Source organism: Demequina sp. (assembly GCF_049841215.1).
Lineage (GTDB): Bacteria > Actinomycetota > Actinomycetes > Actinomycetales > Demequinaceae > Demequina.
Map to the genome: position 1 here is coordinate 111,014 of NZ_JASGEO010000024.1, position 57,671 is coordinate 168,684.

The window sequence follows — 57,671 nt, forward strand, 5'->3', positions numbered from 1 at the left end:
CTGATCAATGCCGCGATGCGCGCGGCGCAGGCCGGCGACGCCGACGGGCTCGCCCGCTCGGAACTCGCTCTCAACTCCACGGCGCGCGCGACGCCAAGCGAAGAGGCGGCGCTCGCGGCTGCTGGCTCGTTCCTGGCCTACGCGACGGGCTCGTCTGACGCGGCTCCGCTCCCCCTGTCGTGGTGGGCGCGCCCGTACCCGGGCAACTTCGGTGACTGGCTCAGCCCGCTCGTGGTCCGCGCCCACACGGACCGGCCCCTTCGCTTTCAGCAGCCGTCCGGGTTCGCTCCCGACCGTCACCTCGTGGCCATTGGGTCGATCGGGCGCTTCATCAAGCCCAACTCTGTGGTGGTGGGCACCGGCATCGCGCAACCAGACACCGAGCTTGCCACCAACGCGCGCTACCTGTCCGTGCGCGGCCCGCTCACGGCCGCGGCCCTCACCTCCCAAGGGGGACCGCAGGTGGAGTCCTTCGGCGATCCCGGGCTGCTGCTGTCCCGGGTGATCCCCGTGGACATCGGTGCCACCAACGGACGCGTTGCGGTGGTACGCCACACGAACCACCGTGGCGCTCCCTTGCGCCTGCCCGCCGACGCGGACGAGGTCAGCGTGCTGATGTCCAGTCCCGATCACATCCGCGAGTTCGTGACTACGCTCGCCCAGTACGACGCCGTGGTCACGTCCGCGATGCACGTCATGATCGCGTGCCACAGCTACGGCATCCCGTGTGCGCTCGTCACCTTCGAGGGACTTGAAGACGCGGTGCCCGGATCCGGCATGAAGTACGCGGACTACGGCCTGGGGGCCGGGTTCGACACCGAGTATCAGCCGCTTCCCGTGCCCGCCGACCTCACCTCGCTGACCCTGCGGGATCTTGTGACGCGGGAGCACGTCTCTCCCGCCAAGCTCGATGAAATCGAGGACGCGCTCCGGGTTGGGCTTGATCTCCTCGCCCCGGCGGCCGCGCGATGACAATGACCGCCGCCGTGAGCAACACCGCGCCGTCACCGGGGCCCGCGGGAGTCACCGCCGCGGACCTCACGATCGGCTACTCGTCCCTCACGGACCGCGTGCGCACCATCGAGGTGCCAACCTCCGCGAAGGCGGCCGAAGTGCTCATCCTTACCCAGCGTCGGCCAGGCGCACCCGACGCCGTGGTGCCGCGAGCGCTCGAGGAACGTGCCAGCGTGGTCGCGTTGGATTCGCTTGGCGTGGCCAAGAGCCGAAACGCCGCGATCTCGATGGCTGGCCGGACGTACCTGCTGTTCGGCGACGACGACGTGGCGATCTACCTCAAGGGCGTGCTCGATGCTGCTCGCCACCTCGAGCGGACCGGTGCAGCCTTGGCGCTCGGGTGCGCGGTGGACGACTCTCGGCGCACGCGCGGGCGGCGCAGTGCGCGGGCGCAGCGGCTCACGCTGCGCAACTCCGGCCGCGCCGCCACCTATCTCATGCTCATCGATGTGGAACAGGTGCGCTCAAGCGGGGTGCGATTCGACGAGCGATTTGGTGCCGGAATGCCCAACTACCTGGGGGACGAGTACATCTTCATCGCGGACCTGCTCCGAGCGGGCCTGCGGTGCGATGCGGTGCCGTTCGTGGTGGGCATGCATCCATCGCACAGTTCCGGGGCGTTGTGGTCGATTGGGCGCGATCTGCCCGCGCGTGCCGCGGCGATCGAGCGCGCGTGGGGTTCGCGGGCGATGATCCCCAAGGCGGCGATCGCCGCAAAGAACTGGGGAAAGATTCGCAACGTGCGCGCCGCCGCGGCATTCGTCTTCCGGCGGCACTTCACCGACGCGTCGTAGCATCGGCCCATGAGAGTGGCCCCGGACGAACTGTCAGCCTGGGACGGAAGCTAGCCACAGCGTCGGGCATCCCAGCCACCTCTCCACACACGCCGGATGCCTCTCCACACAATGAGTCCTTGCCTGTCCCACCTCGAGCCGCCTACCAGGGACGATGTCGTGGAGGTCAGCGCGAGTGCCGATTTTGTGTGGACAGGCATCCGCGTTGTGTGGAGGGGTGTTCGTCGGGGATGCCGCTGTCGGACAAGAACAGAGGCCCGGCCCCCATTAACAGGGGACCGGGCCTCGCGTTCTTGCCAGCTAACTACTCCGACTTGGCCAGAGCGTCGAGCGGGATGCCGGGACCGGTGGTCGCGGAGATCGACGCCTTGACGATGTAGCGGCCCTTCGAGGACGCGGGCTTGGCGCGCAGCACCTCGTCGAGGACGGCCTTGTAGTTGTCGAGCAGCTTGTCGTCGCCGAAGGACGCCTTGCCAAGCACGGTGTGCAGGTTGGCGTGCTTGTCGACGCGGAACTCGATCTTGCCGCCCTTGATGTCAGACACGGCCTTGGCCACATCCATCGTCACGGTGCCCGTCTTGGGGTTCGGCATGAGGCCACGCGGACCGAGCACGCGGCCAAGCCGGCCGACCTTGCCCATGAGGTCCGGGGTGGCGACAACGGCGTCAAAGTCCTGACGGCCGCCGGCCACCTCGTCGATGAGCTCGTCGCCACCGACGATGTCGGCGCCAGCCTCGCGGGCGGCGTCTGCCTTCTCGCCGTTGGCGAAGACCAGGACCCTAGCGGTCTTGCCAGTGCCGTGCGGAAGGATGACGGTGGAACGGACCATCTGGTCCGCGTGACGAGGGTCAACGCCCAGCTTGAAGACGACGTCGATGGTCGAGTCGGTCTTCTTGGAGGACGTCTTCTGCGCGAGACGAACGGCCTCGAGCGGGGTGTACAACTGGCTACGGTCAACGAGCTGAGCCGCGTCGTTGTAAGCCTTGGAGCGCTTAGTCATCTGCTTCTCTTTCCTGTGCAGTCGTGGGTAGTGGGCCAGCGCGACCCATCCACTGGTGTTGCTTGGTTGCGGCCTTAGGAGACCGTGATGCCCATCGAGCGGGCGGTGCCGGCAATGATCTTGGCGGCAGCGTCGAGGTCGTTGGCGTTGAGGTCTTCCATCTTCTGGGCAGCGATCTCACGCACCTGAGCCTCGGTCAGCGAGCCGACCTTCTGGGTGTGCGGAACGCCAGATCCCTTGGCCACGCCAGCGGCCTTCTTGATGAGCTCTGCGGCCGGCGGGGTCTTCGTGACGAACGTGAAGGAACGGTCTTCGTAGACCGTGATCTCCACGGGGATCACGTTGCCGCGCTGCGACTCGGTCGCGGCGTTGTACGCCTTGCAGAACTCCATAATGTTCACGCCGTGCTGACCCAGAGCGGGGCCAACGGGCGGGGCGGGGTTCGCCATACCAGCCTGGATCTGGAGCTTGATCAGGCCGGCAACCTTCTTCTTAGGGGGTGCCATTTTTGGGTCCTTTACTTACTTGCTTAGCTTGTGCGGCTGGCGGCCGCGTGCTTGCTGACGTCGACTAGATCTTCTGGACCTGGTTGAACGACAGCTCGACCGGGGTCTCCCGGCCGAAGATCGAAACGAGCACGTGGAGCTTCTGGGACTCCACGGAGATCTCGGAAATGGTGCCAGGCAGCGTTGCGAACGGGCCGTCGATGACGGTGATCGATTCGCCAACCTGGAAGTCAACCTCGATGGCCTTAGTAGCGGCCGACGCTTCCTCGCCCTGGGCAGTTGCCTGGACTTCGGCGGGGTTCAGCATGGAGACGACCTCGTCGAGGGTAAGCGGGACGGGCTGGTGGGCGTGGCCCACGAACCCGGTGACACCAGGAGTGTTGCGGACGGTGCCCCAGGACTCATCGGTGAGGTCCATGCGCACGAGCACGTATCCGGGCATGCGCACTCGGGTCACGAGCTTGCGCTGGCCACCCTTGATCTCGGTGACCTGTTCCATGGGAACTTCCACCTGGAAGATGTAGTCCTCCATGTGGAGCGACTCAATGCGGTGCTCGATCGCCTGCTTCACGCGCTTCTCGTGGCCGCTGTAGGAGTGCACCACGTACCAGTCGCCCTCGCGGGCGCGCAGCTCGGCGAGGAACTCTGCCGCGGGGTCGGCGGGCGCCTCGTCGGCTGCTGCCTCGACTGCTGCCTCAACCGGCGCGTCGGCGTCGTCGGCCGCGTCCTCAGCCACAGCGTCGGACTCAACGGCAGCGTCGGACTCAAGTGCGTCGTCAGCCAACACGTCCGCCTCGTCGATGGCGATGTTGTCTGCGTTCTCGTCGGACACGCGAATCTCTCCTTACGTTCGGCAGGCGTTAGCCGCCGAAGACCCAATCAGCTGCGAAGCCGAGCACGAAGTCCAGCACAAACACAATGAGCATCACCACGAGCACGAAGCCGAGGACGATCCAGATGTACCGAATGGTCTCCTCGCGCGACGGCGTGACGACCTTCTTGAGCTCGGCGATCACCTGGCGCACGAACAGCGCAATGCGGCTGAAGATGTTGCGACGCTCGCGGTCCTTGCGGCGCGGGCCCTTCTCTTCAGAATCGGTCAAGGCGGTATCGCTCACCGAACATCCTTTGCTTGCTGTAATTGCGGGTGCTTGTTGTGCGGGGATAGACCCCTGCTCACGCAGGGCAGGAGGGACTCGAACCCCCAACCGTCGGTTTTGGAGACCGATGCGCTACCAATTGCGCCACTGCCCTTCGGGGGTTGGGCCCCGCGGCTCTCTCCGCTCATCATGGGGCTCGCGAGGGCGCGAATCATCATGACGAATGTCAATCGCCGACTTGCCAGTGTACGTGGTTTCGGGTGCGGATGCGAACCCGGGCGAGTTGATGACAATCAAGGGCCTCAGTGACGGAAGTGACCAGAGTTGTCTAGCCCGGGCTCCGGCGCCGCCACTTCTGCCTCACCCGTAACATCGACCCTTGATTGTCACCCGCGCTCAGCCAGCATGCGTCGGACGTCCGCGGCGATGCGGCCTCGCGACTGCTCGACCTCGCTACCCGTGTAGCGGAGTCGCCGATAGCCAAGAAGTTCACACGCACGGTCGCGACGACGATCTTCGATGAACGCCTCCTCGTCGCCGTGATACGTAAAGCCGTCGCACTCCACTACGACCGTGGACTCCACAAGAAAGTCGACATGCCCGACGCCAGGAAGTTCTGCCTGCGGCTCTACAGCGTATCCCGCGGCAATGAGTTCAATTCGTGCCTTCGTCTCGCGAGGAGATTGCGTGAGCGGCTCGGCATTCGAAGCTAGCCACAGCGTTCGTCGAAGTGGAGTGGCCGAGAACGTTCGGATGTCATCGAGCGACAGTCGACCTTCGTGCAGCGCCGCATCGATGGCCGCCAACTGGCCAAGCGGACTTGCACACATGCCCAGGTGGTCGAGGACCGTAGCAATCGGGGCAACGAGCGACACCCCTTGAACCTCTTCGATCCTGTGGAAGCGGTACCCATCCCGCAATCGCGGATCTCCCTCGACAAAGCCCCTGTGCGCCGGGATGGCCAGGTGAAGCCCCGAGTACGAGTCGATGCAGGGGAGCTCAAGCGGGCGCAATGCACTCATGCAGGTCAGTTGAGAGGAGAGCACGCGCGCTTTAACGCTGGACCAAGGTGCGTCCGGTAGGGCATAGCAGCCGCGGTGTGGTCGAGTCACTCGCCCTGCCGCAACAGCTGCCATCAGGTCTTGGTCGGTGAGGCCGAGGGCAAGCAAGTGCTTGCGGCGGGCGGCCGAGCCCAAGCTGGCGAGTACCGCTGCTGCGTCCATGGTGGACAAACTTCCCTAGCGTCGGGCAGTTCCGAGCGTGGTGCAGAGCAAACTGGGGATAACCGCTCTGACTACCGTCGCTGGGGACGCGGCTAGACGGCCGCGAAAATCAAGGGCCAGAGTGACAGTTGGTACGCAAGTGACGAGACTGGAATTCACCACAGTCCCACCAGTCTCATCAGTACCAAGGACCCTTGGAAATCGACTGCGCGGGGCGTGGAAGAATGAGTCTCATGACCGCTCCTGCTCGCCGCGTATCTGCACGTCTCGCCGCCATCGCGCCTTCCGCCACGCTTGCCGTGGACTCCAAGGCGAAGGCCCTCAAGGCCGCGGGCAAGAATGTGATCGGCTTCGGCGCGGGCGAGCCGGACTTCCCCACGCCTGACGCGATCGTCGAGGCCGCCGTTGCCGCGGCCCGCGACCCCAAGAACCACCGCTACACGCCCGCGACCGGCCTCCCGGAGCTTCGCGAAGCGATCGCCCGCAAGACCCTGCGGGATTCCGGCTACGGAGTGGACCCCGCCAACATCATTGTCACCAACGGCGGCAAGCAGGCCGTATTCCAGGCCTTCGCCGCGGTCGTGGACCCCGGCGACGAGGTCATCCTCCCCGCGCCCTACTGGACCACCTACCCAGAGGCGATCACCCTCGCGGGCGGCACCCCGGTTGAGGTCTTCGCCGGCGCGGACCAGGACTACCTCGTCACGGTCGAGCAGCTCGAGGCCGCCCGCACGCCCAACACCAAGGCCCTCCTGTTCTGCTCCCCCTCCAACCCCACGGGCGCCGTCTACTCCCCCGAGCAGACCAAGGCGATCGGCGAGTGGGCGCTCGAGCACGGCATCTGGGTGCTCACCGACGAGATCTACGAGCACCTCACCTACGACGACGCCGTGTTCTCCCCCATCGTCAAGCTCGTCCCCGAACTCGCGGACCAGACCATCGTCCTCAACGGCGTTGCCAAGACCTACGCGATGACCGGCTGGCGCGTGGGCTGGATGATCTCCCCCGCGGACGTCACCAAGGCCGCCGCAAACTTCCAGAGCCACCTCACGTCCAACGTCGCGAACGTCTCGCAGCGCGCCGCCATCGCGGCCCTCGACGGTGGCCTCGACGCCGTCTACGACATGCGCACGGCCTTCGACCGCCGCCGCACCACCATGGTCGGCATGCTCCGCGAGATCGATGGCGTCGTCTGCCCCACCCCCAAGGGCGCGTTCTACGCCTACCCGTCCGTTGAGGGCCTCATCGGCCGCACCGTTCGCGGCCGCGACATCACCAGCAGCGCCGACCTCGCCACCGTCATCCTCGAAGAGGCAGAGGTGGCCGTGGTACCCGGCGAGGCGTTCGGCCCTAGCGGGTTCGTGCGCCTCAGCTACGCGCTCGGTGACGACGACCTCGCGGAGGGCGTCGGCCGCATTCAGCGCCTGCTCGCGGAGGGCTAACCAAGCAGGCCCGACGCTAGGGCAAGGGACGTACGGAACCCACCACAGCGTCGGGCTGGCAAAGCGCCCCCATCATCCGCGCCGATGACCCACGAATCATCCGCGAGGGCGACGTCAGTACCTCCGCCATGCCACTAGCGTCGAAGCCATGACAACTGCGATCGAGGTCACCGACCTCCGCAAGGAGTACGGCGACAAGGCGGCCGTGGACGGCCTCAGCCTCAGCATCCGCACCGGAGAAGTGTTTGCCTTGCTCGGCCCCAATGGCGCCGGCAAATCCACCACCGTGGAGATTCTCGAGGGATTCCGCAAGCGCACAAGCGGCGATGTCTCTGTGCTCGGTCACGACCCCGCGCACGCGAGCCGCGAGTGGCGCGAGCGCGTGGGCTTCATGCTGCAGAGCACCTCGGACCAGATGCTCCTCACTCCGCGCGAAGCGATCACCCACATGGGGCGCCTGTACCCCAACCCCAAGCCAACTGACGAACTCCTCGACGCGGTTGGCCTGAAAGAGAAGGCGGACGTGAAGCCGCGGACCCTCTCCGGCGGCATGCGCCGCCGCCTCGACGTGGCCTTGGCCCTCGTGGGCAGCCCGGAGCTGGTGTTCCTCGATGAGCCAACAACCGGCTTTGACCCGGAGGCGCGCCGCCACTTCTGGGCCCTCATCGAGTCGCTCAAGGATGCCGGCATCACGGTGCTCCTGACCACCCACTACCTTGACGAGGCGGAGCACCTTGCGGACCGCATCGCCATCATCAACGATGGGCAGCTTGCCGCCCTCGACACCCCTGCGGGCCTTCGTGCCAAGGCGATCGATTCCGTGGTGACCTGGACGGAGAACGGCACGCAGCGTCGGACCGTGACACCGACGCCAACCGCCACCTTGCGCGAACTCCTCGCCGCCACCGAGGGCGAGGTCGCGGACCTCGCGGTCACCAAACCAAGCCTGGAAGACGTGTACCTGGAGATCATCGGGGGCAACGAATGAACCGCCCAAGCTGGACCTCGATCGCAATCGACCGCACCCGCGTCGAGATCAAGGAGTTCATGCGCTCTCGCGAGCAGATGATCTTCATCTTCGCTTTCCCGGTGTTCCTGTTAGTGATCTTCGGCTCGATCTTTGGCGGCCAAGACGTGGGCGAGGGCGTGAGCTTCAGCCAGTACTTCCTCGCGGGCATGATCGCGAGCGGCATCATGAACACCGGCTTCCAGTCGCTTGCGCTCGGGCTGTCTGCGGACCGTGACCTCGACATTCTCAAGCGGCTCCACGGCACCCCTTTGCCCACCACGGCGTTCTTCGCCGGCAAGTTTGTGCAGGTGCTCTTCGTCTCGGTGGTGCAGCTCGCGGCGCTCATTGCGCTGGGCGTGATCGCCTATGACGTGGACCTACCCACCACCACGAACGCGTGGGTCACGTTCACGTGGGTCTTCCTGCTGGGAACCGCGGCGTCGGTGGCGCTCGGCATCGGCATGAGTTCCGCGCTGCGCAATGCGCGCGCCGGCTCAGCGATCCTCACACCTGTGACGCTGTTCTTGCAGTTCATCTCCGGTGTGTTCATCGTGTTCACGCAGGTGCCGCCATTCCTGCAGACGGTCGCGTCGATCTTCCCGCTCAAATGGCTTGCGCAAGGCATGCGGTCGGTCTTCCTGCCCGACGCTTTCGAGACTCAGGAGGCCACGGGCAGTTGGCAGCATGGAGCCACCGCGCTCGTGCTGGCCGCATGGTTCGTGGTTGGCACCGTGTGGGCGGTGCGCACGTTCCGCTGGCAGCGGCCAGAGGACAAGTAACGCCCTGCCAATAGTCTGAGGTGGTGAGAGTGAAGACCCCGCGGCTCGGTGACTCCCTTATCGCCGCGAGCGTGCTCCTGCTCACGTTCGTGAGCGCGTTCGCGCGCACCTCCCAGCCGCAAGGAGCGCAACGCGAGTGGGATGTGCTCGGCTTTGTGCTCGTGACGTTGCTGGTGTTGCCGCTCGCGTGGCGGCAGTTGTACCCCAAGACGGTGGCGTGGGCCACCACCGCCGTGTGGATCGTGGTGCAGGGACTCGGTTACCCGGATTCCCTCGCCGTGATCGCGCCCTTCATCGCGATCTACGGGCTTGCGGTGTATTTGCCGCGTAGATCGGCGCTGATCCACGGGATCACCATCAGCGCGTTGCTTATGACATGGACCGCGGTGGGACTCATCGCCACGGGCTTCGTCAACTGGACCGCCCTGCTGTCCGTGGCGTTTGGCACGGTGCTGCCTCTGCTCATGGGCTTTGGGGAGCGCAGCCGCGCGAGCCGTCTCGCGGAACTCGAGCGCGCGCACGCCCGTCAGGAGCAGGCGGAGGCCGAGGTGGCGCGCGAAGCCGTGGCCACGGAGCGCGCCCGCATTGCGCGCGAACTGCACGATGTGGTGGCCCACGAGATGACCGTGATGACACTGCAGGCAGAGGGCGCGCGCCGCCTCGCCGCCGACGCGGACCCGCGGATCGCGGAGGCGCTCGGCACCATCTCCGCGTCCGGTCGCAGCGGGCTCGCGGAAATGCAGCGCATGATCGGCGTTCTGCGGGCCGACGCTGACGGCACCCAAGGCCTGACCCCCGCCCCCGCGCTTGCCGACCTCCCTGCTTTGGCCCGCCAAGTAAGGGAATCCGGGATGCCGGTGCGGCTCGTCATCACAGGAGACGCCCCCACGCCTGCTGGCGTGGAGCTCAACGCCTTCCGCATCATTCAAGAGGGACTCACCAACGCGCTCAAGTACGCGGGGCCCGGCGCCTCCGCCACGGTTGAGGTGCGCAAAGCGCCCGGTTCGCTCACGGTTGAGGTACGGGACGACGGCCGGGGAGGCTCCGCGAACCCCTCACCTTCTGGAGGGCACGGCGTGGTGGGCATGCGCGAGCGCGTGGAGGCGCTTGGGGGGTCGTTCGACATTGGGCCTGCAGCAGGCGGCGGGTATCGGTTGCGGGCGGTGCTGCCCACGTCGCGCGCCTTGCCGGACACGAAGCGACCCATCGGCACGCTCACGGGAGACGCATCATGATCCGCGTGGGGCTTGTGGACGATCAGGCGATGGTGCGCGCAGGTCTGCGCATGATCCTTGACTCCGAGGCAGACATCGAGGTGTGCGGCGAGGCCGGGGACGGCTCGCAGGCCGTGGAACTCGCCGCCTCGACTCACCCAGACGTCATCCTCATGGACATCCGCATGCCGGGCCTTGACGGGATCTCCGCCGCCCGCGATGTGCTCGCCCAATGCCCCGCCGTGCGCGTGGTCATCCTCACCACCTTTGACGACGACGAACACATCTACGAGGCACTGCAGCTGGGGGCCTCTGGGTTCCTCCTCAAGAGCGCGGACGGCGACACCCTCGTGAACGCCGTGCGCGTGGTCGCGAGCGGCGAGGCAATGCTCGCCCCCGAGGTCACGAGGCGAGTGATCGAGCGATTCTCAACCACAGCGTCGGGGCGAATGCCCACCCCTGCCGAAGCGATAGGTGACCTCTCCGAGCGCGAACTGGAGGTGCTGCGCCTCATGGCGCGCGGGCTGTCCAATACCGAGATCGCGAGCGAGCTGTTCGTGAGCGGCACCACCGTCAAGACGCACGTGAGCCACATCCTCACCAAGCTGGGCGTGCGCGATCGCGTGCAGGCGGTGGTGGAGGCGTACGAGTCGGGGATTGTGGTTCCGGGCGCGTAGCCCCCAAGGGGAATCCCCCATGCGAACGATGGACGAACCATCCGCGCGAACGATGACTGGCACCACGCGCATCGGCAAGACTGGCGTCATCGTCAACAACTCTGGGAGAGAACTATGACTGAGACCGTGCCTTACGCGTCCGAGGTGTCTATCGCCGCGAGCATGCGCGGCGGCTACAAGGACTACGGCTCCGGTGAGGCCGCCGTGCGCGCCCTCAACGGCATCAACGTGGACATGGCGCGCGGTGTGTTCACCGCGATCATGGGCCCGTCCGGCTCTGGAAAGTCCACCCTGCTCCACACGCTCGCGGGCCTTGACCGGCTCACGGCAGGTGAATCGTCGATTGCCGGCACGGTCATCACCAACCTCAGCGAGGCGCAGGTCACGCAGGTGCGCCGCGACCTCATCGGCTTCGTGTTCCAGTCCTTTAACCTCATCCCCTCGCTCACTGCGAAGGAGAACATCACTCTGCCCATCGACATTGCAGGGGCCAAGGTTGACCCCGCCTGGTTCGACGAGATCATTGGCATTCTTGGCCTTGGCGACCGCCTCACCCACCTGCCGGCACAGCTCTCCGGTGGCCAGCAGCAGCGTGTGGCGGTGGCGCGTGCGCTCGTGTCGCGCCCCCAGATCATCTTCGCGGACGAACCTTCTGGAAACCTTGACGCGCGCTCCGGTGCGGAGCTGCTTGGCTTCATGCGCCGTGCGGTCAAGGAGTTTGGCCAGACCATCGTGATGGTCACCCACGACCCCACGGCCGCGTCCTACGCGGACCGCATCCTGTTCCTCGCCGACGGCGTGATCGTTGACGAGATGCGCGAGCCCACCGCTGAGAAGGTGCTTGACCGCATGAAGCAGATGGGCCGCTGACCCATGTTCAGACTTGCTCTCAAGTCCGTCAAGCAGAAGCCTGGGCGGCTCATTCTCACTGCGATCGCGGTGGCGCTTGGTGTGTCCCTCGTGGCCGCCACGTTTACCTTCACGTCCGCGCTGCGCAGCGGATTCAACGACCTCTTCGAGAACATTTACGGCTCCACCGATGTGGTGGTGGAGCAAGACCCCAACGCGCAAATCGACGAAGGAGACCCCTTCGAGGCCGGCGACGCGATCTTCACCGCGGACGATGTGACGGCGGTTCAGGCCGTCGACGGCGTGGAGATCGCGCACGGCGGCATGCAGCTCAACGCGATGGTGATGCCCAAGGAGGACACGGGACAGCCCAGCTTCGGCGGCACCCAGATGTTCAACTGGTACGGCGATCCGCGCATCGACCTCTCGACGATCGTCGACGGCCACGGGCCGGAGGCTGACTCGGAGATCGTGTTGGACCTCGACGGGGCCGAGAGCCTCGGCTACGCCATCGGTGACACGGTGCGCGTTTCCACTGAGGAGGGCGTGGAGGAGTTCACGCTCGTCGGCACCGTGCGATTCGGCGCCGACAACGACCTCCAAGGCGCGGTTCTCGCGTTTGTGACCGACGCCGCGGCGGAGGCCATTCAGGGCGAGCCGGGCTTCTCCACCATCACCGTGGTGACGGCCGAGGGCGCCAATAAGGACGACGTGGTGGCCGGGATCAACCAGGTCATCCCCGACGGCACTCGCGCTATCACGGGCGAGGACAAGGTCGAGGAGCAGGTTGAGCAGATGGGGACCTTCCTCAACTACATCAACATCTTCGCGATTGCGTTTGGCCTCATCGCGCTGTTCGTTGGCTCCTACATCATCGTCAACACATTCCGCATCATCGTGACGCAACGCACCAGGGAGTTTGGCCTGTTGCGGGCGATCGGTGCCACGGGCAAGCAGGTGCGCGCCACGGTGCTGGCTGAAGCCACGATTCTTGGAATCGTCGGCTCCACGCTCGGCATCATCGTCGGCTACCTGTTTGCGCTGGCTGCCGCGGGACTTGTGAAGCTCATCGGGGCCGACCTACTGGGCACTGTGACGTTGCCGCTCACGGCGGTGCTGTGGAGCTACGTGCTTGGCCTCATCGTCACGCTGGGCGCGGCGATCGCTCCCGCGATTCACGCGTCGCAGATCTCCCCCATGGAGGCGCTGCGCGAGGCGGCGACGGATTCCCGCAAGCCCCTCGCTCGCCGCAACGTGGTGGGCGGCGCTCTCGCCCTGCTCGGTGTCGTCGCCGTGATCGTTGGCCTCTACACAGGGGTGGCGAAGCCGTTCATCTACGTGGGTGCCGGTGCAGTGCTGCTGGTGCTGGGGGCCACCCTGCTGGCCGCTCAGGTGCTCGTACCCCTCGCGTACGGCTTGCGAGGAGTGCTGACCGCCTGGATGGGAGTTGACGGCAAGCTGGCCGCCAACAACATCCACCGCGAACCGCGCCGTTCTTCCAACACGGCCGCAGCGATCATGATCGGAGTGATGCTGCTGGCGCTGACGTCCACGTTCACGGAATCGCTCAAGGCCACGCTGACGAGCCAGTTCCAGCAAATGCACGCGCAGATCATCGTGGTGGGCACCCAGGGTGCGATCCCGCAGGGCGCCATCGACATCATCGAGGCGAACTCCGACGTCGACGCCGTCACCATCCTTGGCGTTGACCCGGTGCGCTTCGACGGCGAGAACTACACGCTCACGTCATTCGACGCGGACACGATCGACAAGACCATCGACATTCCCACCGAGCCCGCGCTCGGCGAGATTGATGGCGGCGTCTACGTAGACCCCGTGATCGAGGCGCTCGGTGTCAAGGTGGGTGACGAGATCACGCTCGAGGGTGACGAGGGCTCAGTGACTCTCCCCGTCACCGGCACCTACGCCAACGACGACGGCTCGCACTTCTGGGTGGACTGGGAGACGGGCACCGAGCTCGTCGGCGAACCCGACATCCTGCAGGCGCTCGTGCTCCTCAACGAAGGGGCGGACGCCGACGAGGTGCAATCGACCCTCGAGGACGCCCTCGCCGATGAGTACCCCGCAGTGTTGTTGCAGCAGCCGGATCAGCTCCAGCAACTGATCTCTACAGTGATCGACTTCATCCTCGCGGTGATCTCCGCACTGCTGCTCACGGCCCTGCTGATCGCCCTGCTTGGCGTGGCAAACACCCTGTTGCTCTCGGTGACCGAGCGGACGCGAGAGATCGGTCTGCTTCGCGCCGTTGGTCTCAAGCGTGGATCCATCTGGAAGATGATCACGATCGAGTCCATGGTGATGGCGATCTTCGGCACCATCCTCGGCATGATCCTTGGAGTTGGCCTTGGCTCCGCCTTGGTGCTGTCGCTCGAGGATCAGGGCTTCAACGGAGTTGCGATTCCGTGGTTCTGGCTCGCGGTGTACACCGTGCTTGCCGCCATCGCGGGCGTGCTCGCGGCGATTTGGCCGGCATGGCGGGCGTCCCGCCTGGACATCCTTCAGGCGATCGCGGCGGACGGCTAGGAGACAATCAAGGGCCCTTGGGGCTCATGTGACAGGAGTGGCGGGTGTGGGCGCGGAACGCGTCCCACCCGCCACATCTGTCTCTAGGGCCCTTGATTGTCGGCAACGATGACGGGCTCCGGCACCAGCGCGATTCCCCACGCGCGCGCGACCGTCACTTGCACGTGCGTCGCGAGTTCCAGCACCTCCTGAGCACTCGCATCGCCCCTATTGGTCAGCGCAAGCGTGTGCTTCGACGAGATCGCCGCTCGCGATCCCGGCAGCGCAAACCCCTTGTGGATCCCCGCCTTTTCGATGAGCCACGCGGCGCTCGTTTTCACGTCGCCCTCGCTGCCCGACGCTGAGTACTGGGGGGCGCCCTCCGGCACCTGCCCCTGTGGCACCACGGGGTTAGTAAAGAACGAGCCGGCGGACCAGGTGTCGTGATCGTCCGCGTCGAGCACCATTCCCTTGGAGGACCGCAGCGCCAACACGGCCTCCCGCACGTCAGCGATCGACGCCGTATCGCCTTGCGAAATGCCCAACGCGTCCGCAAGCTGCTGATACCGAACAGGCGCCGAGCGCGTACCAAACCGCGTGTGAACTGTCACGTCCAAGACCACGTACCGCGGCGTCGGGCCGTACGGGGCCTCAACTGAGCGTTTCAAGATCGAGGTGCGATACCCAAAACCCAGCTCCATGAGGGCGAGAGTGCGCACGGCGGCACGCTCGCGGTCCCACACGCGCACGCTCGCGAGCGTGTCCGCGAGCTCCGCGCCGTACGCGCCGATGTTCTGCACCGGTGCCGCGCCAACTGAGCCAGGGATGCCGCTCAGCGCTTCGAGGCCGATCCATTCGCTCGCCACGGCCTGCTCAACGAGCGCGTCCCACGAGGCGCCCGCCGTGGCGGTCACGGAGACGCCGCCGCAGAAGCCGTCGTCCTGGATGCGCACGTCTTGGCGCGCGTCTCGAAGAACGAGGCCGTCAAATCCCGCGTCAGTGACGAGCAGGTTTGAGCCGCCGCCAATGACGAGGAGCGGGATGCCTTCATCGTCGGCGCCGCGGATCGCGTCGACGAACTCCGCCTCGGTGGCCGCCTCCTCGTAGCGAGCCGCGGGGCCACCCACGCGCAAGGTGGTGAGCTCGGCGAGCGTGGTCATGAGGCCAGGCTAGCGGCGGTCCTGGAACTCGTCGGGGATGCCGTCAGCGTTCTTGTCCTCCTCGAACCGCACGGCGTCGCTCTCGATGGCCGACGCTCCGCTCACGGACCGCGCGAGCGCACGGTGAGAACGAAACAGCGGACCCTCGGTTCGTACAGCGCGGGCGATGGCGAAGGACAGCACCGCCGCGACGCAGGCCACCGTGAGCGCCTTGCGCAACTCGATGACGTCGCCGAGGTGCCCGATGACCTGGGGCATGATGAGGCCAGCCACGGTGGCGAAAGAAGAGACCGCAGCAACGCGAGCCGCGGACTTCGTGGGGTCATCCGAGGCCGCGGAGAAGCCGATGGGGACACCAAGCCCGGCACCAAGACCCCACAGGATCATGGCCACCGGAACGGCCCAGAACACCGGGGTGAACGCGAAGATCAGCACGCCGACGAAGACGAGCGCGGCGGACACGCGCAGCGACACCACTCGGCCCGCCCGCCCGATGATGTGCGCGCCAAACCCGCGAGTGGTCACCATCGCCACCACGAACACCCAATAGGCGATGTCGCCAACGGCCTCCGTGGCGTCAAACGCCTGCACCACGGCAAGAGAGGACCACTGGGCCGCGGCGCCTTCGATCGTGGACGCGGCGAACACGATGAGGCCGATGAGCACTACGCGACGGTCGCGGTATTCATTGCGCGCGGTCTTGAAAGGGCCGCCGAAGCCGCCCGGGGCGCCGCCGGGATCCGGAGCGCCATGAACGACGGCGGCCGGGATGATCGCAAGCCGCACCACGGTGAGCGCGAGGGCAACGCTCGCGAAGTGCCACGCAGGAGACACGCCCGCATGCGAGAGGCCGGCACCAAGCGCAAGACCCATCGCCATACCCACAGAGAAGGAGGCGTGGAAGTGCGGCATGACCGCCCGTCGCATCCAGTGTTCGACGTTCGCCGCCTCTGCGTTCATCGAGACGTTGGTGAAGGCGAAGGCGAAGGACACGAAGAACTGCCCAGATGCGAACCAGAACTGCGAGCCGATTGCCGTTGACCACGCCACAGTCAGGAACGCGGCGAGGTAGACAAAGGTTGACCACCACAGCACGCGGCGAGTGCCGAACTTTGCGACCACCCAGCCGGTCACCGTGAGGGCCACGAGCGCGCCCATCGCGCCCGCGAGCATCAGCAGTGCCAAGCGACCGGTGGTGACGTCAAGGAGCTCTGCGACGCTTGGCACACGAGACACGTAGGTGCTGAGCAAGACGCCCATGAGCCAGAACAGGCCGAGCACGCCGTAGCGTGCGCGAGCTACCCGTGCGGCGCTTGGCGCAAGGGCCGATGTGGTCACGCTCCATTCTCCCGTACCGCCCAGCCCCAACTGACCACCTGGTAGGCGCGCCTTAAATCGTTACGAACCGATGGCCGTGTGCCGCTACGCTTAAGCTCAACATTTCGTTCAAAGGGGTGCGACGTGGCTAAGACCAAAAAGCCGACAATGGCGGATGTCGCCGCGAGGGCAGGGGTATCCCTATCCACGGTGTCCTTGACGTACTCCGGCGCGGGCCCTATCTCCCCCGACACAAAAGCGCGAGTAGAACGTGCTGCTGAGGAACTCGGCTACGGCGGCCCCTCGCCGCAGGGGCGCGCGCTCCGTTCCGGCCGCTCAGGAATCGTCGGCGTGGTCATTCACGAGAAGTTTGCGCGCTCCTTCCGCGATCCCCTCAATCTCCGCATTCTCGACTCCCTGATCGCCGACTTTGGCGCCATGGGCGTAGGCGTGCTGCTCATCCCCCAGCCCACGGGCGAGCCCGGGGAGCGCACGCTGCTCGACACGGCGGCGATGGACGCCGTGGTGGTGCTTCGCGTACGCGACCACGAAGAGCCAGCGCTCACTATTGCCCGCAAGCGCGGCATCCCCATGGTGGTCATGGAAGGCCCTGCGCCAGAAGGCGCCGGATCGCTCGACATCGACGACACCGAGGCCACCGTGCGCCTCATCAGCCACTTGCGCGAGCTCGGCCACGAGCGCATCGCCACCGTGACCCTGCCGTTTGGCGTCGAGGCGGACACGCGCATCATCACGCGCGAAGAGACCGCCCGCGCCGCATGGACCCCCATCCACCACCGCCTCGACGCCTTCGAGCTCGCAGGGCTCGAGCCGTGCGTCATCATCGAGTCGCACGCGTCCATGGTGGAAGCCGGAATCGCGGCGGGCCACCTCGCGCTCGCGCACCCGTCGAAGCCCACGGCGATCGTGTGCCAGTCGGATCTGCTCGCAGGAGGCGTCATCCTGGCCGCCAAGGAGCAGGGCCTTTCCGTTCCCGACGACCTCTCCGTCACGGGCTTCGACGGCCTGGACCTGCCGTGGGTGGCGCCCCACGAGGTCACCACGATGAAGCAGGACGGCGCCGCCAAGGGCCGCGTACTCGCGGCAGAGGTGAAGGCGTTGCTCGAGGGCCGCACACCTGAGCGAGTCCTCATGCCGCTCGAGTTCCGTCGTGGCAACACCACGGGGCCCGCAAACCCTTAAGCCAGCCCGACGCTGCGGAAAGCCCCCTGGTACGCTCCCCCGAGGCGCGATTTACCACGCGCCAAGTACGCCAACTAAGGGGGAACAATGACGAAGACTCGCTTTTTCCGTGGTGTGATCGTGGCGACCTTGTGCGTTGCACTCACGGCCATCTCTCCTGCAGCCCAGTCGTCGGTATCGGTGGGCGAACCCGTCGACACCAAGTGCACGACGTGGACCAACTGGACGGGGACTGTACCCACCGGCACGTGGCTCATCTCCGCAACTCCCGCAAAAGGCAAGGTGCGCCACTGCGCGCGAAAGTACAAGGTCCTCGACAAGGACACGAAGGCTGACTACTACTTCGTGACGGTCAAGAGCGAGTATTCCGTCACGTCCGCGGCAAAGACCCAGCTCTACCCCTCGGGATCAAAGACGACGCCCCAGCGAGCGACCATCTCGATTACCTCCAACAAGACCGCAGTCGGCAATGACTACGAGGCGACACCCACGGTGAAGCTCGAGAAGAACTGTGGAAACCTTTCCCTCAGTGTTGGGTGGATCGTGTCGATCGGCACCACGCTGGAGGGCAAGTGCAAGCAGCAGTTGACCCGCACCTCGTACACGAAGACGGGAGCGTCGTGGTCTGTGGACGACGTCGCCAAGTGGGAAGTGGTGCAGGCGGTCTACGCACAGAAGGTTGCCCAAGGCGCTGTTCCCAAGTTCACCGTCAAGATGACGCGGCCCGTTGAGGTGTACACGACCGCAAAGAAGACGGTGGGCATCACCGGCTCGCGCTACGGCAACGCCACGATCACGCTAAAGAAGTTCACCGCAGTGAAGCGTGCGGCGTCGTCCTACACGACCACCTTCGTCTTCTAGCGACAGACGGCAGGGGGCGCCACGGGACTCCGTGGCGCCCCCTCCGCGTCGCTCTAGAGCCCAAGCAGGTTCTGCAGAGCCGGCAGCGCGAAGTAGATCGCGAACGCGACCGCGCCTCCCCACATGAGGGGCTTGACCTCCTTGGCCTTACCAGTGCACGCGCTCAGGACCACGTAGGCGATGAAGCCGATGCCGATGCCCGCCGCGATCGAGTAGCCGAAGGGCATGACGATGATCGTCAGGAATGCGGGCACCGCGATGCGGTAGTCGCGCCAGTCGATGTCCACTGCGGAACGCAGCATCATCAGGCCCACCAGCACCAATACGGGCGTCGCAGCCTCAAAGGGCACGATCTTTGCCACCGGCGCAAGGAGCACCGCTACAAGGAACGCGATGCCCGTGACAAGCGACGCGAGGCCCGTCCGAGCGCCGTCTCCGACACCGGAGGCGGACTCGATGTAGGCGGTGTTAGACGACACGGAGGCCGCACCGCCCGCCATGGCGCCAACGGAGTCCACAATGAGGATCGCTTGCGCATTGTCTGGAATCCCGTCCTCGTCGTTGAGGTCAGCCTCTTCGCCCACTGCGGTCATCGTGCCAAGGGTGTCGAAGAAGTCGACAACCAACAGCGAGAAGATGATCAGGAGGACGGTGATGACTGCAGGCCCCGAGGTGAACGCGCCAAATACGCTCACTTGGCCAATGAGGCTAAGGTCGGGCACGAATGACCAGTCCTGACCCGTGAACGTGGGCACAACGAGCGCCCATCCACCTGGGTTCTCCGCGCTAGCTGCACCGAAACTCCAGATGAGCTCCGCGATGATGCCCACGGCCGTCATGACCAGGATCGTGATCAGCAAAGCGCCGTGGACCTTGCGCGCGAGCAACACTCCGCCAAGAAGCACCCCGAGCACAAAGAGCAGAGTTGGGAACGTGTTGATCGCCCCGCCCTGACCAAACTGTCCGGGTGTGTCATCGTGACCGGGATCGTTCACCAGTTTCGAGTCCCAGAACGCGATGTAGGCAAGAAACAGGCCAATACCGGCCGCGATCGCCTTCTTGAGAGCCATGGGAACCGCGTGGAGGAACTTGATGCGCACCTTTGTCAGCACCAACAGGAGCACGATGGCACCTTCGATGACGATCAGTCCCATCGCTTCAGGCCAGGTAAAGAGCCCGCTGCCGACGAGGCCGAACGTGACAAATGCGTTCAACCCGAGTCCCGCGGCGATGGCGATGGGGAAGCGCGCCAAGGATCCCATCAGGATGGTGAGCACGCCGGCCACGAGCGCCGTTGTCGCTGCCACTGCGACGACGTTGGGGCCGTCTGGGCTTCCTCCGATGAAGTTCCCTTCCTTGTCAGGAACCTTGGACAGGATGATGGGGTTGAGGACCACGATGTACGCCATCGTGAAGAAGGTCGTGAGCCCACCGCGGATCTCACGACCAGTCGAGGATCCCCTTGCGGAGATCCGGAAATAGCGGTCGAGTCCCGACGTGGGCTCGACCTTCTCCTGTGTTTCTGCCATGCCGGAATACTGGCAGTAAACAGCGGGTTAACGCGCGCTCAGAGCGGCAACTCGCCGCAGAATTTACGCACAGGTAACGATGGCCTGAGCCTTGCCTAGGACGCGAGTCCCATCAAACTCCACAATCACGTCAATTCGCGCCGTGTTGAGCTCTGGATCGAGCGCTCCGACCGTGGCCGTGATGGTGACCACGGCGGCGCCGGGATTGGGCACGGGGATGGGGCGGGTGAACCTTGTCTGGAAGTCCTGGACGTTGCCTGGGCCTGCCCACTCCTCCACCACGGAGGCCGCGGTTCCCATGGTCAGCATGCCGTGCGCGATCACGCCGGGCAGCCCCACCTCGGTGGCGAAGACATCGTTGTAGTGGATGGGGTTGAAGTCTCCAGAGGCACCCGCGTAGCGCACCAAAGTGTCCCGCGTGAACTCCACGTCGCGTGTGGCGACCACCTGGCCAACCTCGAGCCCCTCAAAGGTGGGCAGGTTCTCGTCGCTCATGCGTCTTCCCTCACGGCCAGAGTCGAAATCACGGTCGAGACCGGGTTGCCGTCCGCGTCCTCGAGTTCCGCGCGCGTGGTCACCATGGAGATGCCCGCACGGGGTGGCGTGATCTTGTCGATATGAACGGTCGTGGAGATCACGTCGCCTGCCACGATGGGCCGGTGATGAGTGAAGCGCTCATCGGCATGCACCACTCTTGAGAAGTCCACGCCCACCTCGGGGTCCACCACCACGTGGAACTCTGCGCGCTGCGCGATGATGACTGCGAACGTGGTGGGGGCCACGAGGTCGTCGTACCCTTCCGCGCGCGCGGCCTCAACGTTGAAGTGGGCGAACGAGTTGGCGTCCACGGCGTCCGCGAACTCGCGGATCTTCACGCGAGTCACCTCATACGGCTCGTGGGGGCCGTATGCGCGGCCCACAGCTTCGGGGTTCACTGGCACGGTTCAACCCTACCCAAACCCGGCCCGACGCTGTGGCCGGGTAGCGCACGGAAGCCAGCCGGGCCGTCGGGCAGGAGCCCGCGGAAACGGACGGACCACGGTGAGCCGCGACCGTCAAAATCCGTGACCTCACGGAAACTGACGGTCACGCCTGCGTTGAATCCGCGGGGGCCCGTCCACCAGGACGCGACCGCCCTGGACTCCCCGGCCCCGCGCTGTGGCCGGGTAGCGTACGGAAGCCAGCCGGGCCGTCGGGCAGGGAAAACACAAACGCCCGGCCCCCTGGGACAGGGAACCGGGCGTCTGAGAACAGCTAGATCAGCGGGTCTCGCGGTGCGCCGTGTGCTTGCCGCACTTGGGGCAGAACTTGTTCAGCTCCACACGGTCGGGGTTGTTACGACGGTTCTTGCGCGTGATGTAGTTGCGGTTCTTGCAGTCAACGCACGCGAGCGTGATCTTGGGACGAACGTCATTCTTTGCCATGTGGATTGCTCCTAGCCTTGTTGGGCACGCGCCCGCTTTAGCGCGTGATTGGGTGCCTTGTGCACCCCGTAGCGAGGGCGGGACTTGAACCCGCGACCCCACGATTATGAGTCGTGTGCTCTAACCAACTGAGCTACCCCGCCGTGTGGTGCGGCCACTGTGATGACCGCCCAACCGAGCCCCAACAGGGAATCGAACCCTGGACCTTTTCCTTACCATGGAAACGCTCTGCCGACTGAGCTATTGGGGCAACGCCGGACAAGAATACACGGCCCGACGCTGGCGTGCGAAATCGCGTAGGCGCGGCTGTCAGTGGGGTTGGCTATGGTGGCGACGTGACCCAGACACTTTCGGCCGCCGAGGCGCGGCGTGTGTTCTTGGCGGCGCAAGGGATGGCCTCGAAGCGCCCCGCCGGCAGGGTGCGTGACAGGCAGTTCGCGCAGTACCTCAACCGCCAAGGCGTGCTGCAGTTGGACTCCGTGAATGTGTTTGCGCGAGCGCATCACATGCCGGTCTTCAGCCGCTACGGCCCCTACGACATCACGGCGCTTGACTCGTTCTTGTGGGGGCCTTCTGAGGGGCATGGAGCGCACGGATTTGAGCATTGGGGGCACGAGGCGGCGGTGATGCCGCTGTCACTGCTGCCCGCGATGCTCCCGCGCATGAAGAGGCCGAGCGAGTGGGCAACGAGCACGCGCGAGCGCCTTGAGCGTGAACGCCCTGGACTCATTGACGCCGTGCTCGCGGCAGTGAACGAGCGCGGGCCGGTAGTTGCCAGCGACATCGACCACTTGGCGCCGCGCGAGGGCCCCAAGGGAACGTGGTGGGACTACAGCCACGTGAAGTCGGCGCTTGAGTACCTGTTCTTCCGGGGAGACATCGCGGGCAGCAGGCGCGCCAACTTTGTGCGCACCTACGACTCTCTCGAGCGCGCGTGGGGCGAGCACGCCCTCGCGGCGCCCCCGCTCACTCTCACTGAGGGTCGCCAACTGTTCTTCGACCACGCGATCTCTGCGGTGGGGGTGGGCACCCCCAGAGACATCGCGGATCACTTCCGCCTGCTGTCGCCCAAGTCCCTTACTGCCGCGGGGCTCGGCCCGTTTGCCGAGTCCGCAGTGGAGCGCGGCCTCGCGTCGTGGGCGGAGGTGGAGGGCTGGGGCGAGCCGGCACTCCTGGCCGCGGGGGCGGAGCCGCCGGCGCGCGCCACCGCGCAGGCTCTGCTGAGCCCCTTCGATCCCGTGTGCTGGTTCCGCCCGCGGCTCGAGCGCATGTTCAGCGTGGACTACCGCATCGAGATCTACACCCCAGCTCCCAAGCGCATCTGGGGCTACTACTGCCTGCTCTTCCTGATGGGAGACGACATCGTGGCTCGCGTGGACCTCAAGTCCGATCGCAAGGCAGGGGCGCTGATCGTCGCGTCGGCCTGGCGAGAGCCCACCACGGCTCTTGGGGCGAGGCGCAAACCAGATGCGGCGATCGCCCAAGCGCTCGCCGCGGAGCTCAGCCTGGCAGCAGCGTGGCAAGACCTCACCGACGTAGTGGTTGCAGGGCCCGGAGACCTCGCGCTCCACCTCGCGGCGGCGCTACAGTGACGTAAGTGCGGCTCGACGGAGAGCCGCCTCACAAGGGGAGATGCCATGCCGACCACCGCGGGGCCAGCCAAACTCAACAAGAGGGTCATCACGATCACGATTGGTGCTGCTCTCGGCGGATTCCTCTTTGGTTTCGACTCCTCCGTCATCAACGGCGCGGTGAGTTCTCTGCAAGACGAGTGGGGTTTGAGTGAGGCCCTCAAGGGCTTCGCGGTGGCATCGGGGTTGCTTGGTTGCGCGGTAGGAGCGTGGTTCGCGGGCGCCCTCGCAGACCGCTGGGGCCGCATCCGGATGATGGTCATCTCGGCCGTCATCTTCTTCGTCTCGGCAATCGGCTCAGGGCTAGCCGTTGGTGTCACCGACTTCATCCTGTGGCGCATCTTCGGCGGCCTCGCGATCGGTGCGGCGTCGATCATCGCTCCCGCCTACATCGCCGAGGTGGCCCCCGCCGCCTATCGCGGGCGATTGGGATCGCTGCAACAACTCGCGATCGTCCTCGGCATCTTCGCGGCGCTACTGAGTGACCAGATGCTGCAATCCGCTGCTGGCGGACCCGCAATCGAACTGTGGTGGGGCGTCGAGGCGTGGCGGTGGATGTTCATCGTTGGGGTAGTACCAGCGGTCGTCTATGGCTTCGCCGCGTGGCGATTGCCTGAGTCTCCCCGATACCTCGCCTCGCGAGGTCGCCGCGAAGACGCGGAGCGAGTTCTCACGGAGTACACGGGAGAGACCAACCCGAGCGCCAAGGTGGACCAGATTCTCGCCACGAGCGAGTCCGAGCGCGGACGCTTGAGCGACCTCCGGGGCTCGTCGTTTGGCCTCAAGCCGATCGTGTGGACGGGCATCATCCTCGCGGCGCTGCAGCAGTTCGTGGGGATCAACGTGATCTTCTACTACTCCACCACGCTCTGGGAATCCGTCGGTTTCTCGTCCGACGATGCGTTCCTCACGTCCACAATCACGTCCGTCACCAACATCGTGGTCACAGTCGTGGCCATCCTGCTCGTGGACAAGATCGGCCGGCGGCGCCTGTTGCTCATCGGTTCGCTCGGCATGTTCGTCACACTCGCGCTGATGGCGGTTGCGTTCTCGACGGCAACCCTCGTCGAGAACGCCGACGGCACGCAAACCGCAACGATGAGCGACACGTGGTCGCTGATCGCTTTCATCGGCGCGAATGGATTCGTGGTTTTCTTTGGTGCCACATGGGGCCCGGTGATGTGGGTGCTGCTCGGCGAGATGTTCCCCAACTCGATCCGCGCCGTGGCTCTCGCCGTTGCGGGCGCGTCCAACTGGATCGCGAACTTCATCGTCACCATCACCTTCCCTTCGCTGTCCGCCTTCTCGCTGTCCGCCGCATACGGGCTTTACGCGTTGATGTCGCTGCTGTCCTTCTTGTTCGTGGTCCGACGCATCCGTGAAACTAAGGGCGTGGAGCTTGAGGCGATGACGGATACCGGCACAGTCCAACGGGTCACCGCCTAAGCCGATGGATTCAGCCGAACTGCAGCATGCAGCGCAACAGCACCTGTGGATGCACTTCACAGCACACTCACGGTTCGCGAGCGAGGACGTGCCCATCATCGTTCGCGGCGAGGGCGCGTACATCTTTGATGACAAGGGCCGCCGCTACCTCGACGGCCTCGCTGGGCTGTTCGTCAACCAGTTAGGGCACGGCCGCACGGACCTGGCCGACGCTGCGGCGGCTCAAGCGCGAGAGCTCGCCTTCCACCCCATTTGGTCCTACGCGCATCCGCGTGCGATCGAGTTGGCGGAGCGGCTCGCCTCGCTGGCCCCCGGCTCGCTCAACCGCGTGTTCTTCACGTCTGGCGGCGGCGAGGCGGTGGAGAGCGCGTGGAAGCTCGCCAAGAACTACTTCAAGCTGCAGGGAAAGCCCACCAAGCACAAGGTCATCAGCCGTGCCGTGGCGTATCACGGCACCCCGCATGGAGCGCTATCGATCACTGGGCTTCCCGCACTCAAGCAGCCCTTCGAACCCTTGGTGCCCTCCGCCTTCCGGGTGCCCAATACGAACCTGTACCGAGCGTCGGACGTCACGGCAGGGCTGCTAGACGGCAGCGACCCCGAGCGCTTTGGCCGCTGGGCCGCTGACCAGATCGCCCTCGCTATTGAACACGAGGGCCCAGAGACCGTTGCCGCGGTGTTCCTTGAGCCGGTACAGAACGCGGGCGGGTGCTTCCCGCCGCCGCCAGGGTATTGGCAGCGCGTGCGCGAGATCTGCGACACGTACGACGTGCTGCTCGTCAGCGACGAGGTGATCTGCGCGTACGGGCGCCTTGGCGAGATGTTCGGCGCCCTGCGGTACGACTACGTGCCCGACATCATCACGTCGGCAAAGGGCATGACCTCCGGGTACGCGCCCATGGGTGCGATGATCGCAAAAGACGAGCTCATGGAGCCGTTCCTGCGCATGGGATCCGCGTTCCTGCACGGGTACACCTGGGGCGGGCACCCGGTGGGAGCGGCGGTGGCGCTCGCCAATCTCGAGGCGTTCGACCGCGAAGACGTGCTGGGGCACGTGCGCGAGAACGAGGGCGCGTTCCGCGCCACACTCGAGCGGCTCACGGACCTGCCGATCGTTGGCGATGTGCGCGGCGCGGGTTACTTCTACGGGATTGAACTGGTGGTGGACAAGGCCACGCGCCAAACACTCTCAGACGAGCAGTGCGAGCGCGTGCTCTACGGCTACCTGTCGAAGGCACTGTGGGACGCGGGCCTGTACTGCCGCGCCGACGACCGCGGCGACCCCGTGATTCAACTGTCTCCCCCACTCATCGTGGGGCAAGCCGAGTTCGACGAGATGGAACGCATCCTCCGAGAGGTCCTCACCGAAGCCTGGGCGCGGCTCTAGTGCCACCCCGGCCACAGCGTCGGGCCGTGAAAGAGCCGGCCCGACGGAGTGGTCACCGAACGGCGAGCAACTTGCGTCGGCGCCGCGCACCCACCTCGCCGATGATCACGATCGCGAGCGCGATGATGAACATCAATGTGCCGATGACGTTGACCTGCATGGGCAGCGAGCGCTGCGCAGCACCCCACACGTACATGGGGAAGGTCACGGTCTGGCCGGAGTTGAGGTTGGTGATGATGAAGTCATCGAACGACAGCGAGAAGGCAAGCAACGCCGCGCCAAGGATGCCGGGGAAGACGAGCGGGAAGGTGACCCTCCAGAACGTCTGCGACTCCGTGGCGTAGAGATCCATCGCAGCCTGCTCAAGGTTGGAGTCAAGGCCGGCGAGGCGCGACTTGACCGTCACCACCACAAACGACAGGCAGAACATGATGTGCGCGATGAGGATCGTCACGAAGCCAAGCTGACCGCCAAGGCCCGCGGCGATGAACAACGCAAGCAGCGACGAACCCATGACGATCTCTGGCGTGGCCATGGGAAGGAACAGCAGCAGGTTCATCGAGGAGCGGCCCGTGAAGCGGTGGCGCACAAGGCCAAACGCGGCGAGCGTGCCAAGAGTGGTGGCCACGATGGTCGCGAGCAACGCGATCTCGATGCTCGTCACCACCGATTGGCACATTCCGGCAGGCGCACATGGGTTGAGCCAGTTGTCCCAGGTGAACTTCTGGAACGAGTACAGATTGCGGTGCTCCGAGGAGTCGTTGAACGACATGAGCGCCACGATCATGTTGGGGATGTACATGTAGACGATGACGCCGATGCCGAGAATCAGCACGCCGTTCTTGCCTAGCCAGCGACCAAAGCGAGCCATCAGAGTAGATCCTCCGTTCCCGCCTTGCGGATATAGAGCATCACCATCACCACGATGATGACCATCAGGATCACGGACAGGGCACCCGCGAGCGCGTAGTCGCCCGTGGTGGTGAAGAGGCTCTGGATGACGTTGCCAACCATGCGCTCATTGGGGCTACCGAGCAGGTCGGCGTTGATGTAGTCGCCGCTCGCCGGGATGAACGTGAGTAGCGTGCCCGCGACCACACCAGGGAGCGAGAGCGGCCACGTAACCTTGAAGAAGGTCTTGAACGGGTTGGCGTAGAGGTCGTTCGAGGCCTCGTGAAGCCGAGTGTCGATCTTCTCGAGGCTCGCGTACAGCGGCAGGATCATGAACGGCAAGAAGTTGTACGTGAGGCCTGCAACCACCGCCACCGGGGTGGCGAGCAGGCGCCCCTCATCGGGGATGAGGAAAATGGTGCGCAGCGTGCTGACCACCCATCCGTCGTCCGCGAGGATGAGCTTCCACGACAGCGTGCGCAACAGGAAGCTCGTGAAGAACGGGGCGATGACGAGCACCAGCATGACGTTCTTCCAGCGGCCCGCCTTGAACGCGATGGCGTATGCGAGCGTGTAGCCAAGGATGAGGCAGAAGAGAGTTGCGAGGCCCGCGTACCACAGCGACCTCAGCATCACGGGCCAGTACTGCGACAGGGCGTCCCAGTAGTTCTGGATGTGCCACGTCATCTCGTAGCCGGTAAGTACCGAGCCCGTGGGATCGAAGAGCGAGCTCGCTAGCAGCGAGTAGAGCGGGATGACAAAGAACATCCCCAGCCAGATAGCGGTGGGAATGACGAGTAGGTATCCCGTTCGCTTGCGCGAGAGGGGGGCCACGTCAGTCCTCCTCGCGCCCGGCGTCGACGTCTTGAGAGGCGTCAAGAAGGAAGGCGAACTCTGGGCGCCACGACACATCCACCTTGGTGCCGGGTGGGAGCACGCCACGCTTTCCGGTGTTCTGTTCGTGACACAGGATCTCTTGGCCCCACGGCATCTTGATGAGGTACTGGGTGGAGACACCCATGAAGCTCGAGTCCACCACAACGGCACCCGTCATGTGGTTGCCGGGAGCGTCGATCTCTTCGCCCTCGGGAGCGATCAGCACCTTTTCTGGGCGGATGCCCACCCAGCCGGTGCCGCTGTCGGTGTGGGCTCGCGCCGCGTCAATCGACACGATCGTGCCGTGCATGTCCACCTTGACCACGCCGGCCTCCTTGCCGATCACGGTGCCGGCGATGAGGTTGGACTGGCCAAGGAAGTTCGCCACAAACGTGGTGGCTGGGTTCTCGTAGAGCTCCGTTGGCGCACCCATCTGCTCGATGACGCCCTGGTTCATCACCGCCACCGTGTCCGCCATGGTCATGGCTTCTTCTTGGTCGTGGGTGACGTGCACGAACGTGATGCCCACCTCGCTCTGAATCTGCTTGAGCTCAATCTGCATGGCGCGGCGGAGCTTGAGGTCAAGTGCGCCGAGCGGCTCGTCGAGGAGCAGCACCTCTGGGCGATTGATGAGCGCCCGCGCGAGCGCCACGCGCTGCTGCTGTCCACCGGACAACTGCGCGGGCTTCTTCTCCGCTTGCGCCGTGAGTTCGGTGAGCTCCAGCATGTCCTTCACTTGCTGAGCCGTCTCTTTCTGGCCGCGGCGCTTGAGTCCGAATGCCACGTTCTCGGAGATCGACAAGTGCGGAAAGAGCGCGTAGTTCTGGAACACCGTGTTGACAGGCCTGCGATACGGCTTATCGTGCGTGATTTCCTGCGTGCCGATCGCGATGGTGCCGTCGGTTGGCTCCTCAAGCCCGGCAACCATGCGAAGGGTGGTGGTCTTTCCGCAACCGGACGGTCCAAGAAGCGCGAAGAAGGAACCGGCGGGAATCACCAAGTCGAGCGACTTCACGGCCTGGAAGCCATTGGGGTACGTCTTCGTCAACCCCGTGAGCTTCAGATCGCGGCCTGATTCATTAGCCACCTGAGACATCGGCAAACTCTCCTTCGTATTCGCGCATCTGGTACTCCTCCAACGCCATGAACGGGTGCGTCGCGGCGAGGTACTCCTCAGTGGGGAAGATCAGCGGGTTATCCACGAGCGTGGGATCGATCTTCTCCATCTCCTCGCGGGCTCCCTCTACGGGGCACACGTACCAGACGTATGCCGCGAGCAAGGCGGCGATGTCTGGCCGGTAGTACCAGTCAATCCATCGCTCGGCGTTGCGCTGGTGGCTCGCCATGTTCGGCACCAGCATGTTGTCGGCCCACACCATCATTCCTTCGTCAGGCGGAAGGAACACGAGGTTCTCGTCATCGGCGGCCGCAACGTCGCCGGACCACGCAACGCACGCGGCGATGTTGCCGTTTGCCAGGTCATTCACGTACTCGTTTCCCGTGAAGGCGCGGATCTGGCCGTCGGTGCGTGCCTTGCGGAGCTTCTCCATCGCGGTTTCCCACTCGCTCTGCGAGAACTTCGCGGGGTCCGCGCCATCGCTCAGCAGGATGAGGCCCATGGTGTCGCGCATCTCGGTGAGCAGCGTGACCTTGCCCTTGAGGTCTGGGCGCGTAAGCAGCTCGTCGATGGTGCGCACCTCGCCCACGAGCGACTTGTTGTAGGCGATGCCGGTGAAGCCGGCCTGCCACGGTGCGGAGTACTCGCGCTCCTCGTCCCAGCCCACACCACGTAGCGACGAGATGAGGTTTTTGTCGAGGTTGGGAACGTTGGCCTTGTTGAGCTTCTGAATCCAGCCCATCTGGATCATGCGCGCGGCCATCCAGTCCGTAAGCATGAACATGTCACGCTTCGTTGGCTGGCACGTGCCCAACTGGTTCACGACCTTGGAGAAGAACTCCACGTTGTCATTCACGTCCTGCACGTACGTCAGATCGATGCCGTACTCGTTCGCGAACATCGTGCTGGTCGACTCGTAGCCCTCGTCATCGATGTCGATGTACTCGGGCCAGTTCGACACGATGAGCTTCAGATCCGTATCGGACATGTCGGGCGCGATGCAGTTCGCTGGATTCTGTTGCTTGCCCGGCGTGGAGAACAGTGGCAGCACTGCCAAGCTCCCGATTCCGAGCGCTCCACCGACGAGCACATTGCGCCTGGACACACGACTGTTGCCTCGAGGCATTTCCGCCACAGCTATCTCCCTCACCCCGGCGCCGCCATCCGCGCCGATTTCCTGATACTGGCAGATGCAACTCCTCTCCACCATTCGAAACCGCGATTTTCCTTGCGTTTTGCAGGTATTTACGCAAGATTTCACCTCGCAGAAACGCGGCGGCAACGCGCTGCAGCGGCCTTTGACGCCCGACGCTGGGGCGGCAACACTTGTGCCATGAGTTCCGCTGTGGGCGGTTACGGCGCCGTCTCCCTCTGGCTCGAGACGTGTGGCGATGACCTCTCCCCGCAGGCGCCTTTGGCTCGCGACATCGAGGTCGATGTCGCGATCGTCGGGGCTGGCTTAACCGGTCTGTGGACGGCCTACTACGTGAGCGAATCCCGGCCAGACCTACGCATCGCCGTACTGGAGAAGGAGATCGCAGGCTTTGGAGCGTCGGGCCGGAACGGCGGCTGGGCGTCTGCGCTATTCCCTTCCTCGATGGCCCAACTCGCCAAGGAGAGCAGTCGCGCGGCCGCGCTCGCGCAGCATGCTGCGATGCGCGCCTCGATTGATGAGGTGATCCGCGCCGCAGCGGCCGAGGGGATCGACGCCGGGATTGCGAAGGGCGGCACGGTGACGCTCGCGCGCTCCGACGCGCAGTTGCGCGCCGCGCGGGCGGAGGTCGATGACGCGCACTCGTGGGGCCTCGACGAGGTGACACTTCTGGATGCGGAGGCGGCGCGCGCGCGGGTCAACGCCACCGGCACGCTGGGCGCGATGTTCACCCCGGACTGCGCCGCGATCCAGCCTGCGAAGCTCGTGCGCGGGTTGGCGCGAGCGGTGCGCGCGCGGGGCGTGCAGATCTTCGAGCGGACCCCGGTAGTGAGAATCGAGCCGCATCGCGTGGTGACCGGATCGGGTGTGGTGACCGCCGATTTTGTGGTGCGTGCAACCGAGGGCTTTACGTCCACGCTTGAGGGGCACACGCGCGAGATCGCTCCCGTGTACTCGCTCATCGTCGCCACCGAACCGCTGCCTCAATCGACCTGGAACCAGATTGGGTTGGCGCAGCGCGAGACGTTCACGGACTTCCGGCACCTGATCATCTACGGGCAGCGCACGGCGGATGATCGGCTGGTGTTCGGCGGGCGCGGGGCCCCGTATCACTTTGGGTCGCGCGTCTCCCCGTCCTTCGATCGGCACGATCGCGTGCACCGCTCGCTGCGCAACGAGCTCGTGTCAATGTTCCCGGTGCTGGCCGAGGCTCGATTCACGCACCGATGGGGCGGCAACTTGGGTATCGCCCGCGATTGGCATGCCTCGGTGGGTCTTGAGGCCGCCACGGGACTGGCGTGGGCGGGCGGCTACGTGGGCGACGGTGTCACCACCACCAACCTCGCAGGGCGCACGCTCCGGGACCTGATCCTGGGGAACGTCACCGAACTCACCGCGCTCCCGTGGGTTGGCCACCGCTCGCGCGCGTGGGAGGTGGAGCCGTTTCGGTGGCTCGCAATCAACGCGGGGCTCAGCGCGATGAAGGTCGCGGATGCCGAGGAGCGGCTCACGAAGCGCAAGAGCCTGCTTGGACGGGCGATGTCGCCGCTCATGGGTGGGCACTAGGTCCGGGTGGCTTCCTGGCTCACGGAAACTGACGGGCTGACTGCGGTGAGGTCCGTCACAAGCCCGCGTTTCGCGGAACCTGACGGACGCGAATGGCGAGCGACCGTCAAAACCGGGCCACAGCGTCGGGCACACGGGCACACGGGCAGACAGGGCAGTAACGCAAGCAAAACGAAAACGGCCCGACGCTGTAGCGCCGGACCGTTGTCCGTGGCGGGTGAGGGATTCGAACCCCCGTAGCTCTCGCAGCTGATTTACAGTCAGCCCCCTTTGGCCGCTCGGGTAACCCGCCGTGCACCACCCAAACTGCAAGCGGCGCGCATGGAAGGATAGCAAGATGTTGACCCTGGGCGCGAACTCGCGCCCCGTTCACGAAGGGAGCCGCGCATGGCAGGCGACAGCAGTTTCGATGTGGTGAGCAAGGTGGACCGCCAAGAGGTGGACAACGCGCTCAACCAAGCCGCCAAGGAGATCCAGCAGCGCTACGACTTCAAAGGCGTTGGCGCCTCGATCGAGTTCTCGGGCGAGGCCGTGCTCATGAAGGCGAACTCGCCAGAGCGCGTCAAGGCGGTGCTCGACGTCTTCATCGCCAAGCTCGCCAAGCGCAACATCTCCCTCAAGTCGCTCGAGTACGGCGAGCCGCAAGCGTCCGGCAAGGAGTTCCGGCTGGTCGCCGAGATCAAGGAGGGCATCTCCTCGGAGACCGCCAAGAAGCTCACCAAACTCGTGCGCGACGAGGGCCCCAAGTCCGTCAAGGCGCTCATCCAGGGCGACGAGTTGCGCGTGAGCTCCAAGTCCCGCGATGACCTGCAGGCCACCCAGGCCCTGCTCAGGGGAGCGGACGTGGACACCGACCTGCAGTTCGTCAACTACCGCTAGTGGACGCCGAGCCGGGGGCCCGCACGCCAGATTCGCTGCTGCGCGTCGAGTCTCAGGCCATCTGGCTCGCGCTCGTCTGCGGAGGCGTTGGCGCGCTCGCCGGCCTCGTGCTGACGAGCGTCAACGGGTACGTGCGGCTGTCTGGCGCGGACTCATTTGGGCTGGCGGCAGCGGCTCTCGCAACCGTGGTCGCGGCGCTCGTCTCGGCCGTCGGTTACTGGCGCTCGCGCAACCGGCCGGGTCAAGAGTGGCGGCTGACTCTTGGCCGCTGGACCACCTTTGTAACCCTGCTGTCCGTGGTGCTCGTCCACTCGGCGCTCGCATTCCTGGGCACCTACGCGCTGTACGTGGTGCTATCGCTCGCGTTCATTGGGCTCAACGTGAGCGGGCTGTTCGCGGCCGTCATGATGGGCGCCACGCTTGGCCTTGTCGCCTTCCTGGTGTTCCCGTCCGTGGCGCAGGTGACCACGCAACGGCTCTCGACACTGCTCATGAGCTACGTCGTCGTTGGCTGCCTCACTGCCGCCGTCACCACCTCCGACCCCTTGTGGTGGCGCGTCCACTTCAGTCAACTGGGTACCTTTGGCGACATCTCGAGCTGGATGTTCAACGCCACCCTCGTCGCGGCGGGCCTGCTCGTCACCACCTTCGCGGTCTACCTCGCCCACGACATTCGTGAGCTCGTCGCGGCAGGCAAACTCGCCAACGCCAGCGCTCCCCAGTGGGCCGCCAGGCTCTTCGTCATCCTTGGCGTCATGCTCGCCGGCGTGGGCCTTGTGCCCGTAGACGTGAGCTTCCTGGTCCACACCATCTGCGCCTCTGGCATGGCCGTGGTGTTCCTCATCCTGCTCATCGGCGGGCGTTCGCGCCTGGCCGGCATGGAGTCCGGATACTTCGTGGCCGCATGGGCGATCCTCGCGGGGATCGCGGTGTCTATCGCGCTGTTCCTCGCGCGAGTCTTCTCGGTGACCGCGTTCGAAATCATCGTCTTCGTGCTCATCTTTGGGTGGATCGCGGTGTTCATTCGCTTCCTTGGCTTGGCAGCGCGGAACGATTAGGCATGCCCGACTCTCACGCCCCTTTGCTCGTTGCCCTCACCGGTCTTCCCGGCAGTGGGAAGACCACGGTTGCGCGGGTATTGGCGCGAGAGTTGGGTGCGGTGCACGTGCGCATCGACGTGATCGAGACGGCGCTCGAGACGTCGGGGGCGGTGTCGCTCGAGGAGCACCCCTCGCTCGGCTACCGGGTGGCGTACTTCGAGGCCATTGAACACTTGCGCGGCGGACGATCGGTGATCGCGGACAGCGTCAACCCCATCGCGGTCACTCGCGAGGCGTGGCACTGGGTTGCGACCGAGGGCGCCGCGCGCATCGTCGAGGTGGAGGTGGTGTGCTCCGACACGCACGAGCACCGGCGCCGCGTGGAGGCGCGCGTCGCGGACATCCCAGGGCACATTGAGCCAACCTGGGAAGAGGTCGTTACCAGGGAGTACGAGCCGCTCGAGCTAGGCCCAGCGGCGTTCCGTATCGACATGGCGCCGGGAGTTGAAGACGCGTTGCCACAACTGATCACGCACCTGCGCGCCCACACCTAAGCCACGCACAAGGCGGGGCCGCCTACGCGACCCCGCCCCAGCGTCGGGCCGCGGAAGGGTCTTGAGGCGCCTCGTTATGCCGTCATACTTGCGCGTTTACCAGGTATTTTCCTGCCCGACGCGCACGCGCCCTGGCGGCCACGGGACCTTAGTCCCCGGTTGGCTTAGCGGTTGTCGCGGGCCATTCCCTCGAGGCGTGCGATGCGCTCGGCCATGGGCGGGTGCGTGCTGAAAAGCTTGGCGAGGCCCTCCCCGCGGAACGGGTTGGCGATGAACATGTGGCTCACGTTTTCGAGTTGCGGATCCTGCGGCAACGGGCGCGCCTTGGTGCCTTGCTCAAGCTTGCGCAGCGCGGACGCGAGAGCGAGCGGATCGCCCGTGAGGGTAGCGCCGTCCTCGTCCGCGTCGTACTCGCGAGTGCGGGAGATCGCGAGGCGAATGAGCGAGGCCGCGATGGGCGCCAAGAAAAGCATCGCTAGCGCGCCGATGGGGCCAAGGGGGTTGTCACGGCCGTTGCCGCCCCCGCCAAACCAGAAGAGCATCTGCGCGATCGCCGTGATGATGCCGGCGAATGCGGCGGCCACGGCGCCGATGAGGATGTCGCGGTTGTAAACGTGCTGGAGCTCGTGGCCGAGCACGCCGCGCAACTCGCGCTCGTCGAGGAGCTGCAGGATGCCCGTGGTGCAGCACACCGCCGAGTTCTTGGGGTTGCGGCCCGTGGCGAACGCATTGGGCGCATCCGTTGGGGACACGTAGAGAGCGGGCATGGGCTGGTTTGCCTCGCGGGACAGCTCGCGCACGATGCGGTACATCGCGGGCTGTTCCACCTCGGTGACGGGACGCGCGTGCATCGCGCGGATCGCAAGGTTCGCCGAGTTCCAGTACCCGTAGAACGTGCCGATCAGGCCAAATCCTGCGAACAGCCACAAGTACTGCCCACCGGCAACGAACGTACCGATGCCAAGCAGCACCATCCACATGACAACAAACAGGCCCATGGTCTTGAGCCCGTTGAAGTACTTCTTACCCACTCATCCTCCTGGTCGCGTGCGGCCATTGTAGGAACGGTTTGGGGGGTGGCTGGGGTTCCCGGCCCGACGGTGTGGTTACCTCCGAGCGAAACCACGCCGCAGCGTCGGGCTGGCAAGAGACAAACAAGGGTCCGAGTGACAGATGTGACGCACGGGTCGCTTCGCGAGCGCTCGCGAGTCACATGAGCAACACGCGTACCTCACACCCTTGTTTGTCTATGCGTGGGTGCGCTTGAGCGCCACGTCCGTCATGTCCTCGCGCGGAACCACCTTGACGCGCTCGCGGCCAGAGGGCTCGCCGAGGCCGCGCTCGTGAGCGTCAAGCACCTCCCAGTCGCGCCACTGCACCACCGGAACGCCACGGTCCTTGAGCAGGCGCAGGATGTTGTCGGGGCTGAGCTGTTCGGCGGAGGCATGCGTGCCCGCGTAGAGGCTTGGCGCGTCCTCGACCACGTGGGAGATGGTTTCCGCGGCGTCCGACTTGGTGTGGCCGATGAGGCCAACTGGGCCGCGCTTGATCCAGCCCGTGGTGTAGAAGCCGGGGACGGGGGTGCCGTTGTCGTCGACCACGCGGCCCTCGACATTGCGGATCACGCCCTTGTCGTGGTTGAAGGGGACGCCGTCGATCTCCGTGCCCCAATACCCAACCGCGCGGTAGACGGCCTGCACGGGGTAGTCGATGAACTCTCCCGTGCCTTCGACGTTGCCGTCGCCAGTGAGGCGCTGGCGTTCCATGCGGATGCCGACTACGCGGCCGTCCTCGCCGAGCACCTCGTGAGGGCTCTGCAGGAAGTGCAGGTGGATGCGGCGGCTCGCGCCCGTTGGCTCCCGCAGCGTCCAGTCGGTGAGCGTCTTGACGAGTTGCTTGGTCTGGTGGCTCGCCTCGATCGCAGCCATGGAGCCTTCGTCGAAGTCGTAGTCCTCCGGGTAGACGATCACGTCGACGTCGGGGACGTGGCCAAGCTCGCGCAACTCGAGCGGGGAGAACTTCACCTGGGCAGGTCCGCGGCGGCCAAAGACGTGAACATCCGTGACCGGGGACGCCTCAAGGCCCTCTTGGACGTTCTGGGGGATCTCGGTTGGCATGAGGTCGGGGACGTGCTTGGCGAGGATGCGAGCAACGTCGAGCGCGACGTTGCCCACGCCGAGCACCGCGACCTCCTTGGCCTCCAAGGGCCACGTGCGGGGGACGTCAGGGTGGCCGTCGTACCAGCTCACGAAGTCCGCAGCACCGTACGAGCCTTCCAGGTCAATGCCAGGGATGTTGAGGTCTGCGTCGTAGAAGGAGCCAGTGGCGAAGATGATTGCGTCGTAGTGCTCGCGGAGATCCTCAAGCGTGAGGTCCGTGCCCACGTTGACGTTCGCCAGCAGGCGGATGTCGCCGCGGCCAAGCACGTTCGCGAGCGCAACGATGATCTGCTTGATGCGCGGGTGGTCGGGCGCCACGCCGTAGCGCACGAGGCCAAAGGGCGCGGGCAGCCGCTCGATGATGTCGATGGACACGTCGAGGCCCTGCTTCGTGAGGATGTCGGCGGCGTACGTGCCGGCGGGTCCGGCGCCAATGATGGCAACGCGCAGCGGTCGTTCGGTAGTCACGGGATACTTCCTTGGCTTGGGCGGCGGCAACGACTCCAGGTTAATGGACGTGCTGGAGTCCGACGCTGAGCATAGCCTCCCCATACCCTACCAAACATAGGGGGATTGGGGGTGTGCCTTTTCGGCTTTCGTGTCACACTTGCCGGCATGACGAGCACCCTGAGCATCCGCGGATTCGACTCCGCGCGCTCGCTGCGCGTCATGTGTGCCATGGCCTGACCGCCCATGGACTGTCCCAATCAATCCTGGGCGCTCGGCCACACCGGGTGCTCTGCCCGGCTGGCCGGTGCCCAACACCGCTAGAGGAGCGCCGGTGAGTTCCACCACCGACACCACCCCCACGGCACCTTCGCGCACGCCCGCGGACGACGCGGCCGCCGCCGAGGCCGAGGAGCGCAGGCGCCACCGCGAAGAGGCACGCCTCATTCGTACCCGCGAGGCCGCCGCCCGCCGCGACACCGTCAACAAGGATGGACAGTGGGCGCTCGGCGACCGCACTCCCCTCAACCCCAACGAAGAGATGAAGGCCGCGGGAGACCCGCTCGCCGTGCGCTCGCGCATCGAGACCATGTATTCCAAGTGGGGCTTCTGGTCCATTCCCCCGGGTGACCTGCGCGGACGGTTCCGCTGGTGGGGACTGTATACACAGCGTCGGCCAGGCATCGATGGCGGCAAGACCGCGATCCTCGAGCCGCACGAGCTCGACGACGAGTACTTCATGCTGCGCGTGCGCAGCGATGGCGGGCAGCTCTCCCTTGAGCAGGCGCGCACCATCGGCACCATCTCTCGCGATCTTGCCCGCGACACCGCAGACGTCTCCGATCGTCAGAACATCCAGTTGCACTGGATCCGCATCGAGGACGTCCCCGACATTTTCAACCGCGTCGAGTCCGTTGGCCTGCTCAGCGAAGAGGCGTGCGGCGACGTGCCGCGCGTGGTGCTCGGCTCCCCCGTTGCCGGCGTTGCGAAGAACGAGCTCATCGATCCCACCCCGCAGATCCGCGAGATCGTTGACCGCTACATCGGAGACCCCGAGTTCTCCAACCTGCCGCGCAAGTTCAAGACCGCGTTCACGGGCATGCCCGTCCCCGACATCCTCCACGAGGTGCAAGACATCGCCTTCTGCGCCGTGGAGCACCCAGAGTTGGGCATCGGCTACGACCTGTGGGTGGGCGGCGGCCTCTCGGTGAACCCGTTCCTTGGCCACCGCCTTGGCGTCTTCGTCAAGCCCGAGATCGCGCACGAGGTGTGGAAGGGCGTCATCAGCATCTTCCGCGACTACGGTTATCGCCGCCTGCGCACGCGCGCTCGCCTCAAATTCCTCGTGAAGGAGTGGGGACCGGAGAAGTTCCTCCAGGTGCTCCAGGACGAGTACCTGCACTACGAGCTGCCCAAGGGCCCCGCTCCGCAGCTGTCCACCCCCGCCGAGCGCGGCGATCACGTGGGCATCCACGAGCAGAAGGACGGCAACTATTACGTTGGCGTGGCGCCCGTGGCCGGCCGCATCAGCGGCACCACACTGCTGAAGATCGCGGACATCGCAGAGGCCGCGGGCTCCAACCGCATTCGCCTGACCCCGCTGCAGAAGATCCTCGTGCTCGACGTCCCTGAGAACAAGGTCAACGACGTGGTCAACGGCCTGCGCGCCCTCGAGCTCGACTCGAGCCCCGGCGAGTTCCACCGCAACGTCATCGCCTGCACGGGAATCGAATACTGCAAGCTCGCGATCGTCGAGACCAAGGTGACGGCTCGCGAGGTGGTCAAGAAGCTCGACGAGATCTTCCCCACTCTCGACTCCCCCATCACCGTGCACGTCAACGGGTGCCCCAACTCTTGCGCGCGCGTGCAGATCGCGGACATCGGCTTCAAGGGCCAGATGGTGCTCGACGAGGAGTCCGGCGAGCAGGTGCCCGGCTTCCAGGTGCACCTTGGCGGCCGGCTTGGACGCGGGGACGACAACGATTTTGGGCGCAAGATTCGCGCCCACAAGGTCAAGGCCGACGGCATGCCTGAGTACGTGGAGCGCGTCACCAAGAATTACCTCGCCACCCGTGAGGACGGCGAGCAGTTCGCGGACTGGGCGTTCCGGGTGGAAGAGGAGCTCATCAAGTGAACGCCGTGACCACTACTGCCGAACTCGTCGCCGCCAACCCCACCACGTGGAATGCGATCACGTGCGCCGAGGTCAACGCACGCCTGGAGAACGCGAGCGCCGAAGAAATCGCCGATTGGGCCGTGGCGACGTTTGGAACCAAACTGGCCGTAGCGTCGTCCATGCAGGACACGATCCTTCCGCACCTCTTTGGTGCGCGACTGGCCGGCGTTGACGTGCTGTTCCTCGAGACGGGTTACCACTTCAAGGAAACGCTCGAGACTCGGGAGCGCGCGGCGAAGGCCTTCCCCATCACGGTGGTGAACGTGATGCCGCGCCAGACCGTCGAGGAGCAGGACGCCGAGTTTGGCAAGGACCTCTTCGCACGCGACCCCAACACGTGCTGCTTCATGCGCAAGGTGGACCCACTCGCGCGCGCGCTGGCCGGGTACGACGCGTGGGTAACCGGGGCGCGCCGCGTGGATGCGGTGACGCGCGCCAACATGCCCGTCATTACCTGGGATGACAATCACGGTTTGGTGAAGATCAACCCCATCGCGCTGTGGAGCGACTTCCAGGTGGAGATCTATCAGACGGCCCATGGACTGCCGCGCAACCCCTTGGTGGCGCGGGGCTACCCCTCTATTGGGTGCGAGCCGTGCACGCGCAAGGTGGCCGCTGGCGAGGACCCGCGCTCTGGGCGCTGGGCGGGCACCGACAAGACGGAATGCGGGATTCACAAGTGAGCATCGAGACTGTGGACACTCAAGTGGACACCCTGCGCGCCCTCGAGGCGGAGGCCATCCACATCATCCGCGAGGCGGTGGCGACGGCGCGAAAGCCCGTCATCCTCTTCAGCGGCGGCAAGGACTCCGTGGTGGTGCTGCACCTGGCCACCAAGGCGTTCTGGCCCGCGCGCGTTCCCGTGGAACTGCTGCACGTGGACACCGGCCACAACTTTGACGAGGTGCTCGACTACCGCGACGCGACGGTTTCCCGCCTGGGCCTGCGGCTGCAGGTTGCGTCCGTCCAGGACTACATCGACGACGGTCGCCTCCGGGAGCGTCCTGACGGCACGCGCAATCCGCTGCAGACGGTGCCGCTGCTCGACGCGATCGCAGGCCACCAGTACGACGTCGTCTTCGGCGGCGCTCGCCGCGACGAGGAGAAGGCCCGCGCCAAGGAGCGCGTGGTCAGCCTCCGCGACGAGTTTGGCCAGTGGGATCCGCGCAACCAACGCCCCGAGCTATGGAACCTCTACAACACGCGCCACCTGCCCGGTCAGCACGTTCGCGTGTTCCCACTCAGCAACTGGACCGAGCTTGACGTGTGGCGCTACATCGAGCGCGAAGGCATCGAACTGCCGTCCTTGTACTACGCACACGAGCGGTCCGTGTTCTTGAGGGACGGCATGTGGCTCACCCCGCACCCCGCGGTTCCCGTTGGCCCGGCCGACGCTGTGGTCACCAAGACGGTCAGGTACCGCACGGTGGGGGACGCCTCGTGCACGGGTGCGGTGGAGTCTGAGGCGGCCACGGTTGCCGATGTCATCGCCGAGGTGGCGGCCACGCGCATCACCGAGCGCGGCGCCACTCGCGCCGATGATCGCTTGAGCGAGGCCGCCATGGAAGACCGCAAGAAAGAGGGGTACTTCTAGTGAGTACGCTTACTGAGACTCGGACTACCTCGCTGCTGCGCTTCGCCACCGCCGGCTCCGTCGACGACGGCAAGTCCACGCTGGTTGGGCGGCTCTTGTATGACACCAAGTCGATCCTCGCGGACGCCTACGAGGCCGTGGAACGCGTCTCGCGTGCCCGCGGCGCAGAGACCGTGGACCTCGCCCTCCTCACGGACGGGCTGCGCGCGGAGCGCGAGCAGGGCATCACGATCGATGTCGCCTACCGCTACTTCTCCACCCCCAACCGCACGTTCATCCTCGCCGACTGCCCCGGCCACGTGCAGTACACGCGCAACACCGTGACGGGAGCGTCCACCGCGGATGCGCTCATCGTTCTCGTTGACGCACGCCACGGAGTGGTGGAGCAGACGCGTCGCCACCTCGCGGTTGCCGCGCTGTTGCGCGTTCCGCACGTGGTGGTGGCGGTCAACAAGATCGACCTCATCGACTTTGCGCGCGAACCGTTCGAGGAGATCGCCGCCGACGTTGCCTCCCACGCGGCCAAGCTCGGCATGCCTGATGTTGTGGCGATCCCCGTCTCCGCCCTTGAGGGCGACAACGTCGTCGAGCGCTCGGCCCGCACGTCTTGGTACGAAGGCCCCACGGTGCTCGAACTACTCGAGACCGTTCCCGGCGCGGACGAACTCGCCGCGATCGCCCAAGGCGGGTGGCGCGTTCCCGTTCAGTACGTGCTGCGCCCCCAAGACGCCGCCGTGAGCCCCGAGTATCGCGAGTACCGCGGCTACGCGGGCCAGGTTGCGGAGGGCACCATCCGCGTCGGCGACGCCGTGGTGGTCCAGCCCTCTGGCCGCCGCACCACCGTTGCCGGCATCGATACGGCCGACGGCCCCCTCACCTCAGCTCCCGCCGGCGCCTCGATCTCTGTGCGGCTTGCCGACGACGTGGACGTGGCGCGCGGCGATCTGCTCAGCGCCGCGGGGGATGCTGCGCTCGCGGTCAAGAACTTCCACGCCCACGTGGCCTGGCTCTCCGAGCGTCCGCTGCGCGTGCGCGATCGCGTGCTCGTGCAACACGGCTCGTCGCTCGTGCAGGCGATGGTCACGGGCATCGAGGGAACTCTCGACATCTCGCTTCCCGGCGGCACCCTCGACGCCTCAATCATCGCGGGCGAAGACCTCGAGTTGGGCCTCAACGACATCGGTGTGGTGGCGCTGCAGCTGGCACAGCCGCTTGCGATTGAGGACTACGGCAACCACCGCCGCACCGGCGCGTTCTGCCTCGTCGACCCGCAGGACGGCAACACGCTCGCCGCGGGAACGGCGAGGGCCGCGGTGCCCGGAACCGGCGTGGACGGGTACCTGACAATCTGACCCGGCCACAGCGTCGGGCCGTATCGCTACCTGAAACCGGTCCCTGGTTTCTTCACGCAGAGTTAACAAAGCGGACACCCAATGGACCTCCAACGGGGCTTAGCCTGACAACGCACGCGCCAAAGTCGTCGAACCAACTCCGGGGGGAGCGGTTCGCTCCCTCGCTCACCATTGGGGGACGACATGGCGGAAAACAACCGGACCGGCGCGCATTCGCCGGTGATGACGCTGCTGGTGCTCATCGCCACCCTGGGCATTCTCGTGTACTCGGCGTTCCTGCTGAACCCGGCCAACCGCGGAGATGCGCTGCCCTACATCATGGTCATCAGCGCGGAATCGGTGCTCGTGGCGCACGCCCTGCTCGCGATGTGGACCATCCTCGCGGGCAGCGTTGATCCGCGAGACTTTGCCTTTCACCGCACCCAGCGGCTGCTCTTTGGCCGCTCCCACGCTGGCAACCCAAGCGAATGGCCGCTGCAGGTCAACGACCAGCGGGTGTACGTGGACGTGTTCATCACGGTGTACGGCGAAGACATCGACATCATCCGCCGCACGGTGACCGCAGCGCTCGCCATCAAGGGCCGCCACCGCACGTGGGTGCTCGACGACGGCCGCAGCGACCAGGTGCGGGACATGTGCGGCACACTGGGCGCCCGGTATGTGCGGCGGCTGAGCTCTGGCGGTGCCAAGGCGGGCAATGTCAACCACGCGCTCACGCTCGCGAAGGGCGACTTTTTCGCGATCTTCGACGCCGACTTTGTCCCCGCCCAAGACTTCCTCGTGGAGACGGTCCCCTTCTTCGTAGACCCTGACGTTGCGTTTGTGCAGACCCCGCAGACCTACGGCAACCTCCACACCACCATCGCCCGCGGCGCGGCCTACATGCAGGCCGTGTTCTATCGCTTCATCCAGCCGGGCCGCAATCGTTTCAACGCGGCGTTCTGCGTGGGCACAAACGTGGTGTTTAGGCGCGCCGCCATCGACGACATCGGCGGCATGTACACCCAGTCCAAGTCCGAGGACGTATGGACCTCGCTCATGCTCCACGAACGCGGCTGGCGCTCGGTGTTCATCCCCACGGTGCTCGCGGTCGGCGACGCTCCAGAAACGGTCGAGGCGTACTCGAAGCAGCAGTTGCGCTGGGCAACGGGTGGCTTCGAGATCCTGCTGACGCACAACCCGCTAAGCCCACGCCGCCGCCTCACCATGGACCAGCGCATCCAGTATCTGGTCACCGCGTCGTTCTACCTCACCGGCATCTGCCCGTTCATCCTGCTGCTCGTGCCGCCGCTCGAGATCTACTTTGACCTGCGCCCCATGAACCTCACGATCTCGGTTGGCACCTGGCTGCTGTACTACTCGGGTTTCTACGTGATGCAGATTGTGCTGGCCTGGTACACGGTTGGCTCGTTCCGCTGGCAGACGCTCACCCTCGCCACGGTGAGCTTCCCCATCTACATCAAGGCGTTCATGAATGTGCTCAAGGGCAAGGATGTGGGCTGGCAGGCAACGGGCACCGCGCGCGGCTCGTCGCCGTTCAACTTCATCATTCCCCAGGTGATGTTCTTCGTGTTCCTGGTGCTGACCTCGCTCGTGGCCATCTGGCGAGACGTCGACAACGGCGTCTTCACTCTCGCCACCGCGTGGAATCTCACCAACACGGTCATCATGGGCGGCTTCATGCTCACGGCTCGCCGCGAGGCCCGCGCGCTACGCAAGGGCCTTCCCTTGGTTCCGGATATGCCCGACGCTGTGGTCGCCTCTCCCCCTCCCGTCACCGTGGTGGCGCGCCCGGTTTCCGAAGCCGCAAACGATCACATCGCGGAGGTGGTGTCATGACGTGGGCAAACCGATTGAAGATGTTCGTTGGCCTGCTGGTGGTGCTCATCATCACCGCGGGTGCGCTCTTGGTGTTCAACCAGCGCCAAACGCACGCCACGAGCAACAGCGCACAGATTGCCGCGCAACTGTACGACGTGGGCACCGATTACGCCGGCATCATCACCGATTCGTTCGTGGACGAGGGCGATGAGGTGAAGGAGGGCCAACGGATGTTCGCGGTGCGCAGCCTCCAGTTGGAGCGCGACATCGCCACCGGCGCTGTCTCTCCCGGCCAGGAGTCCGTCCAGCAAGACGGCACGCTCGTCATCAGTGCGGCCACCACGGGGGTTGTCTCCAACATCGACATGGACGAGGGCTCATACGTCTCCCAGGGAGCGGTGCTCGCGACGATCGATGCGGCGGGATCGCTTTACGCGGAGGCGGAGTTCGTGCTGACCCCGCGCGATTTCTCGCGCATCGATGACGGCGCCGCGGTCACGCTGCGCCTGCCCAACGGCACCGAGTTCGACGGCGCCGTGGATGACCTCACCGTCGAGACGGTGGACGGCAACGCCCACGTGACGGCGACCATTGCCTCGGACGGACTCGCCACCGCGGAGCCCGCGCCCCTCCTCAAACCCGGCACCCCGCTCGACGTCTCGGTGAGCCTGCACGATGACGGGCCGCTCGCGGGAGTCCATGATGCGCTCAGCGACTTCGCGCGGAAGATCGGCCTATGACCCAGCGCCCCCTCTCCGTAGCGGCGGGGGCGCTGGCCGTGGCCTGCGCGCTTGCCGCGTGCACCGCAGGGGGCGACGGTTCGGCATCGAGCGCGCCGCCCGAGTTACCTCCGCCCGCGGTGACCGTGCCGGAGCAGTCTCTCGGCGTGGACGTGGCGATGCGCCTGGCAGATGATGTGGTGCCGCCAACCAATCGCTGGTACTCGTCGCTCGCGTTCGGGGATCCCGGGCTTCCGGTGTTCCCCAAGCCGCTGTCGTTCGCCCCTAGCGAGGGTGGGTTCACGATGGGCCTCACGCGGCCCGCCGCGAGCGCTCAAGCGATCATGGCACCCGCGAGCGCCGACCTCTCAGTGACCGTCATGGGCGCGGCAGGCTACGGAGTGGTGAGCCACGCGGATCCGGTGGCCGTTGGCATCTCGATGGGGGACGTCGAGGTCACCCTCGCCCAAGGCTGGCCGGTGGTGGGCGTGATGGCCGACGCTGCGGCCACCATGACGCTCGGCTCACCTTTCGTCGCGGCGGGCGAAGGCATCGGCGAGGCAGCGATCAACGGCACTCAGTACGCAGTGGTGGTGCGCGACGGCGTGATCGACGGCACCACGATCCAGTTGGATGAGGGCGGCAGCGCCCAGTTCTTCGCGGTGCCAAACGGGGGCGACGTGAAGGCCTTCGCGGATGCCCTCGGCGACCCCGTGCACGCGGCGGAATGGACCGGAAAGGTGAGCCAGCCGTCGGCCAGCACCAGTCTCACCTACGGGGCCAAGACCGTGGTGGCGGTCCCCTCATGGCGGGCCGACGGGCTCGACTGCGAGCTGGGCACCTACGCCACGATCGACGGCGAGTTCGAGGTTTGCGCAGCAGGGCAGGTGTCGTGGGATGTCCCGGCCGTCGCTCCCAGTGGGGAGCTCGACCTGTCGCGCATCACCGACGACCAGCGCGAAGCGATCATCACCGCACTCAAGGGAGACGTGGCCGCCCTGCCAGCCGTGCCGTCGGACAGCTACTTTGGAGGAAAGGCGCTGTACCGCATGGCCAACCTGCTGACGATCGCCACAGAATTGGGCGAGGAAGAGGCCGCCGAGACCGTGCGGGCGGCACTCGCGGAGGCGCTCGGCGAATGGGGAACTGCGGATCGGTGCGCGAGCGGCGAGGCCAGGTGCTTCGTGTACGACCCCATGCTGCGCGGCGTGGTTGGCGTGACCCCGGCGTTCGGTTCAGAGGACTTCAACGACCATCACTTCCACTATGGGTATCTGCTGTACGCGGCGGCGGTCGCTTCGGCGGATGACCCTGCGCTCGGCGAGGCGATCGGGCCCGTGTTTGACCAGGTTGCTGCTGACATTGCAAGCGCCGACATTGCTGCGGCCAGCGGCGCCTCACCAGACTTCCCCGCCATCCGCACGTTTGACCCGGCGGCGGGCCACTCGTGGGCGTCGGGGTTCGCGCCATTCGCCGATGGCAACAACCAGGAGTCAAGTTCCGAGGCAGTGTCCGCGTGGAACGCCGTAGCGCTGTGGGCCGAGGTTCGCGGGAACGCGGCGCTCGAGGCGCGCGCCACGTGGATGCTCTCGCTCGAGGCAGACACCGCGCGACGGCTGTGGCTGGCACCGGACCTGGCGGCGTTCCCCGAGTACGAGCACTCGATCGTGGCGATGGAGTGGGGCGCGAAGCGGGACTACGCCACGTGGTTCAGCCCCGAGCCCTCCGCGATGCTGGGCATCCAGCTGATCCCCATGGCGCCGTTCTCTGTTGCGTACCTGAGTGCGATTGATGCTGGCCACATCGCCACCACCATCGCGGAGGCCGGAGCTCCCGCCCAGTTTGGGGACTACATCCTCATGTACCAGGCACTCCAGGGGCTCGAGGCGCGATCAGAGTCGTGGACGGCTGCCCTCAACCTTCCGCCTGGGGCAATAGATGACGGAAACTCGCGGACCTATCTGCTCGCGTACATCGCGGCGCTGGACTCGTAATTCGGGGGCCAATCCAGGGGCCACTTGAGGCGTGAGCGGCCATGGTGCGAGCGTCGGGCCTGAAACAATGCTGAGGTGACGAGCACCCCACTGGACAGGAAGGGACTGCTCTTTGGAGCGTCGGCCTACGTCATCTGGGGCCTCTTCCCGCTGCTCATGCACGCGCTCATTCCCGCGGGCGCGCTTGAGATCACGGCACAGCGGGCGGTGTGGTCGCTCGTGGTGTGCCTCGTCATTGTCACGTTCGTGCGCGGGTGGCAGCGGTTGCGCGTTGTGCTGGGCAATCGGCGCGCGTTCTGGACGCTCGCGCTCGCCGCGGTGCTGATCGCGGCCAACTGGCTCATTTACGTGTTCGCGGTGGTGACGGACCGAGTGGCGTCCGCATCGCTTGGCTATTACATCAACCCGCTCGTGACGGTGGCGCTTGGCGTGCTGGTGCTCGGCGAGCGGCTGCGGAGGATGCAGTTGGTGGCGGTGTCGATCGCAGCGGCGGCTGTCGCTGTCATCGGCTTTGAGATGGGTGAGCTGCCGTGGATCTCGTTAGCGCTTGCGCTCAGCTTTGGGTTCTACGGGCTCATCAAGAAGCGCGTGGGCGCCTCGGTTGATGCGATCACGGGACTCACCGTGGAGACACTGGTGCTGTTCCCCTTCGCCGTGGCGGTGCTGGTGTGGATGGGGCTCGGCGATCGACTCACGTTCGGCTCGCGGGGCTCGGAGGGCCTTGGCCTCCACCACGACCTTCTGCTGATGTTCTCCGGCGTGGCCACCGTTGGCGCGCTGCTGCTGTTCGCGGCGGGGGCCGCGCGCCTGCCACTCAACATCACGGGGCTATTGCAGTACATCGCTCCCACCATGATGTTCATGCTCGCCGTGTGGCACTTCCACGAGCCCATGCCTGCCGGGCGGTGGATCGGCTTTGGGCTGGTGTGGGTGGCTCTGGTGTTCATCACCGTGGACTCGTGGCGCGCGTGGTCGCGGCGAGGCAACCCAGACGAGGAGCCGGAGTTTGCGGAGAACGTCTAGTTCTCGCCGGGATCACTCCCCGGTGGTGTCGAGTGCGATCCATCCGAACTCGTAGCTGTCGGCGCCCAGACCGGTGCCAAGGAAGACGACGAACTGCGAGTCAACGAGATCGGCTTGCGTGTAGTTGCCGCACGGCACCAGGCGATCGAGCGGCTGGTAGATGCTCTGGTAGACCAGCGTGGTGCCGTCAGTTTGTGGCGCGCCGCCGGCCGCATCGTTGGGCCCAAACCCTGAGGCGTCCTCCCCGTCTACGGCGAGCGCCCCAACAACCCTGCCGTTGAGCACCGCACCAGACCATGTATAGAGGCCCGCGCCAAACACGCGGTCGCCAGAGGCTTGCCAGGTTCCAGACCACCCCGGCGTAAAGGATGTGGCGCCGTCGCCAAAGGTGCTCTCGAGATCGCCCGTGATGAGGACTCCCCCGGTGCCCAGGTCGATCGTCGCGTCGGACTCGACCGGGTGAGGAACCTTCCCCTCTGCCCAGGTCACGTCCAGCCCCACGGTGCCGTTCAACTCGTCCGGCATGAGGGCGCCACACGCGAAGACAGCGGACTCGGGGCCCGAGAGCGCCTCCGGAGTGCCCCCTTGAGAGACTCCCGGATCTGGGGATGAGCCTGGCAAGCTGCCAGTGGCCGCGGGCTCTGGAGTGCCGGTAGCCGTTACCGTGACGCTCGACGAGTTCGATGCGCATTCGAGCAGGGCCGGGTCCACCGCGTGGTGCTGAGCCGTGAACGTGTACGTCTCGCCTGTCGCGAGCGTGACCCGAAGGGCCACCGAAGCCACGCTAGAGAGGTCATCGCCGACACCGCTGGGGCCCCCGTAGTCGACGCGGCTTACTTCCGTGCCGCCATCGGTCGTGGTGATGATCTCGTCGGTCACGGCTCCGTGCGGCACATAACTGGAGTCGTAGCCGGCACCACCAAGACCCATCGCCAGTCGCAACGAGCTTGAGAGCATGACCGTGTCGAAGCCCGTAGGAAGATCTTCGGGGAGAACCATCGTCCATTCATAGTCATCGGTCTGCGGTGAGACACCGTCCCACAGGTCGCCGCCACCGCCTTGCTCTCCGAACTCCCCCACCATGGGCAGCTCTAAGACCTCTTCGGGCAGATCGTGGCTAACGAGGACGTCTCCGTTGTAGACGTAGTCCCCGTTCTCATCCGGTTGGACATCGGTGACAACGCCATCGAGATTCACCACGTGCACGCCCCTGTGCGGAGCGTTGGGCCGTAGATCCTGGTAGACGCGGTAGTCGATGGGTGCGTCTCCAAGGGCCCCTGGGTTTGGTCGCAGGTAAAGCTCTGCGTCCGTGCATGAATCGCTCGGCAACTGCTGCGCGGGGCTCGCCCAGCGCCCGCCAGGGGCGAGCCACCACACGGCTCCAACCGCGCCGATTCCCACGGCGGCCGCAGTGCCCATGCCAGCGGCCCGCGCCGCCCGCCGACGGCGAATAGCGCCAACCATCCGGCCAGCGTCGAGCGCATTCGCGCGCCCGGCGTCCGCAGCAAATGACTCATTCAGGGCGTCGCCTAGCGTGTTCATCGCCCCTCCTTCCCTGGCGCGGAGACCCGCACCTTCTCCCCTGGTTCGGCATCCACGGCAAGCTGGGATGCCAGCGTGCCCGACGCGTCGGCCAGGTATCGCTTGACCGTTCCCTCCGCGAGGCCCAGCTGGGCGGCGATTTGGGGAACGGTGAGGTCGTCAAAGAACCTGAGCACCACGCACGCACGCTCGCGCGGCGGCAGTGTGGAAAGCGCCCGCCGCACGTCGACGCCGGCGTCGAGGTCCGCGCCGCCACGCTCGCGTTCAAATGCTCGTTGCGTGGTGCGAGAGCGCGCCGCCCGTGATCGCGATCGATCGATGATGAGCGTGGGCATCACGCGGCGCACGTACGCCTCCGCGTGGTCCACGTCGTGGATATTGCGGCCGCGCGCGAAGGTCTTGACGATCGCGTCGTGCACCAGGTCCTCGGCATCGTCGCCAGGACCAACCAGCATGCGGCCATATGCCACGAGACGCGAGCCGCGCTCTGCTACGAGCCGCTCAACAATCTCTTGCCAGTCCCGCACAGTGTCTCCCCTGGTCGCCCCTACCCCTGTACACGGCGCCGACGCGAAAAACGTTGGGCTACAGCACCGTGGCGATGACCATGCCGTCGTAGAACTTGGCGCCAACGGTCTGCACCACCGACGCCTCCACGCGCACGTCGGCGCCCACGAACTCCACGATCGCCCGCGAGCCCTTGATGCGCGGGTCCTCCGAATCCGCGTCGATGAGACCGCCATCCCGCACCACGTTGTCCACGATGATCACCGTGCCGGGGTGCACGCGCGTCATCGCGGCCTGGTAGTAGGCGAGGTTGTTGGGCTTGTCCGCGTCGATGAACACCAGATCGAAGGGGTCGTCACCCTCGAGCGTGGAAAGGTTGTCCACCGCAGGGCCGACGCGCACCTCCACGCGCTCTCCGACCCCGGCCTGGGTGAGACTCGCCATAGCAACGTCGGCATGGTGCTGCTCAAGCTCGAAGGTCACCACGGCGCCCTCCGGCCCGACGGCCCTAGCAAACCACAGCGTCGAGTATCCGCCGAGGGTGCCGAACTCGAGCACCCGGCGGGCATCGCATGCGCGGGCAAGAACTGACAGGAGCTTTCCTTGTGCAGGGCTTACTGCGATGTCTGGCAACCCCGCACTTCGCTGATTCTCGAGCACCGTGGCGGCCACAGCGTCGGACCGCGTGTAGTGGTCCTCGATGTATGCGTCGACGGCGGCCCAGCGCTCCGCCCCGTTGAGATCCGTTGCTCGCGACATGTGCCCACCCTAGCGATCCCGCGACTGCGCGCGGGATGACGGCCTTACGCGGTGCGAGCCACCAGCGAGTCCGCGAAGTCGATGAGCGACGCCTTCACGTCACCCTCGGGGAGCATCGCAATTGCCTCTTTGGCGCGTGCCGCCCACTGCGCCGCAAGTGCGGCCGTCTCATCCACGACGGGGTGAGTGGAGAGCCACGCAACGACGGCGGCCAGCGCCTCGTCGGAGGACAGGTCGCCGTCGATAGCGGCAAGGAGGTCGGAGTCCTCGGCACTTCCACCGGAGGCCACTCTGCGTCGCAACAGCAGCACGGGCATCGTCGCAACGCCCTCACGCAGGTCCGTGCCAGGGGTCTTGCCCGTGGTGGCGGCGTCGGAGCGCACGTCGATGACGTCATCGGCAAGCTGGAAGGCCACGCCCGCCAGCTCGCCATAGCGCGTCACCTGCTGCACCACCGCGGGGGCACACCCGGCAAACATCGCGCCAAAGCGCGCGGAGGTGGCGATAAGCGAACCAGTCTTGTCCGCGAGCACCTGCAGGTAGAACTCGATCGCGTCGTCGTCGGCAGACGGGCCAACGGTCTCGTGAAGCTGGCCAAGGCAGAGGCGCTCAAAGGTCTCTGCCTGAATGCGCACGGCTTGCGGACCAAGGCCGGCGACCACGGCGGAGGCGCGCGCGAACAGCAGGTCCCCAGTGAGGATCGCTACCGAGTTTCCCCACACCTCGTGGGCCGCGGGAGCACCACGCCGAGTGGGCGCGGAATCCATGACGTCGTCGTGATACAGAGTGGCCAGGTGGGTGAGCTCAACGACGACGGCCGCGTCGACAACCTCGGGCCGCGAGGCGTCGCCAAGATGCGCGGTCAACAACGCGAGAGCGGGGCGAAGGCGCTTGCCCCCGGCGTTCACGAGGTGACGGGACGTCGCGTCCGCGAGGCGATCGGACTGCGACACCGCATCGCGAAGCCGCTCCTCAACAAGCGCAAGGCGAGACTGCAAGGCCTCGTCAAGGCCCCCCTGGCCCACGAGCGACGCCATGTGCCGCTACTTTCCGTCCGTCAGCGACGAGAGCATCACCGCGGCATCCTCGGCCACCGCGAGCGCGGGGCCGGGCACCACACCAAGGACCAGTGTGAGCGCCGCCGTGACGACCACGACGGCACGCGTGAGCGGCGAGTACTCAATCTCGATCGACTCCGCCTGACCCTCAGGCACGTCCGTGAAAAACATCAGCACGATGAGGCGAATGTAGAAGAACGCGGCCGCGGCAGATGCGAGCACCGCCACCAGCACGAGCGGCCACGCGCCCTCAGTGATCGCGGAGCGGAACACCACGAACTTTCCCACGAAGCCGGCCGTGAGCGGGATGCCCGCAAACGACAGCAGGAAGATCGCCATCGCCGCAGCGAGCCACGGCGCTCGCTTGCCCAACCCGGCCCACTGCCCAAGGCGAGTTGCCTCCGCACCCACCGCGCCGTCGGGCGTGCGCTCACGCACCTGGGTGACGATCGCGAACGCGCCGATGGTCGCAAGGCCATAGGCAAGCAGGTAGAACGGGAGCGAGCTGAGCGCCTCGGCGGAGAAGCCGGCGAACGCCACGAGGATGAAGCCCGCGTGCGCGATCGAGGAGTAGGCGAGCATGCGCTTGATGTCAGTCTGCACCAGGGCAACGAGCGTGCCAACGATCATCGTCACGATCGCGATGGTCCAGAACAGCCAGTTGAGCTCCCACTCAAGGGGGTAGAACGAGGCGTAGACGATGCGCAGCAGCGCGGCCACGGCCGCGGCCTTGGTGGCGGCCGCCATGAACGCGGTGACGGGGCTTGGCGCGCCCTGGTAGACGTCGGGCACCCACGAGTGGAACGGCACGGCGCCTATCTTGAAGAACAGGCCAACCAGGATCAGTACGGCCGCGGCGATGATCAAGGGATCGTGCCCGGCAATGATCTCGATGGCGCGCTGCACAGCTGTGAACGAGGTCTGCGTGGTGGCACCGAAGAGCAGCGCAACACCGAAGATGTAGATCGCCGAAGAGAAGGCGCCAAGCAAGAAGTACTTCAGCGCGGCCTCGTGGCTCAGAGACCGGCGCCGGCGGGCGAGCGCAACGAGGATGTACAGCGGAAGCGAGAACAGCTCAAGCGCCACGAACAGGAACACGAAGTCCGTGACCGCGGTGAAGAGCATCATGCCGCCAACCGCGAACAGCGCGAGCGGGAACACCTCGGTGACCTGGAAGCCCTGACGGAGCGCGCGCGTCTCATCAAGCGTGCCGGGTGAGGTGGACCCGAGCGGGGTGAACTCCTCCTCACCGCCACGAGTGCGCGCGGCAAACAGCAGCACGGCAAGAATGCCAAACACCATCAGCATGATCTGCCAGGCAAGAGACTGCTTGTCCACAACAAGCATGAGTCGCAGCACTACCGTGCCGCTGCCCTCGTGCGTTGCCCAAAGAACAATCGCCGCCCCAAGCGCAACCACGAGCGCGCCAACAGAAAGCACAAACTGCACAAGGCGACGCGTGGCGTGCGTGCGGATGAAGGCCTCGACGAGGATGCCGGCGGCAGCGCTCAGGAGGACCACCAGGATCGGGACAAGCGGTCCCCAGGTGATGTCCGGCTGGGTCCAGTTCACTTGCCAGCCTCCTCGACGGACACGATGGTGACGATGTCCTGCACCGGCTCTCGCAGCACGTCAAGCAGGATGCCCGGAACGAAGCCGAGTACGAGCATCGCGGCGATGAGCGGCCAGGTGACGAGGCGCTCACGCAGGGACAAGTCCCGCGTGCCCTCCATCTTCTGGGGCGCCGGCCCAGTGAACACCTTCTTATAGGTGAGCAGGATGTACAGCGCCGCGAGCACCACGCCAAGCGCGGCAAACCAGATGGCCACGGGAACAACGGGGTAGGCGCCGATGAACACCAGGATCTCCGAGATGAACGGCGACAGGCCCGGAAGCGACAGCGCGCTGAGGCCGATGATGAGGAACGTGCCGGCAAGGACGGGGGCGATTTTCTGCAGGCCGCCGTAGTCCTTGAGCGAGGCGCTACCGTGGCGCTGGATCAGGTACGCGACCGCGAAGAACAGCGCTCCCGTCGAGAGCCCGTGGTTGAACATGTACAGCGCGGCACCCGTGACGGACGTCTGCGCGAACGCGAAGATACCGATGATCATGATGCCGAAGTGACTCACCGAGGTGAACGACACGAGGCGCAGCATGTTCTCCTGGCCAATGGCGAGGATCGCGCCATACAGCACAGAGATGACCGCGAAGATGATGATCACGGGAGCGGCCCATTGCGCGGCGTTGGGGAACAGCACAAGGCACAGCGTGAGCATGCCGAACGTGCCGATCTTGTCGAGCACCGCCACGAGCAGGGCCGTGGTCGAGGGCCGCGCGCTCTCGGCAACCGTTGGCAGCCACGTGTGCACGGGGAACATCGGCGCCTTAATCGCGAAGGCGATGAAGAACGCGAGGAACAGCAGCCGCTCTTGCGCGGTGCCGAGCTCGAGCCCGGTGAGCTTGTCCGTAAGGAATCCTTGCTCGCCGCCAGGCCCCGCCGCGTACAGCGCGATCACCCCAACGAGCATGATCAGCCCACCAACGAGCGAGAAGATGAGGAACTTCACCGCGGCGTAGCGGCGCTGCAGCCCACCAAACGAGCCGATGAGGAAGTACATCGGGATGAGCATCGCCTCGAACAGCACGTAGAACAGGAACACGTCACGGGCGGCGAAGATACCCACCATGAACGCTTGGCTTGCGAGCACAAGGGCCAGGTAATTGGCCCGACGCTTCGCGTCCTTATCGTCTCGCCACGCCGAGAGGATGGCTAGGGGAACGAGCAGAGCGCTGAGCACCACAAGGGACAGCCCGATGCCGTTCACGCCGAGAGCCCACGAGGTGCCGATCTGCGGAATCCACGCGTAGGTCTCGCTGAACTGGATCGTGCCCGCCTGGCCCGCGTCAAAGCGGAAGAACAGGATCGCGGCAAGCAGCAGCTCGACTACCGCGAAACCAAGGGCGACCTCTCGAGACTTGGCGCGCACGCCGTCGGGCAGTGCAAAGAGAACTGCGGCACCCACGGCGGGAAGCGCCACCATGACGGTGAGAATGGGGAACATCACTTACCCCCAATCACAGCGAAGAAGGCGATCAGGAGCACGCCGGTGGCCATGATGAGCGCGTAGGAGCGCACCTTGCCGCTTTGCAGCTTGGTGAGGGCCTCACCCGTCTTGGCCGTGCCTCCGCCGGTGCCATTTACGGCGCCGTCAACGACGGCCGCATCCATGTACACAAGCGTCCTCGTGAGGTGCGTGCCGGGGCGCTCAAGCACCGCGCGGTTGACCGAATCCTGGAAGAGGTCGTTGCGGGCGGCGATCGTCGCAAGCGACGCGGCGGGAGCGGTGAGCGGCACGTCTGCCTTTCCGTACTTGAGCCAGGCATAGCCGGCGCCGAGCAACACCAGCACGAGCGTCGACACTGTGATGACGGGAACGGAGAGCACCGGCTCACCGTGCTCGGCGTGACCGGTGACGGGCTCAAGCCACGTGACGAAGCGATCTCCAGAGGCGAGGATCAGGCCAAGGAACGCGGAGCCGACCGCAAGCACGATCATCGGCGCCGTCATGATGGCGGGGCTCTCGTGAGGGTGCTGCTCCTCCGTCCAGCGGGCCTTGCCGTGGAACGTCATGAAGAACAGGCGGGACATGTAGAAAGCCGTGAGCCCCGCGCCAATGAGGGCGGTAAGGCCGAACACCCATGGCTGCCAGCCCTCGCCGATGAACGCGGCCTCAATGATCTTGTCCTTCGAGAAGAAGCCGGAGAACGGCGGAATACCGAGGATCGCGAGCCAGCCAAGGCCGAATGTCACCCACGTCACCACCATGGCGGTGCGCAGGGCGCCGAAGCGACGCATGTCGACTTGGTCGTTCATGCCGTGCATGACGGAGCCCGCGCCAAGGAACATGCCAGCCTTGAAGAAGCCGTGCGTCACAAGGTGGAAAATCGCGAAGGCGTAGCCAACCGGACCAAGGCCAGCGGCGAGCATCATGTAGCCGATCTGCGACATCGTGGAGGCGGCGAGCGCCTTCTTGATGTCGTCTTTGGCCATGCCGACGATGGCACCGAAGGTCAGCGTCACGGCTCCGACGATCGCCACCACCAGTTGCGCATTGGGCGCACCCTCGAAGACCGGCGCCGAGCGCACGATGAGGTAGACGCCGGCGGTCACCATGGTGGCCGCGTGGATGAGCGCGCTGACCGGGGTGGGGCCGGCCATCGCGTCTCCAAGCCAGGACTGCAGCGGGAACTGCGCGGACTTTCCGCACGCCGCGAGCAGCAGGGTGAGACCGATGGCCGTGAGTTGCGCGGTAGAGGCGTTCTCCACTCCCGCGAAGACCGTGGCGAAGTCCACGCCGCCGAAAGCGGTGAACATGAGGCCCATCGCGAAGATCAGGCCAAGGTCACCAATGCGATTGACGATGAACGCCTTGTTAGCCGCGGTGGCGTAGTCATTGCGGTAGTTCCAAAAGCCGATGAGCAGGTACGACGCGAGGCCAACGCCTTCCCAGCCAACAAAGAGCAGCAGGTAGGAGTCGGCGAGCACCAGCAGCAGCATCGCCGCGATGAACAGGTTGAGGTAGGCGAAGAAGCGGCGACGGTCGGGATCGTGCTCCATGTAGCCAACGGCATAGATGTGGATGAGCGTGCCCACGAAGGTCACGAGCAGCACAAACGTCATCGACAGCGGATCTACAAGCAGTCCCGCGCTGAGGTTGAGATCGCCCGTGTTGATCCACGAGAAGAGTTCCACGGCGTGCGAGCGGTGGTGCTCGTCGAGGCCGAGCATCTGGAGGAACGCGATGAGCGCCACGACGAAGCCAGCGGAGGACGCGGCAACGCCGAGCCAGTGCCCCCACGGGTTGGCACGCTTGCCGGCAAGGAGCAGCACAAAGGCGCTCGCGAGCGGCACGGCGATGAGGAGCCAGGTCAGATCAAGCATGGTCAGCCCTTCAGCTCCGACGGATCATCGAGGGACACGGACTGCCGCGCACGGAAGATCGCGACGATGATCGCGAGCCCAACCACCACCTCGGCCGCGGCAACCACCATCACGACGAACGCCATGACCTGGCCGTCAACCGTGCCGTGGATGTTGCTGAAGCCCACGAAGGCGAGGTTTGCCGCGTTGAGCATGAGCTCAACGCCCATGAACGCGATGATCGCGTTGCGTCGCAGCAGCACGGCTGCCGTGCCGATCGCGAAGAGCACCGCGGACAGGTAGACGAAAGCGATGGGATTCACTTGTCGTCACCCTCCTCGATAGCCTTGTCTGCGCGGTATGGATCCTGATCATCCATCTGGTGACGCACCTCAAGCACGCGCGAGATCGACTCCTCGATGGGCTTGCCGTCCGGGCCAAGCGCCGGGACGTCAAGCGCGTTGTGACGTGCGTACACGCCCGGCATGGGCTTGTTCACGGGGTTGGCTCCCACGCGGATGCGATCCTCCGCGATCTCCTTCTGGGAGTGCTTGGGAACCAGTCGCGGCATGTGCGTGAGCACGAGCGCTCCCACAGCGGCCACGATCAGCACGAAGCCGAGCGTCTCCATCACCACCACGAAGCGGCCAAACAGCGCGCCGGCGATCTCGGCCGGGTTGCCTTCGGTGGCGCCACGCAGGTTGAACGACACGCGGGACACCACGCCCCACAGGAACAGGCCGGTACCGACGGCAACGAGGATGCCGATCCAGCGCTGACCAACGATGGACTCGCGCAGGCTCTCCTTGCCCTTCACGCCGATGAGCATGAGCACGAAGACGAACATCATCATGATGGCGCCGGTGTAGACCACGATCTGCACCATGCCGAGGAACGGGGCCGCGAGCATGATGTACGCCACGGCGAGACCGAGCATCGCGAACACGACGCCCATCGCCACATGCACGGCCTTGCGCGCGAACAGCAGCGCGAGAGACGGCAAAACGGTGATCGCCGCGACCACCCAGAACAGGAACGGGTTAACCACGGGCGGCTCCCGTACTAGGAGCTGATGCGTTCTCCGGCAGCGTCGGGTCCTCTGGGCGGTGCTCACGCACCCAGTCCACCTGGGTGTCGACGGGCCCGGTGACGTCACCGCGGTAGTAGTCGCCGTCGGTGGTGCCCGGCACCATCGGGTGAGGCGCCGCGAGCATGTTGGCTCCCATGGGAGCGAGCAGATCCTGCTTCTCGAAGATGAGGCCCTCGCGGGTGGGGCCCGCAAGCTCGTACTCGTTGGTCATGGTGAGCGCGCGCGTGGGGCATGCCTCGATGCACAGGCCACAGAAGATGCAGCGCAGATAGTTGATTTGGTAGACGCGGCCGTACCGTTCGCCGGGGCTGAACTGCGCGTCGGGCGTGTTGGAGTCGGCCTCGA

The 57,671-nt window shown here is 65.7% G+C and carries 53 protein-coding genes and 4 tRNA genes (2 of these 57 running past the window's edge); 26 read left to right on the forward strand and 31 right to left on the reverse strand.

Features of this window, described 5'->3' with window-relative positions:
- Together QM618_RS11850 and QM618_RS11855 are read left to right on the forward strand one after the other, a co-directional pair.
- Positions 1-972: the 3' portion of a polysaccharide pyruvyl transferase family protein gene (locus QM618_RS11850; RefSeq protein WP_428099406.1), read on the forward strand. The gene continues 804 nt to the left of window position 1, outside the view; only the last 972 of its 1,776 coding nucleotides appear in the window; the start codon falls outside the window, past its left edge; it ends in the stop codon at positions 970-972.
- A 14-nt stretch (positions 973-986) separates the two neighbouring features.
- A complete protein-coding gene (locus tag QM618_RS11855) occupies positions 987-1,808 on the forward strand; it encodes a hypothetical protein (protein WP_428099409.1) in 822 nt (273 codons plus the stop codon).
- A 304-nt stretch (positions 1,809-2,112) separates the two neighbouring features.
- Here the strand turns inward: QM618_RS11855 and rplA are convergent, their stop codons facing one another.
- The 6 genes from rplA to QM618_RS11885 all read right to left on the reverse strand — a co-directional run bounded on the left by rplA (position 2,113) and on the right by QM618_RS11885 (position 5,436).
- On the reverse strand, positions 2,113-2,808 hold the full coding sequence (gene rplA, locus QM618_RS11860; protein WP_428099412.1) for a 50S ribosomal protein L1: 696 nt from the start codon (positions 2,806-2,808) through the stop codon (positions 2,113-2,115).
- A gap of 74 nt (positions 2,809-2,882) precedes the next feature.
- On the reverse strand, positions 2,883-3,314 hold the full coding sequence (gene rplK / locus QM618_RS11865; RefSeq protein ID WP_428099414.1) for a 50S ribosomal protein L11: 432 nt from the start codon (positions 3,312-3,314) through the stop codon (positions 2,883-2,885).
- Between the two features lie 64 nt (positions 3,315-3,378).
- Positions 3,379-4,146: a transcription termination/antitermination protein NusG gene (gene nusG / locus QM618_RS11870; protein WP_428099416.1), complete on the reverse strand. Its 768-nt coding sequence runs from the start codon at positions 4,144-4,146 to the stop codon at positions 3,379-3,381.
- A 28-nt stretch (positions 4,147-4,174) separates the two neighbouring features.
- Positions 4,175-4,432 carry a preprotein translocase subunit SecE gene (secE, locus tag QM618_RS11875; RefSeq protein ID WP_428099419.1) on the reverse strand — a complete coding sequence of 86 codons (258 nt, stop codon included), beginning with the start codon at positions 4,430-4,432 and terminating at the stop codon, positions 4,175-4,177.
- A 63-nt stretch (positions 4,433-4,495) separates the two neighbouring features.
- Positions 4,496-4,568 (reverse strand) — tRNA-Trp (locus QM618_RS11880).
- A 232-nt stretch (positions 4,569-4,800) separates the two neighbouring features.
- A complete protein-coding gene (locus QM618_RS11885; protein WP_428099422.1) occupies positions 4,801-5,436 on the reverse strand; it encodes an endonuclease domain-containing protein in 636 nt (211 codons plus the stop codon).
- Positions 5,437-5,870: 434 nt separating this feature from the next.
- Here QM618_RS11885 and QM618_RS11890 point away from each other — a divergent pair, with 434 nt between their 5' ends.
- From QM618_RS11890 to QM618_RS11920, 7 genes are all read left to right on the forward strand, one after another.
- Positions 5,871-7,079 carry a pyridoxal phosphate-dependent aminotransferase gene (locus tag QM618_RS11890; protein WP_428099426.1) on the forward strand — a complete coding sequence of 403 codons (1,209 nt, stop codon included), beginning with the start codon at positions 5,871-5,873 and terminating at the stop codon, positions 7,077-7,079.
- 148 nt (positions 7,080-7,227) lie between these two features.
- On the forward strand, positions 7,228-8,067 hold the full coding sequence (locus QM618_RS11895; RefSeq protein WP_428099429.1) for an ABC transporter ATP-binding protein: 840 nt from the start codon (positions 7,228-7,230) through the stop codon (positions 8,065-8,067).
- Positions 8,064-8,867, forward strand: coding sequence for an ABC transporter permease (locus QM618_RS11900; RefSeq protein ID WP_428099433.1), 804 nt, complete (start codon positions 8,064-8,066; stop codon positions 8,865-8,867). The genes QM618_RS11895 and QM618_RS11900 overlap by 4 nt, the downstream gene beginning before the upstream one ends.
- 23 nt (positions 8,868-8,890) lie before the next feature.
- Positions 8,891-10,102: a sensor histidine kinase gene (locus QM618_RS11905; protein WP_428099436.1), complete on the forward strand. Its 1,212-nt coding sequence runs from the start codon at positions 8,891-8,893 to the stop codon at positions 10,100-10,102.
- Positions 10,099-10,758 carry a response regulator gene (locus tag QM618_RS11910; protein WP_428099439.1) on the forward strand — a complete coding sequence of 220 codons (660 nt, stop codon included), beginning with the start codon at positions 10,099-10,101 and terminating at the stop codon, positions 10,756-10,758. Before QM618_RS11905 ends, QM618_RS11910 begins: the two co-directional genes overlap by 4 nt.
- A 114-nt stretch (positions 10,759-10,872) precedes the next feature.
- The gene (locus QM618_RS11915) at positions 10,873-11,628 is read left to right on the forward strand and encodes an ABC transporter ATP-binding protein (RefSeq protein WP_428099442.1); all 756 of its coding nucleotides are present in this window, start codon (positions 10,873-10,875) and stop codon (positions 11,626-11,628) included.
- A 3-nt stretch (positions 11,629-11,631) separates the two neighbouring features.
- Positions 11,632-14,151 carry an ABC transporter permease gene (locus tag QM618_RS11920; protein WP_428099445.1) on the forward strand — a complete coding sequence of 840 codons (2,520 nt, stop codon included), beginning with the start codon at positions 11,632-11,634 and terminating at the stop codon, positions 14,149-14,151.
- Between the two features lie 83 nt (positions 14,152-14,234).
- On the opposite strand, the gene QM618_RS11925 is transcribed toward QM618_RS11920, so the two are convergent.
- Together QM618_RS11925 and QM618_RS11930 are read right to left on the reverse strand one after the other, a co-directional pair.
- On the reverse strand, positions 14,235-15,290 hold the full coding sequence (locus QM618_RS11925; protein WP_428099449.1) for a UDP-N-acetylmuramate dehydrogenase: 1,056 nt from the start codon (positions 15,288-15,290) through the stop codon (positions 14,235-14,237).
- Positions 15,291-15,299: 9 nt separating this feature from the next.
- Complete coding sequence (locus QM618_RS11930) at positions 15,300-16,628, reverse strand: MFS transporter (protein WP_428099454.1); 1,329 nt, start codon at positions 16,626-16,628, stop codon at positions 15,300-15,302.
- A 123-nt stretch (positions 16,629-16,751) separates the two neighbouring features.
- Between QM618_RS11930 and QM618_RS11935 the strand changes: the two genes are divergently transcribed.
- The gene (locus QM618_RS11935; protein WP_428099458.1) at positions 16,752-17,810 is read left to right on the forward strand and encodes a LacI family DNA-binding transcriptional regulator; all 1,059 of its coding nucleotides are present in this window, start codon (positions 16,752-16,754) and stop codon (positions 17,808-17,810) included.
- Positions 17,811-17,897: 87 nt separating this feature from the next.
- Entirely contained in the window at positions 17,898-18,671 is a 774-nt protein-coding gene (locus QM618_RS11940) for a hypothetical protein (protein ID WP_428099461.1), read from the forward strand.
- Positions 18,672-18,724: 53 nt separating this feature from the next.
- Here QM618_RS11940 and QM618_RS11945 read toward each other — a convergent pair whose 3' ends face one another.
- From QM618_RS11945 to QM618_RS11970, 6 genes are all read right to left on the reverse strand, one after another.
- Positions 18,725-20,200: an NCS2 family permease gene (locus QM618_RS11945; protein ID WP_428099465.1), complete on the reverse strand. Its 1,476-nt coding sequence runs from the start codon at positions 20,198-20,200 to the stop codon at positions 18,725-18,727.
- Positions 20,201-20,263: 63 nt separating this feature from the next.
- Positions 20,264-20,695: a MaoC/PaaZ C-terminal domain-containing protein gene (locus tag QM618_RS11950; protein ID WP_428099469.1), complete on the reverse strand. Its 432-nt coding sequence runs from the start codon at positions 20,693-20,695 to the stop codon at positions 20,264-20,266.
- The gene (locus tag QM618_RS11955) at positions 20,692-21,141 is read right to left on the reverse strand and encodes an FAS1-like dehydratase domain-containing protein (RefSeq protein WP_428099472.1); all 450 of its coding nucleotides are present in this window, start codon (positions 21,139-21,141) and stop codon (positions 20,692-20,694) included. The genes QM618_RS11950 and QM618_RS11955 overlap by 4 nt, the downstream gene beginning before the upstream one ends.
- 318 nt (positions 21,142-21,459) lie before the next feature.
- Positions 21,460-21,624: a 50S ribosomal protein L33 gene (gene rpmG / locus QM618_RS11960; protein ID WP_428099474.1), complete on the reverse strand. Its 165-nt coding sequence runs from the start codon at positions 21,622-21,624 to the stop codon at positions 21,460-21,462.
- A 69-nt stretch (positions 21,625-21,693) separates the two neighbouring features.
- Positions 21,694-21,767 (reverse strand) — tRNA-Met (locus tag QM618_RS11965).
- A gap of 34 nt (positions 21,768-21,801) precedes the next feature.
- A tRNA-Thr gene (locus tag QM618_RS11970) sits at positions 21,802-21,874 on the reverse strand.
- An 85-nt stretch (positions 21,875-21,959) separates the two neighbouring features.
- Between QM618_RS11970 and QM618_RS11975 the strand changes: the two genes are divergently transcribed.
- The 3 genes from QM618_RS11975 to QM618_RS11985 are packed head-to-tail and all read left to right on the forward strand — an operon-like array spanning position 21,960 to position 26,088.
- Positions 21,960-23,216, forward strand: a complete 1,257-nt coding sequence (locus tag QM618_RS11975; protein WP_428099477.1) for a winged helix-turn-helix domain-containing protein — start codon at positions 21,960-21,962, stop codon at positions 23,214-23,216.
- 45 nt (positions 23,217-23,261) lie between these two features.
- Complete coding sequence (locus tag QM618_RS11980; protein WP_428099480.1) at positions 23,262-24,701, forward strand: sugar porter family MFS transporter; 1,440 nt, start codon at positions 23,262-23,264, stop codon at positions 24,699-24,701.
- A gap of 4 nt (positions 24,702-24,705) precedes the next feature.
- The gene (locus tag QM618_RS11985; RefSeq protein ID WP_428099483.1) at positions 24,706-26,088 is read left to right on the forward strand and encodes an aspartate aminotransferase family protein; all 1,383 of its coding nucleotides are present in this window, start codon (positions 24,706-24,708) and stop codon (positions 26,086-26,088) included.
- A 52-nt stretch (positions 26,089-26,140) separates the two neighbouring features.
- Here the strand turns inward: QM618_RS11985 and QM618_RS11990 are convergent, their stop codons facing one another.
- The 4 genes from QM618_RS11990 to QM618_RS12005 are packed head-to-tail and all read right to left on the reverse strand — an operon-like array spanning position 26,141 to position 30,077.
- The gene (locus QM618_RS11990) at positions 26,141-26,959 is read right to left on the reverse strand and encodes an ABC transporter permease (protein ID WP_428099486.1); all 819 of its coding nucleotides are present in this window, start codon (positions 26,957-26,959) and stop codon (positions 26,141-26,143) included.
- Positions 26,959-27,813, reverse strand: coding sequence for an ABC transporter permease (locus QM618_RS11995; RefSeq protein WP_428099490.1), 855 nt, complete (start codon positions 27,811-27,813; stop codon positions 26,959-26,961). The genes QM618_RS11990 and QM618_RS11995 overlap by 1 nt, the downstream gene beginning before the upstream one ends.
- A 1-nt stretch (position 27,814) precedes the next feature.
- Positions 27,815-28,951, reverse strand: coding sequence for an ABC transporter ATP-binding protein (locus QM618_RS12000; protein ID WP_428099493.1), 1,137 nt, complete (start codon positions 28,949-28,951; stop codon positions 27,815-27,817).
- Positions 28,935-30,077 carry an ABC transporter substrate-binding protein gene (locus tag QM618_RS12005; RefSeq protein ID WP_428099496.1) on the reverse strand — a complete coding sequence of 381 codons (1,143 nt, stop codon included), beginning with the start codon at positions 30,075-30,077 and terminating at the stop codon, positions 28,935-28,937. Before QM618_RS12005 ends, QM618_RS12000 begins: the two co-directional genes overlap by 17 nt.
- Positions 30,078-30,305: 228 nt before the next feature.
- Between QM618_RS12005 and QM618_RS12010 the strand changes: the two genes are divergently transcribed.
- Positions 30,306-31,691: an NAD(P)/FAD-dependent oxidoreductase gene (locus QM618_RS12010; RefSeq protein WP_428099499.1), complete on the forward strand. Its 1,386-nt coding sequence runs from the start codon at positions 30,306-30,308 to the stop codon at positions 31,689-31,691.
- 211 nt (positions 31,692-31,902) lie between these two features.
- On the opposite strand, the gene QM618_RS12015 is transcribed toward QM618_RS12010, so the two are convergent.
- Positions 31,903-31,983, reverse strand: a tRNA-Tyr gene (locus QM618_RS12015).
- Positions 31,984-32,078: 95 nt separating this feature from the next.
- On the opposite strand from QM618_RS12015, the gene QM618_RS12020 reads away from it, so the two are divergent.
- The 3 genes from QM618_RS12020 to QM618_RS12030 are packed head-to-tail and all read left to right on the forward strand — an operon-like array spanning position 32,079 to position 34,164.
- Positions 32,079-32,570, forward strand: coding sequence for a YajQ family cyclic di-GMP-binding protein (locus QM618_RS12020; protein ID WP_428099502.1), 492 nt, complete (start codon positions 32,079-32,081; stop codon positions 32,568-32,570).
- Positions 32,570-33,628: a DUF998 domain-containing protein gene (locus QM618_RS12025; protein ID WP_428099505.1), complete on the forward strand. Its 1,059-nt coding sequence runs from the start codon at positions 32,570-32,572 to the stop codon at positions 33,626-33,628. Before QM618_RS12020 ends, QM618_RS12025 begins: the two co-directional genes overlap by 1 nt.
- 2 nt (positions 33,629-33,630) lie before the next feature.
- The gene (locus tag QM618_RS12030) at positions 33,631-34,164 is read left to right on the forward strand and encodes an AAA family ATPase (protein ID WP_428099509.1); all 534 of its coding nucleotides are present in this window, start codon (positions 33,631-33,633) and stop codon (positions 34,162-34,164) included.
- Positions 34,165-34,328: 164 nt separating this feature from the next.
- Here the strand turns inward: QM618_RS12030 and htpX are convergent, their stop codons facing one another.
- Together htpX and QM618_RS12040 are read right to left on the reverse strand one after the other, a co-directional pair.
- On the reverse strand, positions 34,329-35,195 hold the full coding sequence (htpX, locus tag QM618_RS12035) for a zinc metalloprotease HtpX (RefSeq protein ID WP_428099511.1): 867 nt from the start codon (positions 35,193-35,195) through the stop codon (positions 34,329-34,331).
- A gap of 216 nt (positions 35,196-35,411) precedes the next feature.
- On the reverse strand, positions 35,412-36,791 hold the full coding sequence (locus QM618_RS12040) for an FAD-dependent oxidoreductase (RefSeq protein ID WP_428099514.1): 1,380 nt from the start codon (positions 36,789-36,791) through the stop codon (positions 35,412-35,414).
- Between the two features lie 313 nt (positions 36,792-37,104).
- On the opposite strand from QM618_RS12040, the gene QM618_RS12045 reads away from it, so the two are divergent.
- From QM618_RS12045 to rarD, 8 genes are all read left to right on the forward strand, one after another.
- Complete coding sequence (locus QM618_RS12045; RefSeq protein WP_428099517.1) at positions 37,105-38,904, forward strand: nitrite/sulfite reductase; 1,800 nt, start codon at positions 37,105-37,107, stop codon at positions 38,902-38,904.
- Positions 38,901-39,629, forward strand: a complete 729-nt coding sequence (locus QM618_RS12050) for a phosphoadenylyl-sulfate reductase (RefSeq protein WP_428099520.1) — start codon at positions 38,901-38,903, stop codon at positions 39,627-39,629. The genes QM618_RS12045 and QM618_RS12050 overlap by 4 nt, the downstream gene beginning before the upstream one ends.
- Complete coding sequence (cysD, locus tag QM618_RS12055) at positions 39,611-40,540, forward strand: sulfate adenylyltransferase subunit CysD (protein WP_428099523.1); 930 nt, start codon at positions 39,611-39,613, stop codon at positions 40,538-40,540. Before QM618_RS12050 ends, cysD begins: the two co-directional genes overlap by 19 nt.
- A complete protein-coding gene (locus QM618_RS12060; protein WP_428099526.1) occupies positions 40,540-41,892 on the forward strand; it encodes a sulfate adenylyltransferase subunit 1 in 1,353 nt (450 codons plus the stop codon). The genes cysD and QM618_RS12060 overlap by 1 nt, the downstream gene beginning before the upstream one ends.
- Before the next feature lie 183 nt (positions 41,893-42,075).
- The gene (locus QM618_RS12065) at positions 42,076-43,731 is read left to right on the forward strand and encodes a glycosyltransferase (RefSeq protein ID WP_428099530.1); all 1,656 of its coding nucleotides are present in this window, start codon (positions 42,076-42,078) and stop codon (positions 43,729-43,731) included.
- Positions 43,728-44,453: an HlyD family efflux transporter periplasmic adaptor subunit gene (locus tag QM618_RS12070; protein ID WP_428099533.1), complete on the forward strand. Its 726-nt coding sequence runs from the start codon at positions 43,728-43,730 to the stop codon at positions 44,451-44,453. The genes QM618_RS12065 and QM618_RS12070 overlap by 4 nt, the downstream gene beginning before the upstream one ends.
- Positions 44,450-46,426 (forward strand): glycosyl hydrolase, encoded by a 1,977-nt coding sequence (locus QM618_RS12075; protein ID WP_428099536.1) that lies wholly within the window; start codon positions 44,450-44,452, stop codon positions 46,424-46,426. Before QM618_RS12070 ends, QM618_RS12075 begins: the two co-directional genes overlap by 4 nt.
- 75 nt (positions 46,427-46,501) lie before the next feature.
- Complete coding sequence (gene rarD, locus QM618_RS12080; RefSeq protein ID WP_428099539.1) at positions 46,502-47,449, forward strand: EamA family transporter RarD; 948 nt, start codon at positions 46,502-46,504, stop codon at positions 47,447-47,449.
- Between the two features lie 12 nt (positions 47,450-47,461).
- Here the strand turns inward: rarD and QM618_RS12085 are convergent, their stop codons facing one another.
- The 10 genes in view from QM618_RS12085 to nuoI are tightly spaced (at most 58 nt apart) and all read right to left on the reverse strand, a layout consistent with a single transcriptional unit that may run on beyond the window.
- Complete coding sequence (locus tag QM618_RS12085; RefSeq protein WP_428099542.1) at positions 47,462-48,991, reverse strand: hypothetical protein; 1,530 nt, start codon at positions 48,989-48,991, stop codon at positions 47,462-47,464.
- Positions 48,988-49,518, reverse strand: a complete 531-nt coding sequence (locus tag QM618_RS12090) for a sigma-70 family RNA polymerase sigma factor (RefSeq protein ID WP_428099545.1) — start codon at positions 49,516-49,518, stop codon at positions 48,988-48,990. The genes QM618_RS12085 and QM618_RS12090 overlap by 4 nt, the downstream gene beginning before the upstream one ends.
- Positions 49,519-49,576: 58 nt before the next feature.
- Positions 49,577-50,257, reverse strand: coding sequence for an O-methyltransferase (locus QM618_RS12095; RefSeq protein WP_428099548.1), 681 nt, complete (start codon positions 50,255-50,257; stop codon positions 49,577-49,579).
- Positions 50,258-50,301: 44 nt separating this feature from the next.
- Positions 50,302-51,294 (reverse strand): polyprenyl synthetase family protein, encoded by a 993-nt coding sequence (locus QM618_RS12100; protein ID WP_428099555.1) that lies wholly within the window; start codon positions 51,292-51,294, stop codon positions 50,302-50,304.
- Between the two features lie 6 nt (positions 51,295-51,300).
- The gene (nuoN, locus tag QM618_RS12105; protein ID WP_428099561.1) at positions 51,301-52,887 is read right to left on the reverse strand and encodes an NADH-quinone oxidoreductase subunit NuoN; all 1,587 of its coding nucleotides are present in this window, start codon (positions 52,885-52,887) and stop codon (positions 51,301-51,303) included.
- Complete coding sequence (locus QM618_RS12110; RefSeq protein ID WP_428099568.1) at positions 52,884-54,377, reverse strand: NADH-quinone oxidoreductase subunit M; 1,494 nt, start codon at positions 54,375-54,377, stop codon at positions 52,884-52,886. Before QM618_RS12110 ends, nuoN begins: the two co-directional genes overlap by 4 nt.
- Positions 54,377-56,257: an NADH-quinone oxidoreductase subunit L gene (gene nuoL / locus QM618_RS12115; protein ID WP_428099574.1), complete on the reverse strand. Its 1,881-nt coding sequence runs from the start codon at positions 56,255-56,257 to the stop codon at positions 54,377-54,379. Before nuoL ends, QM618_RS12110 begins: the two co-directional genes overlap by 1 nt.
- Positions 56,258-56,259: 2 nt before the next feature.
- Positions 56,260-56,559 carry an NADH-quinone oxidoreductase subunit NuoK gene (gene nuoK / locus QM618_RS12120; protein WP_428099577.1) on the reverse strand — a complete coding sequence of 100 codons (300 nt, stop codon included), beginning with the start codon at positions 56,557-56,559 and terminating at the stop codon, positions 56,260-56,262.
- Positions 56,556-57,284, reverse strand: a complete 729-nt coding sequence (locus tag QM618_RS12125; protein ID WP_428099582.1) for an NADH-quinone oxidoreductase subunit J — start codon at positions 57,282-57,284, stop codon at positions 56,556-56,558. The genes nuoK and QM618_RS12125 overlap by 4 nt, the downstream gene beginning before the upstream one ends.
- A protein-coding gene (gene nuoI, locus QM618_RS12130) for an NADH-quinone oxidoreductase subunit NuoI (protein WP_428099586.1) crosses the window boundary here: on the reverse strand, positions 57,277-57,671 show its 3' portion. The gene runs 301 nt beyond the window's last position; only the last 395 of its 696 coding nucleotides appear in the window; its start codon lies beyond the right edge, outside the window; its stop codon occupies positions 57,277-57,279. Before nuoI ends, QM618_RS12125 begins: the two co-directional genes overlap by 8 nt.

Coding starts and splice junctions, on each gene's coding strand:
- QM618_RS11950 (WP_428099469.1), bottom strand. CDS start 20,695: ATGAGCGACGAGAACCTGCCCACCTTTGAGGGGCTCGAGGTTGGCCAG.
- QM618_RS12065 (WP_428099530.1), top strand. CDS start 42,076: ATGGCGGAAAACAACCGGACCGGCGCGCATTCGCCGGTGATGACGCTG.
- QM618_RS12085 (WP_428099542.1), bottom strand. CDS start 48,991: ATGAACACGCTAGGCGACGCCCTGAATGAGTCATTTGCTGCGGACGCC.
- QM618_RS11985 (WP_428099483.1), top strand. CDS start 24,706: ATGGATTCAGCCGAACTGCAGCATGCAGCGCAACAGCACCTGTGGATG.
- cysD (WP_428099523.1), top strand. CDS start 39,611: ATGCGGGATTCACAAGTGAGCATCGAGACTGTGGACACTCAAGTGGAC.
- QM618_RS11945 (WP_428099465.1), bottom strand. CDS start 20,200: ATGGCAGAAACACAGGAGAAGGTCGAGCCCACGTCGGGACTCGACCGC.
- QM618_RS11910 (WP_428099439.1), top strand. CDS start 10,099: ATGATCCGCGTGGGGCTTGTGGACGATCAGGCGATGGTGCGCGCAGGT.
- QM618_RS12075 (WP_428099536.1), top strand. CDS start 44,450: ATGACCCAGCGCCCCCTCTCCGTAGCGGCGGGGGCGCTGGCCGTGGCC.
- QM618_RS12030 (WP_428099509.1), top strand. CDS start 33,631: ATGCCCGACTCTCACGCCCCTTTGCTCGTTGCCCTCACCGGTCTTCCC.
- QM618_RS11915 (WP_428099442.1), top strand. CDS start 10,873: ATGACTGAGACCGTGCCTTACGCGTCCGAGGTGTCTATCGCCGCGAGC.
- QM618_RS11895 (WP_428099429.1), top strand. CDS start 7,228: ATGACAACTGCGATCGAGGTCACCGACCTCCGCAAGGAGTACGGCGAC.
- QM618_RS11980 (WP_428099480.1), top strand. CDS start 23,262: ATGCCGACCACCGCGGGGCCAGCCAAACTCAACAAGAGGGTCATCACG.
- rplA (WP_428099412.1), bottom strand. CDS start 2,808: ATGACTAAGCGCTCCAAGGCTTACAACGACGCGGCTCAGCTCGTTGAC.
- QM618_RS11885 (WP_428099422.1), bottom strand. CDS start 5,436: ATGAGTGCATTGCGCCCGCTTGAGCTCCCCTGCATCGACTCGTACTCG.
- QM618_RS12020 (WP_428099502.1), top strand. CDS start 32,079: ATGGCAGGCGACAGCAGTTTCGATGTGGTGAGCAAGGTGGACCGCCAA.
- QM618_RS11940 (WP_428099461.1), top strand. CDS start 17,898: ATGACGAAGACTCGCTTTTTCCGTGGTGTGATCGTGGCGACCTTGTGC.
- QM618_RS12100 (WP_428099555.1), bottom strand. CDS start 51,294: ATGGCGTCGCTCGTGGGCCAGGGGGGCCTTGACGAGGCCTTGCAGTCT.
- QM618_RS12010 (WP_428099499.1), top strand. CDS start 30,306: ATGAGTTCCGCTGTGGGCGGTTACGGCGCCGTCTCCCTCTGGCTCGAG.
- QM618_RS11925 (WP_428099449.1), bottom strand. CDS start 15,290: ATGACCACGCTCGCCGAGCTCACCACCTTGCGCGTGGGTGGCCCCGCG.
- nuoL (WP_428099574.1), bottom strand. CDS start 56,257: ATGCTTGATCTGACCTGGCTCCTCATCGCCGTGCCGCTCGCGAGCGCC.
- QM618_RS12110 (WP_428099568.1), bottom strand. CDS start 54,377: ATGTTCCCCATTCTCACCGTCATGGTGGCGCTTCCCGCCGTGGGTGCC.
- rplK (WP_428099414.1), bottom strand. CDS start 3,314: ATGGCACCCCCTAAGAAGAAGGTTGCCGGCCTGATCAAGCTCCAGATC.
- QM618_RS11920 (WP_428099445.1), top strand. CDS start 11,632: ATGTTCAGACTTGCTCTCAAGTCCGTCAAGCAGAAGCCTGGGCGGCTC.
- QM618_RS12095 (WP_428099548.1), bottom strand. CDS start 50,257: ATGTCGCGAGCAACGGATCTCAACGGGGCGGAGCGCTGGGCCGCCGTC.
- rpmG (WP_428099474.1), bottom strand. CDS start 21,624: ATGGCAAAGAATGACGTTCGTCCCAAGATCACGCTCGCGTGCGTTGAC.
- QM618_RS12070 (WP_428099533.1), top strand. CDS start 43,728: ATGACGTGGGCAAACCGATTGAAGATGTTCGTTGGCCTGCTGGTGGTG.
- QM618_RS11900 (WP_428099433.1), top strand. CDS start 8,064: ATGAACCGCCCAAGCTGGACCTCGATCGCAATCGACCGCACCCGCGTC.
- QM618_RS11890 (WP_428099426.1), top strand. CDS start 5,871: ATGACCGCTCCTGCTCGCCGCGTATCTGCACGTCTCGCCGCCATCGCG.
- QM618_RS12000 (WP_428099493.1), bottom strand. CDS start 28,951: ATGTCTCAGGTGGCTAATGAATCAGGCCGCGATCTGAAGCTCACGGGG.
- QM618_RS11990 (WP_428099486.1), bottom strand. CDS start 26,959: ATGGCTCGCTTTGGTCGCTGGCTAGGCAAGAACGGCGTGCTGATTCTC.